Here is a 57,671-nt window from a genome sequence, read left to right on the forward strand (position 1 = left end):
CGCCCCGCATGCGCCATCACCGTGGCGGGCGCGAAATCCTGGAGCGGGAAATCATGCCCCGCAAGCGTCGCCTTGCGCCAGCATTGGTAGAAGTCGCTGAGCTCCACGCGCTGGCCGACATCGCCGAACGGGTGGAAATAGCTCTCGTCCTTGCGAAACCAGTCCTTGAACTCGATGCCGAGCTTGAAGCTCGCCTGGACCTGGCGGACAAAGTCCTGCTCGTCGATGTCGAGCTTGGCGATCAGCTCCATGAAGGGCGGGATCGTGCTTTCCCCCACGCCGATCGTGCCGATATCGTCGCTTTCGACCAGCTCGATCTCGAACAGCCTGCCCTTCATGTGATGCGCCATCACCGCAGCGGCGATCCAGCCGGCAGTGCCGCCGCCGACGATGCAGACCTTACGCAGTGCGTCCGGATTGTTCATACGGATGTCCTCATGGGCTCGGCAGCGGCGCCATCGACCGTCGCGAGGAATTCGGAATGGGTGGGCGTATCGGCGACGGTACGGGCGATGGCGGCGCGCATCTGCTCCAGCCCCTGCGCGAGTTCGTCCGTGCCGACCGCGGCGACGCCGGGATCGAGCCGCTCGGGCAGGTGCTCGAACCCGCCATAGATGGCCAGCCAGGATGCGGGCGAGAACATCTCCCAGCGATAGCGCAGGAAGGCGCCCCGCGCGCGCCAAAGCTCCAGCTTGGCGGCCAGGCTGTCCGGGAGCGTCATCTCGCGACAGGCCTGCCAGAACGGGCCGTCGCGCGTGCTCAGATGGTAATGGAGGAGGATGAAGTCGCGAACGCGCTCCATCTCCTCGGCGGACTGGGCGTTGTATTCGGCGATCACCGCCGGATCGAAGCCCTTGTCGGGGAAGAGCTGCTTCAGCCGCTCGATGCCGGTCTCGATCAGCGCGATGCTGGTCGATTCCAGCGGCTCGAGAAACCCCGAGGCCAGGCCGAGCGAGACGCAGTTCCTCGCCCATGCGACTTCGCGCCGGCCCGGCGTGAAGCGCAGGCGGCGCGGCTCCATGGTCGGCGCGCCGGGGATGTTGGCGAGCAGTTCGGCCCGCGCCTCGTCGTCGCCCTGGAAATCGCTCGCGAAGACGAGGCCGTTGCCTTCGCGGCTGCGCAGCGGGATGCGCCATTGCCAGCCGGCAGTGCGCGCGGTGACGGTGGTGCAGCTGGGCGGCTCGCCCACCCGCTCGCTCTGCACCGCAAAGGCGCCGTCGCACAGCAGCCAGTGCGACCAGTCGCGATAGGGCGTGCCCAGCGCCTCGCCGATCAGCAGGCCGCGAAAGCCCGAGCAATCGACGAACAGGTCGCCCGCGACGCGCTCGCCGCTGTCGAGCGTCACCGCTTCGATGAAACCGGTCTCGCCGTGGAGCGTCACATCGGTGATCCGCGCATCGATGCGCGCCACCCCCGCACGCTCGGCATAGGCGCGCATGTGCGCAGCGAAGCGTGCGGCGTCGAAATGGAGCGCCCAGTCGAACACCGAGAGCTGGCTGGGCGGATTGGGCAGCGGCACGCTGGCATGGCCTTCGCGTGCGAGCATCGCGCCCAGCGAATATTCCTCCAGCGGCGCGGCGCGGCCGGCCTGGCGCGCCTTCTGCCAATATTGGTGGAAGTCGATGCCGCGCAGGTCCTGCCCGAAGCGGCCAAAGGGGTGGACGAAGCTGGTGCCGGGCTTCCAGTCGACGAAGCGGATGCCGAGCTTGGCGGTCGCCTCGCAGGCGCGCATCACTTCGGCATCGGTCATGCCGAGCGCGGCGTAGAAGCGGCGAATGGTGGGGATCGTCGCCTCGCCGACGCCGATCGTCCCGATCTCCGAGCTTTCGATCAGGGTGATCCGGGTGCCCGCCCCCGCCAGATATGCGCCCAGCGCAGCCGCCGCCATCCACCCGGCGGTGCCCCCGCCGACGATGACGACACGCTCGATCGCGCCGCTGGCCATGCCCCCATGCTTCATCGTGTCATTCTGATCGTCCCGGCCTCGGGTCCGCAAGCGAAACCGCGCCGATCCTGCTCCCGGGGAAAAATGAGCCGGCGGCCCGGGAAGACCGCCGGCCCAGGAGGGTTGGCTCTTAGAAACGGTAGCGCACGCCCACCGAGTAACGCGGCTCGAAACGGTTCTGCGAATGGAACTGCTTCGAATCCTTGTCGAACTGGAAGTAATAGCGTTCGCGTTCGCCCAGCAGGTTCGAGACGTTGCCGTAGATCGCGAACTGGCTGTTGATGTTCGCGGTCAGGTTCACGTCGACATAGTTGCTCGTGTCCTGCATCACCGGGATGTTGCGCTGGTCGGTGATGTCCGGATCCGGGTTCACATCATAGCCCAGGCCCATGTTCGCAAGGCGCGGCGTGCGGTGGTTCCACGCGACGCGGACCTGGAAGATGTCGTCCTGATACCAACCGACCAGGTTGATCTGGTGCTTGGAATTATCCTGGAAAGGCAGCTTCTTGCCATCGAGACCTCGTGCCGACTGCGAGGAGTCGGAGAAGGTGTAGTTGGCGTCGATGCCGAAGTTGCGCAGGAACGGCACGTTCGGGAACAGGTCGGTAAAGGCCAGCTTGGCGCCCGCTTCCACGCCCTGCAGGTTGCCGCCTGCGCCCTGGATCGGCTGCGTCACCGGCACCGTGCGGCGGATCACGCCGTCGGCATCCGGATAGCGGCCGATCATCTGCGTCGCGGTAGTCACGAAGCTGTCGATGTTGAGCTTGAACAGGCCGATGTTGAGCATCGAGGCGCGGCCCAGATAATATTCCAGGCTGAGATCGTAATTGTTCGAGCGCCACGGGTTCAGATAGGGGTTGCCGCTCGCATTCGCGCTCGTCACCTGGCGGACGCCGAGCGGCGCCGCCGTGGGGTTCGTCGGGTTCGGCCCCTGCGAATCCGCGGTGTTGATCTTCAGGCCGCCGCCATAATTGCCGAGATCCAGCGGGATCATCGTCTTGGCGAAGGCCGCGCGGATGCGGATATTGTCGGTGACGTCGTAGGACAGGGTCACCGTCGGCAGCCAGTCGGTATAGCTGCGACGGGTTACGCTGTCGCCGACGTCGAGGTTGGTGTCGCCATAGGCCCGGGTATCGCCGGTCAGGTTCTGCTTCACGTCGATGCTGGTCTTGATGACCTTCACGCCGATATCGGCCTTGAACCCTCCGCGCTTCCAGTTGGTGTTGATATAGGCGCTCTCCTCGATCAGGTCGACGTCATAGGTGTTGCCCGGGACGATGACTTCGTCGGCACCGCCGAACACGCGCGTCATGAACGACTTGATGTCGTCGAAGTCCTTGGGATTGACCACCCACATGCCCGGCATGCCGTTGACCACGCCGCCCCAGTTCGTCTGGAAATAGACGTTGTTATAGGCGTTCAGCTTGGTCGGCCGGTTGACGGTATAGCCCTGGAAGCAGGTCGGCGTATTGGCCGCCGATGCGCCGCAGTTCGAAGGCGAAGTCGCCAGCGGCAGCCCCGCATTGTAGCCCGGGTTCGACACCATCTCGCCCGCCGAGCATTGCGGGTTGTCCATCACCACGTCGATCGCCTTCCACTGCGCCGAGCAGCCCGCGGCGGTGGCGGCGCCGTTGCCGCCATAGAAGTTCGAGAACAGGTGGAAGTTCTTGATCTGGGTCGAGCGATCCGAGCGGCGCACGCCCACGTCGACGCGGTTCAGCAGGCCGAACAGGCCGCCGCCCTGGAACTCGTAGCTGCCATCGGCGCGGAACACGCCGAGATCCGACGTATTCTCCTGATTGCCCTCGGACGAGAAGGCCGCGACGGCATAGCTGTCGAGATTGGCCATATAGTCCTTGAGCGACTTGCCGGCGCCCAGCCCGCCCGAGATCGGCGTGTCGAAGCCGCTCAGCACCGGGTTCTGCCCGCGCAGGTCGAGGTGCAGCAGCGGATCCTGGCCATAGCCCAGCGGGTTCGGGTCGATGTAGCGGCCGCCGTTCGCGCCGACCACGTTGTTGGTATAGCGCGAGGCCGGATATTGCGCCGCGATGTTCGCCGGATAGAAGGGCCCGCGCGTCAGGTCGTTCGGATTGCGGAACAGCGTGAACGCCCGGTTGCCCGCGCGCCAGTTGCTCAGGTCGCCCTGCACCTGCCCGTTCATGCTGCGCAGCTTCGCATCCGAACGCAGCGCCCGCGCCGTGAACTTGAACGGACCGCCCGTGTCATAGTCGAGTTCCAGGTTGTAGTTGGTCGACTTCTCGCGAGCGGTGCGGTTCACCGAGAAGGAATTGAACCACCACACATTGAGGTCATATTGGTCGACGTCGAGCCAGGGCTGCTGGTTCGCACCGATCTGGCCCGTGGAGGTCGACTGGGTCGGCGTCGTCCAGGTCAGGCCGTTCCAGCGGTTCGAGATGTTCACGCCCGCCGCCCGGTTATGCTCGACCAGCTCGGTGTGGAAGACTTCGCCGGTCAGCGTCCAGCCCTCGGCGAACTTCAGCTGCACCGCGCCGTTGATGCCGAAGCGGTTGCGCTCCACTTCGCGGCTGAACAGCTCATAGCCGTGCGGCGCGATCCAGTTGGGGCCCGTGCCGCCCCAGTCGTTGTTGCCGAACGGGCTGCCGCCGATACCGGCATAGTTGTTGCCGAGATGCGCCTTGCTCTGCGTGGCGCCGACCATCACGCCGATCGTGTCGTTGCGCCAGCTCAGCAGGCCGCTGATCAGATAGTCGTTCTTCTTGGTATAGTCGCCACGCGAATATTCGACCTGGTTGGCCAGGGTCAGGCCGTTCTTCAGGTCGAACGGACGGCGGGTGCGCAGGTCGACGGTGCCGGAGATGCCCGACAGCGCGTTGCGCAGGTCCTGCGACTTGTAGACCACCACCGCATTCATCAGCTGCGCCGGGATGTCGTTCAGGTTCGGCTGCGCGGTGCCGAGATTGCCCGGGCTCAGATACTGCTCGCCGTTGAGCAGCGTGATCACCTGGGGCAGGCCGCGGATGTTGACGCTCGAACCCTCGCCGGCGTCGCGCTTGATCTGCACGCCCGAGATGCGCTGCAGCGCGTCCACCACGGTGACGTCGGGCAGCTTGCCGATGTCCTCCGAGGAGATCGCATCGACGATCGCGGTCTCGTTGCGCTTGATGTTGATCGCCTTGGCCTGCGACGCGCGGATGCCGGTGACGACGATCTCCTCACCCTGATCGGCCCCCGCATCCTGCGGCGCGACCGCGTCCTGGGCCCATGCCGGCGCGACCAGGGCGGTCGATGCCAGCAAGCCGGCCATCAAACTGGATAGTCCCTTCATTCCCATTGTCCTCCCACTCTGTTCTGCACCCCGACGCATCTACGCGCGCCTCACCCGGTGCTGTCGTCTCAGGGCGCCAGCCGGCGCTCCTGCAAATCCGCCGCGCCCGTGAGCACCGGTTGGCCGGCGTCCCGCGCGATCGCGACACGATAGGTTCCCGCCGCCACGCGCCATCCGGGCTGCGCGACGTCATAGTCCGCGACGATGCGCGGCTCGGCGATCAGGGTGATCCGGCGCGTCTCGCCGGGCTTGAGCGTCACGCGCTCGAAGCCGGCCAGGCGCAGCGGGCGGCGGCCGGTGGCCGGCGTCACATAGAGTTGCGGCACATCGGCCCCTTCGCGCTTGCCGCGATTGGTCACGTCGAAGCTGACCTTGAGTGCCTCGCCCCCTTCCACCGTGAGGTTCGCATAGCCGAAGCGCGTGTAGCTCAGGCCATAGCCGAAGGGGAAAGCCGGGCGATGGCCCTGGCGGGCATACCAGCGATAGCCGACGTCCGAACCTTCGCGATACTCGACCGCGAAGGGCTTGATCGCCCGCGCATCCTGTCCGCGATCGGGCAAGGCCTTGACCTGGTCGAAGCCGGGCACCGCGGGGCGCGGCGCCTGGTCGATCGCGGCGGGGAAAGTGATCGGCAGGCGCCCCGAAGGATTGACCTCGCCGAACAGCACCCGCGCCACCGCTTCGCCGCCGCGCTGGCCCGGATACCAGGCGGCGAGCACCGCCGGCACCTTGTCGAGCCAGGGCATCAGCACCGGGCCCCCGGTGTTGAGCACCACGGCGGTGCGCGGATTGGCGGCGGCGACTGCGGCGATCACTGCATTCTGGTTGCCGGCCAGGTCGATCGTCTCGGGGTCCTCGGCCTCGGTGGTCCATTGCGTCGCCCAGACGATCGCCAGGTCCGCGTTCCTAGCCGCCGCGGCGGCAGCTTCGGGGTTGCTGCCATCGACGAAATCGACGCGCGCCCTGGGGGCCAGCGCACGGATCGCCGCGAGCGGCGAGGACGCGTGCCAGGTCACGCGCACGAACGACGCGGCCGGGCCGTCCTTGAGGGGTATCTCGATCGGTGCGCCGCCGACCGAGCGGACCTGCGACGAGCCGCCGCCCGAAAGCACGCCGACATCGGCATGGCCGCCGATCAGGACGATGCGCTTCGCCGTCCGGGCGAGCGGCAATATGTCCCTGTCGTTCTTGAGCAGCACGATCCCCGCCTCGGCGGCGCGCTGCGCGACTTCGGCGTTCCGCGCATGGTCGATCGGCTGCGGCGCATCGACCACCGGCGCATCCATCACCCCGGTGGCGAACATGCCGTTCAGGATGCGGCGGGCCATGTCGTCCAGCCGCGCCATCGGCAGCGCGCCGCTCGCCACTGCCTGTTTCAGGTCGGCGCGGAAAAAGGAATGCGTGTCGAGCTCGCCGCCCGATTGCTGGTCCAGCCCGTTGCGCGCTGCCTTCACGGTGGAATGCACCGCCCCCCAATCGGACATCACCCAGCCCGGATAGGCCCAGTCCTGCTTGAGCACGGTGTTGAGCAGGAAGTCGTTCTCGCAGGCGAAGTCGCCATTGACGGACATATAGGCGCACATCACCGAGCCCGGCTTGCCGCGCTCGATCGCGAGCTGGAAGGCGAGCAGGTCGCTTTCCCGCAACGCCGCCTCGCCGATGCGCGCGTCCATCACGAAGCGGCCGGTCTCCTGTGCGTTCAGGGCGAAATGCTTGATCGTCGAGACGATGCGGTTCGACTGGATGCCCTTGATCGATTCCCCGGCGATCACGCCGGCGAGCAGCGGGTCCTCGCCCAGATATTCGAAGTTGCGGCCGCCCCAGGGATCGCGCGTCAGGTTGATGCCGCCCGCCAGCATGACGTTGAAGCGCTTGGCCCGCGCCTCGCCGCCGATCATCGCGCCGCTCTCATAGGCAAGCTTGGGATCGAAGCTCGCGGCCAGCGCCAGGCCCGAAGGCAGTGCGGTGGCGGTATCCCCCTTGCGCTGCTCGACCTGGTTGGCGACGCCCAGGCTGGCATCGGTCTCGCGCAGCGCCGGAATGCCCAGACGCGGAATCGCCGCCTGCTGGCCGGCCGAGGGGATCATGTCGCTCGGTGCCGCCGGATCCTTCGCCAGCGGCGGGAACCAAGTATAGACGAGACCCAGCTTCTCCTCGAGCGTCATCGCCGCAAGCAGCGCCTCCGCGCGCGCCGCCGCCGGCAACCTGGCATCGGCCCAGGGGCGCGCGGCGGGATCCGCGGACGGGCGGGCTTCGTTCGAGGGTGCGGCGGGAGCGACGGGATCCTGCGCACGCGCGCCCGTCATCGTCCCGGCAAGCGCGGTGGTGGCGAGCAACGCCATGGAGCGCGCCACGTGCCGCAGGCTGATCAGCATTATCCTCTCCCCTTCGGCGCGTGCAACGGCGCCGCGCATGCCCGAAGGCATGCCAGTTCATCCGATCCAACCTGGGGGAGCTTTTCCGACAACGCTGTCGGTTTCAGCGACGGAACGCGCCGACAGCGCAGCATGGCGCGCACGGCAGCCTGTTCCAACACCCCTCTATCGTTCACGGAGTCTTTTGCTCCGATCCGATGGTTAGAGCATAGATTGAGAGCGTTCTCAAGAACGTTCTCAATTTTGTTTCATCGCGGCTGTGGAGGGCTTGGGCAGGCTATGGATTCCCGCCTGCGCGGGGAGGACGAAGGCGGAACGGGACATCGGCTGGCCCCCGCGGCGGCGGCGCGCATCGGGCACCCCGATGCGCGAGAATTTGCCTGGATCGTTGTTCGCGCTAGAACCCCGAGGAACAGGGCATGACCCGACTGTCTCAGGGCACGCGCCAGCTTCAAGGGGAGCAGAGGCCGATATGCATGGACCAGGCGATTTCGAACTCTCGCGGCGCGGCGTCTTGATCGGCGGCGCGGCATCGGTGGCGGCCAGCGCCGCGCCTCCCGCCGCCGGAGCGCGAGTGGTGGCCTCGGCAGGCACCGGGGCGCCGGTAATGGCCAAGGTCGGCTTCACGGTGAACGGCAAGCCGCACACCCTGGAGCTCGACACCCGCACCACCCTGCTCGACGCGCTGCGCGAGCATCTCCGCCTGACCGGCACCAAGAAGGGCTGCGACCATGGCCAGTGCGGCGCCTGCACGGTGATCGTCGATGGGCGGCGGATCAATTCCTGCCTCAGCCTCGCGGTGATGCACGAAGGCGATGCGATCACCACCATCGAGGGGCTGGGCACGCCCGACAGCCTGCATCCGATGCAGGCTGCCTTCGTCAAGCATGACGGCTATCAATGCGGCTATTGCACGCCGGGCCAGATCTGCTCGGCGGTCGCGGTGCTCGACGAGATCCGCGCGGGCATCCCCAGCCACGCGACCGGCGACATCGTGGGCAAGCCGGCGATGAGCGGCGAAGAGATCCGCGAGCGGATGAGCGGCAACCTCTGCCGCTGCGGCGCCTATTCCAACATCGTCGAGGCGATCGCCGAAGTCGCCGCCCGGAGGAAGGCATGAAGGCGTTCAGCTATCAGCGCGCCGGCTCGCCGGCCGAGGCCGCTGCGATCGTCGGCCGCACCCAGGGCGCCCGCTTCATCGCGGGCGGCACCAATTTGCTCGACCTGATGAAGCTGCAGATCGAGACGCCGACCCATCTGGTCGACGTCAACCATCTGGGGCTCGACCGGATCGAAGCGACGACAGAGGGCGGGCTGCGCATCGGCGCGCTGGTGCGCAACACCGACCTCGCCGCCGACGGGCGCGTCCGCAAGGACTATGCCCTGCTCTCCCGCGCGCTCGTCGCGGGCGCGTCGGGCCAGCTGCGCAACAAGGCGACAACGGCGGGCAACCTGCTGCAGCGCACCCGCTGCCCCTATTTCTACGACACCAACCAGCCCTGCAACAAGCGCAGCCCCGGCAGCGGCTGCGCGGCGATCGGCGGGGTGAATCGCGGCCTTGGCGTGATCGGCACCAGCGAAGCGTGCATCGCCACCCATCCGAGCGACATGGCGGTGGCGATGCGCGCGCTCGACGCAGTGGTGGAGACGGTACGCGCCGACGGCACCGCCCGCGCCATCCCCATCGCCGAATTCCACACGCTGCCGGGCGACACGCCGAACGTCGAGAACCCGCTTGCGCCGGGCGAGCTGATCACCGCGGTGACTCTCCCCCGGCCGGTCGGCGGCACGCACATCTATCACAAGGTGCGCGACCGGGCTTCCTATGCCTTCGCACTCGTCTCGGTGGGCGCGATCCTCCAGAAGGACGGTACCGGCCGGGTCGCGTTCGGCGGTGTCGCACCCCGGCCATGGCGCGTCGAGGCGGCGGAGGCCGAAATGCCGCGCGGCGCCCGCGCCGTGGCGGCAGCAGTCCTTGCGGGCGCCACGCCCACCGAGCAGAACCGGTTCAAGCTGGTGCTGGCCGAACGCACGCTCGCCGCCGCCATTGCCGAAGCGAGGGGCTGAGCCATGAAGTTCGACACGCCCGCCGGCACCAATCCGATCGACCAGCTGAAGGTGATCGGCAAGCCCACGCCGCGCATCGACGGCCCGCTCAAGACCACGGGTTCCGCGCCCTATGCCTATGAGCATCACGACGCGCCCGACCCTGCCTATGGCTTCATCCTCGGCTCGGCGATCGCCAAGGGGCGCCTCACGGGCATGGACCTGCGCGATGCCAGCGCGGCGCCCGGCGTGCTCGCCATCGTCACCGCGGAGAATGCCGGCAAGCTCGGCAAGGGCAATTTCAACACGGCGAAACTGCTCGGCGGCCCGGAGATCGAGCACTATCACCAGGCCGTGGCGATCGTCGTCGCCGAGACGTTCGAACAGGCGCGCGCCGCCGCCGCGCTGATCCGGGTCGACTATGCCCGCGACAAGGGCCGCTACGATCTCGCCGCGGCGAAGGACGGCGCCGGCAAGCCGCCCGAAGGCGGGTTCAACGGCCCGGCCGACAGCGGCCATGGCGACTTTGCCGGCGCCTTTGCCGCCGCCCCGGTGCAGCTCGACGCGACCTACACCACGCCCGACCATGCCCATGCGATGATGGAGCCGCACGCGACGATCGCGGCGTGGGACGGCGACCGGCTCGATCTGTGGACCGCCAACCAGATGATCGCCTGGTCGGTGGGCGACATGGCGAAGACGCTCGGCATCCCGCGCGAGAAGGTGCGGATGCGCTCGCCCTTCATCGGCGGCGGGTTCGGCGGCAAGCTGTTCATCCGCGCCGACGCGGTGCTGGCGGCGCTGGGCGCCCGGGCGGCGAACCGGGCGGTGAAGGTCGCCCTGCCCAGGCCCTTCATGTTCAACAACACGCCGCACCGCCCCGCGACGATCCAGCGCATCCGCCTGGGCGCGACGCGCGACGGCAAGCTGGTGGCGATCGGGCATGAGAGCTGGTCGGGCGACCTTCCCGGCGGCGGCCCGGAGACGGCGACCGGGCAGACCAAGCTGCTCTATGCCGGCGCCAACCGGATGACCGCGATGCGGCTCGCGGTGCTCGACCTGCCCGAGGGCAATGCGATGCGCGCGCCGGGCGAGGCGCCGGGCATGATGGCGCTCGAGATCGCGATCGACGAGATGGCCGAGAAGCTCGGCCTCGACCCGGTCGCCTTCCGCGTGCTGAACGACACCCAGGTCGATCCCGAGAATCCCGGCCGCCCCTATTCGCAGCGCCAGCTCAACCAGTGCCTGCAGACGGGCGCGGAGAAGTTCGGCTGGGCCCGGCGCGCGAAGCCGGGCAGCGTGCGCGACGGCCGCTGGCTGGTCGGCATGGGCGTCGCCGCGGCGTTTCGCAACAACATCAACATGAAGTCGGCCGCCCGGGTGCGGCTCGACGCGCGCGGGATCGTCACCGTCGAGACCGACATGACCGATATCGGCACCGGAACCTACACGATCCTCGCCCAGACCGCCGCCGAGATGATGGGCCTGCCGCTCGACAAGGTGGTGGTGAGGCTGGGCGATTCGAGCTTCCCGGTCTCGGCCGGATCGGGCGGGCAATGGGGTGCGAACAGCGCCACCGCCGGCGTCTATGCGGCCTGTGTGAAGCTGCGCGAGGCAGTGGCGCAGAAGCTCGGCTTCAACTCGGCCGACGCAGTGTTTGCCGGCGGCAAGGTGAAGAGCGGCAAGCGCAGCGTGCCCCTGGCCGAGGCGGCGAAGGGCGGGGAACTCGTCGCCGAGGACGCGATGGAATATGGCGACCTGGCCAGGAAATATCAGCAATCCACCTTCGGCGCGCATTTCGTCGAAGTCGGCGTCGACGCAGCGACGGCCGAGATCCGCATCCGCCGCATGCTCGCCGTGTGCGCGGCGGGGCGCATCCTCAATCCGGTCTCGGCGCGCAGCCAGGTGATCGGCGCGATGACCATGGGCGCCGGCGCCGCGCTGATGGAGGAGCTGGCGGTCGACAAGCGCTTCGGCTTCTTCGTCAACCACGATCTGGCCGGCTACGAGGTGCCGGTCCATGCCGACATCCCCCACCAGGACGTGATCTTCCTCGCGGAGGCCGATCCCACCACGTCGCCGATGAAGGCCAAGGGCGTGGGCGAGCTGGGCATCTGCGGCGTCGGCGCGGCGGTGGCCAATGCGATCCACAACGCCACCGGGATGCGCGTGCGCGACTATCCGATCACGCTCGACAAGCTGCTGGCCGGAATGCCCGAGCTCGCCTGAGCCCGGGCGTTCCCTTCCCCGCCGGAACCCGGCCCGTCAGCCCTGGATGAAGGCCAGCAGATCGGCGTTGATCACTGCGGCATGGGTGGTGGCCATGCCGTGCGGATAGCCTGGATAGGTCTTGAGCGTGCCCTGTTTCAGCAGCTTGGCCGAGAGCGGCGCGGAATCCGCATAGGGCACGACCTGGTCGTCGTCGCCGTGCATCACCAGCACCGGCACGTCGATCCTCTGCAGATCCTCGGTGAAATCGGTCTCGCTGAATGCCTTGACGCAGTCGTAATGCGCCTTGATCCCGCCCATCATGCCCTGGCGCCACCAATTGTCGATCACGCCCTGGTCCACCTTCGCGCCCGGCCGGTTGAAGCCGTAGAACGGGCCCGCCGGCACATCGATGAAGAATTGCGCGCGATTGAACGCGGTCTGCTCGCGGAAATTGTCGAACACCTCCATCGGCAGGCCGCCCGGATTCTTCTCGCTCTTCAGCATCACCGGCGGCACCGCGCCGATCAGCACCGCCTTGGACACCCGCCCCGGCTTGGCCCGGGCGACATAGTGCGCGACTTCGCCGCCGCCCGTCGAATGGCCGATATGAACCGCGCCGCGCACGTCCAGATGCTCGACCAGCGCCGCGACGTCGGCGGCATAGGTGTCCATCTCGTTGCCCGTGTCGGTCTGGGTGGAGCGGCCATGCCCGCGGCGATCATGCGCGATCACGCGATAGCCCTTGAGCAGGAAGAACATCATCTGGTTGTCCCAGTCGTCGGCCGAGAGCGGCCAGCCATGATGGAACCAGATCACCTGCGCGTCGCGGGACCCCCAATCCTTGTAGAAGAGCTCGGTGCCGTCCGCGATCTTGAGAATGCCCATGGTCCTGTCTCCTGCATGGCGATGCGCCGGGCGGAACCGGGCAATGGCCGATTCCGGCGGGGCAATTCTATCAGGTCCCGCGCGCCCGGCCAGCCATTGCCTGGCCTATTCCTCGGCCCTCGCCGCCGCTTCCGGCAGCGGCTCCGAATGGAATTCGTGCCAGAGCCCGTTGAGGATGCCGAAGCCGACGGCAAGGCCGACGCCGAGGATCCACGAGAAATACCACATGGCGAACGCTCCTCAGTAGAAGTCGGGATTGGTGCGCACGTCCTGCGCGGTCACCCTGCCGAACATCACGCGATAGGCCCAGGCCGTATAGGCGAGGACGATCGGCAGGAAGATCGCCGTCACCACCAGCATGGTGAACAGGGTGCCGTGGCTCGACGAGGCGTTCCACACCGTCAGGCTCGAAAGCGAGTCGATCGAGCTCGGCAGGATGAACGGGAACATCGACAGGCCCACCGTGGCGATGATCCCCATATTGGCCAGCGACGAGCCGGCGAACACCAGCACGTCGCGGCGCGCGCGGATGCCGAGCAGCGCCAGCACCGGACCCAGGAAGCCGAGCAGCGGCGCGAGCAGCATCCAGGGATGCGCGCCATAGTTGCGCAGCCAGGCGCCGCCCTCGGCCACCGTGGTCGAGAAGCGCGGGTTGGACGGCCCGCCGGGATCGACCATACCGTCCAGCCGGTAGCCCAGACCGCCCCAGGCGACGAACGCGCCGCCGGCCGCGAACAGCAGCAGCGCCAGCACCGCCGCCGCCTGCCCCCAGCGCCGCGCCCGCTCCAGCACCACGCCCTCGGCCTTCAGGCTCAGCCAGCCCGCGCCGTGCAGCACCAGCATCGCCACCGAGAGCAGCCCGGTCACCAGCGTGAACGGCGTGAACAGCCCGAGCAGCGAGCCTTCGTAGAAGGCGCGCAGATCGCTATCGAGGCGGAAGGGAATGCCCTTCATCACATTGCCCACCGCGACGCCGAAGACGAGCGCGGGCACGAAGCCGCCGACGAACAGCGCCCAGTCCCAGCGCTCCCGCCACGCCTTGTCCGGGCGCTTCGAACGATATTTGAAGCCCACCGGCCGCAATATCAGCGCCGACAGCACCAGGAACATCGCGAGATAGAAGCCCGAGAAGCTGACGGCATAGACGAAGGGCCAGGCGGCGAAGATCGCGCCGCCGCCCAGGATGAACCACACCTGGTTGCCTTCCCAGGTCGCGCCGATGGTGTTGATCACCATCCGCCGCTCCTCGTCGGTCTTCGCGACGAAGGGCAGCATCGCCGCCGTCCCCAGGTCGAAGCCGTCGGTCAGCGCGAAGCCGATCAGCAGCACGCCGAGCAGCAGCCACCAGAGGATGCGGAGCGTTTCGAAATCGAGAGGGATGGACATGGTCTGTCTCCAAAACCCCGGCCCGGCTCATTCGGCCGGAACGGCGTGGAAATCGGGGCGTGCGGGCTCCGGCGCATCGGCGGCGCGATACGGCTCCGGCCCCTTGCGGATCGCGGCGAGCATCAGCCGCACCTCGATCACCGCCAGCGCGCCATAGAGCAGCGTGAAGCCGGCGATCGTCAGCCACAGCTCGGGCACGGTCAGGCTCGACGGCGCGAGGAAGGTCGGCAACACCCCTTCCACCGCCCAGGGCTGGCGGCCCACTTCGGCCACGGCCCAGCCGACCTCGGCCGCGATCCAGGGCAGCGGCATCACGACAAGCGCCAGCCGCAGGAACCAGCGCGCGTCGAAGCGCTGCACCGTCGAATAGAAGAAGGCGACCGCGAAGAAGGCGATCATGCCGAAGCCGATCCCGGCCATGATCCGGAACATCCAGAAGATCGCCGGCACATTGGGCACGGTGCTCCATGCCGCCCGCTCGATCGTCGCCGCGTCCGCCTTGCGCGGATCCGCGACGAAGCGCTTGAGCAGCAGCGCATGGCCGAGATCGTCCTTGGTCCGCTCGAACGCTGCGCGCGCGGCCAGATCGTTGCGGTCCACCTTGAGCTTCTCGACCGCGTCATAGGCCGCCAGGCCATTGACGATCCGTCCCCGGGCACGCTCCACCAGGGGGAAGATGCCATTGACCTCGCCGGTCAGGCTGCGGGTGGAGATCAGGCCCAGCACATAGGGGATCTTCACTTCATATCGGGTTTCGCGCCCGCTGTTCGAGGGGATGCCGAAGATCGCGAGCCCCGCCGGCGCCGGCTCGGTGTGCCACATGCCCTCGATCGCGGCGAGCTTCATCTGCTGGTTCTCGGTGAGCGCGTAGCCGCTCTCGTCGCCCAGCACGACCACCGACAGCGACGAGGCCAGGCCGAACGCCGCGGCCACGGTGAAGCTGCGCCTGGCCAGTTCCAGGTGCCGGCCCTTGAGCAGATAGAAGGCGGAGACGCCCAGCACGAACACGCTGGCCATCACATAGCCGGCACTCACCGTGTGGACGAACTTGGCCTGGGCCACGGGATTGAAGAGCACCGCCGCGAAGTCGGTCACTTCCATCCGCATCGTCTCGGGGTTGAAGGTCGCGCCGGTCGGATGCTGCATCCAGCCGTTCGCGACCAGGATCCACAGCGCCGACAGGTTCGATCCCAGCGCCACCATGAAAGTGGTGAACAGATGCGCCTGTTTCGACATCCGCTCCCAGCCGAAGAACATCAGCCCGACGAACGTCGCCTCGAGGAAGAAGGCCATCAGGCCCTCGATCGCAAGCGGGGCGCCGAAGATGTCGCCCACATAATGCGAGTAATAGGACCAGTTGGTCCCGAACTGGAATTCCATGGTGAGTCCGGTGGCGACGCCCAGCACGAAATTGATGCCGAACAGCTTGGCCCAGAAGCGCGTGACGTCCCGCCAGATCGGGCGGTTGGTCATCACGTACACGCTCTCCATGATCACCAGCATGAAGGACAGGCCGAGCGTCAGCGGCACGAACAGGAAGTGATAGAGCGCCGTCAGCGCGAACTGGAGCCTAGACAGCTCCACGACTGCCATGCTGATCATCGCAGGAATCCCCCTACGCCAAAGTCTGCGCCCAACGGGTTGGCCGCGTTCCGTTCGTCACTAAGGGCCCTATCCGGAAGGCGCTTTGATCATGGACAAATACGCTGCCATGGCAACATGCGTTAGAACCGGAACGAAATGACCTGGCTCCTGGACATACCCGGCGCTGCGCTGTTCGCGGCCGGCATCGCCCTCGCGGTGAGCAGCCTGGCGGCGGGAGAAGGCCCGTCCTGGGGCGCCGTGGCGCTGATCCTGGCGGGCGGGGCGATCCGCGCGGGGGCGGCGCTGCTGGCCCATGCCGTCGCCATCCGCGCGGCGCAGCGCGTGGTTGCGGGCTGGCGCGCGCGGATATTCCCGCGCCTGCTCGCCGGCCGGCTCCCCCGTCCGCTGCTCGCCGGGGAGAGCGCCGCGCTGGCGATCGATCACATGGTAGCGATCGAGGCCTGTGAAGCGCGCTTTCGCCCGGCCCGCGCCGCGTCCGCCGCCGCACCGCTGCTCGTCGCCGCGATCGTCGCCTGCGCGAGCTGGGTGTCGGCGACGATCCTCCTGGTCACGCTCGTCCCGTTCGCGCTCGGCATGATCCTCGCCGGCAGCGCCGCGCGCCGCGCCGCGGAGCGCCAGCTCGCCGCGCTCGCGGGACTCTCCGGCCTGTTCGTCGATCGCATCCGCGCCCTGCCCATCATCCGCCATTTCGGCGCGGAGGACCGCATTGCCCGCCAGGTGGCCGCCGCGACCCGCGAAGCGGCGGACCGCACCGTCGCGGTACTGCGCGTCGCCTTCCTGTCCGGCGCGGTGCTGGAATTCTTCGCGGCGCTCTCGGTGGCGCTGGTCGCGGTATATTGCGGCTTCGCGCTGCTCGGGCTGCTGCCCTTTCCGCCGCCCGAGAAGCTCTCGCTCGGCCACGCCTTCTTCGCGCTGGCCATGGCCCCGGAATTCTACCTGCCGATGCGCCGCCTGGCCGCCGCCTATCACGAGAAGCAGCTGGGCAACGCCGCCATGGCCGCGCTGGCGGATGTCGAGGCGCCGGCGCCTGCCCCGCCCGCGGCGGCGCGCTTCGACGGCCTGCGCGTCGTGCAGCTCGCCATCGCCTGGCCGGGCCTGCGCATCGGCCCGATCGGCTTCGAACTCGCTTCGGCCGACCTCGTCGCGCTCACCGGCCCCACCGGCAGCGGCAAGTCGAGCCTGCTCGCCGCCATCGCCGGCCAGGTCGCGCCGGCGGGCGGCGCCGTCACCACCGCGCGCGGCGACGCACTCGACCCTGCGGACATCGCCTGGGCCGCGCAGACGCCGTTGCTCCTTCCCGGCACCCTGGCGGAGAACATCGCGCTTGCCCGCTCCGATGCGACGCCGGAGGAGATCGCGCGGGTCGCCGGGCAGGTCGGCCTGGACGCCGTGATCGCCGCGCGCGGCGGGCTGGGCCTGATGCTCGATCATCGCGGCTCGGGCCTGTCGGGCGGCGAGCGGCGGCGGATCGGCCTGGCCCGCGCGCTGCTCTCGCGCCGGCCGCTGCTGCTCTGCGACGAGCCCACTGCCGATCTCGATCGCGCGAGCGCGGCGGCGATCGTCGCGCTGCTGCGCGAAGTCGCGGCGGAACGCGCGGTGCTGGTGGCCACGCACGATCCCGCCCTGGCCGCCGCCGCGCGGCTGGTGGTGGCGCTGTGAGCGCACTCGCCCTCGATCCCGCCGGCCGCCGCTGGCTGCGCCGCGCGCGCATCGCCGCGATCCTCGCCGCGCTCGCGGGGGTGCTGCTGCTCGCGGTCTCGGGCTGGTTCCTCACCGCCGCGGCGCTGGCCGGCACGGCGGGCCCGATGGCCGCGCTCGGCTTCAACTATCTGATCCCCAGCGCCGCGATCCGCGGCCTCGCGATCCTGCGCACCGCCGGCCGCTATGGCGAGCGGCTCTTCTCGCACCAGGCTGCGCTGGGCGCGATGGCGGCCCTGCGCGCCGGCCTGTTCGCCAGGCTCGCCGCGCAGGACGGCCGTACCGGTCCGGACCTTGCCGGCGGCGATGCCAGCGCCCGGCTGATCGGCGATATCGATGCGCTGGAGGAACTGATCGTCCGCGAGCCCGTCCGCTCGGCGAGCTGGGTCGCGGCGGGCGCCGGCGTGCTGCTGGCCGGGCTCGCGGGCTGGGCCGCGGCACTGGCGCTGCTGCTGCTCCTCGCCGCGCTGCCGCCGCTGCTCGATCGCGCCGCACGCCGCCTCACCCGGCAGCCGGCGCACGATGCGGCCGAAGCGCTCGGGGCGCTGCGCACCCGCTATGTCGAATATGCCGCCGCCCGGGCCGAAATCGCCGCCTATGGCCTTGCCGATCGCGTGACCGGCGACCTGTCCCGCTTCGCTGCCGATCTCGATGCCGCGCGGGCACGCCTGCATCGCGGCGAGGGCGTGATCGCGGCGCTGCTCGCCGGCTATGCCGCGCTGGCGGTGGCGCTGGTGCTGCGCCTCGCCGACGCGCCCGCGCCGCGCGTCGCCCTCGCCTTGCTGGTGGCCGCCGGCGCAGTCGAGGCGATGGCCGGCCTGGCGCGCACCGCCTTCCGCCGGGCCGGGGTAGCCGCGGGCCTGCGCCGGCTCGACGCCCTCCTCGCCTTGCCCGAACCCGTTGCCGCACCGGCTTCCACCGAAGCGATGCCGCTTCGCCTGGGCGGGCTCGATCTCGCGCCGGGGGCACGGGTCGCGGTCACCGGCCGCTCGGGCTCGGGCAAGACCGTGCTGCTCGAAACGCTGGCCGGGCTGCGCGGGGCCGCGGTCGATGCGGCCGTCGGGGGGCTGGCACCCGCCGCCTGTTCCGGCGCGATGCTCCGCGCCCAGTTTGCGCTTGCGCCCCAGGATCCGGCGCTGATCGCCGGAACGATCGCCGACAATCTCCGCCTGGCCCGCCCCGGCGTCGACAGGGAGTCGATATGGGCCGTTCTGCGCGTCGTCGCGCTCGAGGATCGGATCGGGGGCTTTCCGGAAGGGCTCGATACGCGCCTGGGCGAGGCGGGCGGAACCCTCTCCGGCGGCGAGCGCAAGCGCCTTTCCCTCGCCCGCGCGCTGCTTGCCGGCCGCCCCTGGCTGTTGCTCGACGAGCCGACCGAAGGGCTTGATCCCGCGACGGAATCCGAGATGGTTGCGCGGCTCGACGCCTGGCTGGCGGCTTCCAACACCGGCCTGGTCCTCGTCTCGCACCGCCGCGCGCCGATTGGGCTGGCCGGAAATGTGGTGGCGATCGAGGATATCGCGACAAGTCCTTGCCGAACAAGGGTTTGACTCGGATCAAGGCGCTCCCGGCCCCGGCATGCGCAGGGAAGGCGCCATGTGGACCTATCATCCCGACCTGCTCGCCACCGCGGTGCCGCGCTACACCAGCTTTCCCACGGCGGCGGAGTTCGGCGACGATGTCGGCCCGGCCGACATGGAGCATGCACTCGCCCGGGTGCATGAAGACGAGCCGGTCTCACTCTATCTCCATATCCCCTATTGCCATGAGATCTGCTGGTATTGCGGCTGCAACACCGGTGCCGCCAATCGCGCCGCGCGCGTCGCAACCTATGTCCAACGCCTTGGCGAGGAAGTGGATCTTGTCGCGGCCAGGCTCGCGGGGCGCGGCCGGGTCACGCGTATCGCCTGGGGCGGCGGCAGCCCCAACGCCTTGGTCCCCGCCCAGTTCGACGCGCTGATGCACCGTATCCGCGACGCCTTTGCCTGCACGCATGCCACCGTCTCGGTCGAACTCGATCCGCGCGGCTTCGACTGGGGCTGGGCCGAGTGCCTCGCCCGCAACCGCGTGACCCGCGCCAGCCTCGGCGTGCAGACCTTCGCGCCGCACATCCAGCACGCGATCGGCCGCGTCCAGCCGGTCGAGGCCATCGCCTGCGCCATGGGCCGCCTGCGCGCCGCCCGTATCGAGTCGATCAACTTCGACTTGATGTACGGCCTGCCCGGCCAGTTCGCCGCCGACCTGGAGGAGACCCTCGACATCGCGCTGTCGATGCGGCCCGAACGTTTCGCCGTGTTCGGCTACGCCCATGTCCCGCACCTGTTGCCCCGTCAGCGCCGGATCGACGCGACCCGCCTGCCCGGCCCCGCCGCGCGCTTCGCCTTGGCGCGGCAGGCACATCGGCATCTGCGCGACGCTGGCTATGACCCGATCGGCTTCGACCATTTCGCGGTACCGCAGGATGCGATCGCGCGTGCCGCGCGCAGCGGAACGCTGCGCCGCAACTTCCAGGGATTCACCGAGGACCAGTCCGAAGTGCTGATCGGCCTGGGCGCTTCGGCGGTCAGTGCGTTTCCGGGTGCGTTGCTGCAGAACGAGAAGCGTGCCGGCCGCTATCACCTGTGCCTTGCCAAGGGCCGGCTTGCCACCGCGCGCGGCATCCGGCGCAGCCCGGGCGACCGCCGCCGCAGCGCGATCATCGAAGCGCTGCTCTGTCGCGGTGAAGCGGAATGCACGGGCCTGAGCGACTTGTCGGACACCCGCGCTCGCCTTGCATGTTTCGAGGAGCGCGGGCTGCTCGCATGGGCGGGAACACGCCTGCTCCTCGACAGGAGCGCCCTCCCCTATGCCCGCGCCGTAGCCGCGGCCTTCGATCCCTGGCGCGCCGCCAGCGCCGCCCGATTCAGCAGCGCCGTCTGACCCGCGGCTTCGCTGGGGCGGTATGGCGAGGCGAAACAATGGGCCACCCGCGGGCGGCCCATTGTCCATTGCATCTCCTGCGATGCGCGATCGTGCCTAGAAACTATAGCTCAGGTTCAGCGAATAGACCCGGCCCGTTTCGATATAGCCGCCCTTGCGATCGTTGGAGAGATAGGCCGGCCGCTGGCTGGTCGTTGCCCAGTAGGTATGGGCGTTCAGCAGGTTCTCGATCGACGCACCGATCGCAACATGCTTGCCCAAGGTATAGCCGAGCATCAGGTTCATCTTGGACACGGGCTGGATATAGGTATCCGGCCGGCTGGAGCGCAGGTCATACAGCTTGTCGCCCGTGTAGTTATAGTTGAGCGCCGCCTGGAATCCGCCGTGATTGTAGAACAGCTCGACATTGTACATGAGGCGCGGCGCCTGCGGCATGCGCTGGCCACGCCACTGGCCGTTCACGAACACCTTTGCCTGGGCCCGCTGGAGCGTGATGTTGCCGCCGACGCCCAGCCCGTCGAACAGTCCCGGCAGATCGCGGAAACTGTACCGACCGACCAGCTCGATGCCATAGACGTCGCCCTTCCCGCTCGTATCCAGCGTCGAGGTCTCCACGCCGTTCACCTTGATCGGGCTGCTAGTTCCCCAGACGTTGAGGTCGCCGCCCGCATTGGTGGTACCCGTCGAGAACAGCACATGGTTGATGCGCTTGTAATAGGGGCTGATCGAGAAGAAGTCGGTGCCCTCTCCCTTCAGCTCGACCGACGCATCGACGTTCCAGGCCGTCTGCGCGTCGAGATTGGGATTGGGAATGAACACCGACAATGTGCCGTCGTCGCTGAGCGAAACCTCCGTCGGCCCGAGCAGCAGGTCGAAGGCCGGGCGCGAATAGCTGCGGCGAACCGAAGCGCGATAGACGACGCGATCGCTCGGGCGATAGCTGGCGATCACGCTCGGCAACCACTGGTTGTAGCTGCGCGCCGTGGTGACGAAGCCGTTGCCCGTCTTTTCGTTGCTCTGCCAATAGGTGCCCTCGAAGCGGTTATGCTCGAAACGCACGCCGGGAATGACCGTCAGATCGCCGGTACGGAACGTTGCCATGGCATAGGCGCCGATGCGCTGCTCCTTGCCGTCGAGCCGGTTCTCCTTCAGCTTGACCGGGTTGAGGCCGGCGAGCTTCGGCGTCGACAGGCGGCGAACCTGGTCCTCGATGAATTTGGTATCGAGCAGCTTGATCGGCACCTGCGCGGAATTGTGCATGAAGCCGCCCAGCATCTCGCCCGGAATAGCCGCCACCGACGGCCCTTGCGCGTCGTAGCGCGGGGCGTTGCTGCCATTGGCGAGCGGGAAGTAATATTGGAGCGCACCGTCGTCGCCCAGGCTGTTCGCATAGCGCTTGGTCCCTTCCGCCTTGGCGCCGGCCGCGATCGATTCGAGCCCCTGATCGGCCAGCTTCCAGGTCGCGTCGAGCTGCCCTTCCAGGCGGCGCTCCCAAGTATTCTCGAACTGCTGCGTCACATACCATTGTTTCAGCGTCGAGAGATTGAGCAGGGCCGCGCGCGCCGCGTCGGTCAGCACCACTTGCGGGCTGGTGCGATCGCCGATGCTGGTCACCATCCGCGTGATCGCTAGGCCGCTATTGTCCGCGGTGCCGATATAGGGCTTCCCGGCGAAGCCCGACTGGATGCGCAGCGGATAGTCCTGCTCGCCGCGCGAATAGGCGGCATGATAGTCGAGCGTGAGGTCGCCGATACGCGACTGGCCGCCGAACTTGGTCGAGAACAGCTCCTGGTTGGAGTGCTCGGTACGGAAATAATGGGTGGCGGTCAGTCCATAATCGGCGCGGAATCCCGCCGCGTCATAGGATCCCGTATTGCCGGGATTGGGGTTGATCTGGCCCGGCGCGAGATCGGTCTGGCGCAGCGCCGTCTGGTCCATCCAGCTCTTGAGCTTGTAGCGGCCATAGGTGGTGTACGAATAGAGATCGAGATCCTCTCCCTTCCAGTCGAGGTTCAGCGTGCCGCCCAGCCGCTCGATCCGATTGCGGAAGACGTTCCACTGCACGCCGCGCGGAGAGATATTGTCCAGATTGTCGCGGATCATGCCGGGAATCTTGTTGTCGTACTTCTCCCAGTCATGCTGCATCGCGGTCGATTCACCCAGCGTGTGCTTCAGGCCGTAATAGACCGACGCATAGATGCCGAGATTGCCGAGACGCTGCGCCGTTTCGATCTGCGCCGTGCCGCCCCACGGATTCTGCCCGCGTGCCGCGGCGCGGCCTGCGACCTGGCCCTGCGCGCGGATCTGCACATGGCCGGCCGGCAGGTTGAAGGCCGAAGCGGTGCGCAGGTCGATCACGCCCGCGATCGCGTCGCCATCGAAATTCGCGGTCGGCGCCTTGTTCACGCGCGCTTCGGCGACGGAGAAGGGCGACAGCAGGTTCATCGAGATGGCGCGGGTGCGCGCATCGGTCTGCGCGAGGCGCACGCCGTCGAGCATATAGGCATTATAGGCAGTATCGAGCCCGCGGATCGACAGATACTGCGCCTCGCCCGTCGCCGCCGCATTGCGCGACTGGTCCACGGAAGAATTGACGCCCGGCAGGCGCGTCAGCAGGTCCGCCAGATTCTGTTGCGGCTGCGCGCGCAATTCCTCGCCCGAGATGATCGAAACGAACGAAGAACTGCGGATTTGCGCGTTCTGCGTGTCCTGAACGGCGTGACGGCGGCCGTTGACCACGATGTCGTCGTCCTGCTTCTCGATCCGGTCCTTGTCCTGGTTCCCGCTCCGGTCCTGATCCGGTGCAGGGACGGGGTCGGCCGGCTTGATCGTCTCCGGGCCGACCGGTGCTGCCCAGGCCGGGCCAGTGGCGAGCAGCGCCATCGCCGTGCCGGACAGAAGATACAGCGCGCGAAGATGTGCCGTCGAGATGGTCATCATTGCTTACCCCCAAAGAAACTGGATCGGCAGCGGCACCTTGCCCGCCGCCGCCGGCCGGCTAGGGGCGGCCAATTACGCATTGATGACAAAATGACCGTATCAATTAATTTTTGACCATATCCTTGGGGATCAAATCGATTTCATCGCGTCATCGATCGCAATGTCATCAAATTGACCCTTCGGGGCCGCATGGGTTCGCGAATGATTCTCATGGCCCGCCCCCTCCTCGCCCTCTTCGCCGGCGGTGCCATGCTGCTCCCCGGCCCCGCCCTTTCGGCCTCGTCGCGGCCGAAGGGGCTTGCCGTCGAGCGAGTCGTGATGGTCATGCGCCATGGCATCCGGGCGCCGCTTGGGGGCGAAGTGCCGGACGGCACGCGCACCGCCGCGCCCTGGCCGCGATGGCCGGTGGAGGAGAGCCGGCTCACGCCGCACGGCATACGCGCGCTCGAGACGATCGCCGCGGCCGATCGCCAGCGCCTCATCGTCCAGCGCGTCCTGCCCCGGAACTGCGCCGCGGCCGGCACGATCCGCATCCGGACCAACGTCTCCGACCGGACGATCGCCAGCGGCGAGGCCTATGCGCGAGGCATTGCGCCGGGCTGCGGCCTCGCGCCGGAGCATCTGGGGGCGAGCGCGATCGACCCCATCTTCGAGCCCCTGCGCGCCCGCGCCACGCGCTTCGATGCGAACGAAGCCGTCGCCGCGATCGAGCGGTTCACCGGCGGGATGGCGGCGCTTGCGAGCCGGCATGCCGCCGCGATCGCATTGCTCGACCGCGTATTGGGATGCGCGCCACGCAACACGGGCTGCACGCCGGCATTGCCGGCGCAGGTCCGCCCCGCGCCGGATGGCCATGGGATCGAACTCCAGGGCCCGATTCGCGACACCTCCGGCATCGCGCAGGTGCTGCTGCTGCAATATGTCGAGGGGCTACCCCGACGGGACATTGGCTGGGGGCGCGCCGATCCTGCCACGCTCGTCCGGCTCGGCGCGTTGCACGCGGCACTGTTCGACGTCTTCACGCGCTCGCCCTATATGGCCTCGCATCAGGCCTCGATCCTCGGGCGGCATGTGCTGGAGACGCTCGCCGACCCGGCAGGCCCGCGCATCGAAGTGCTGATGGGCCACGACACCAACGTCACCGCGCTGGCGGCCGTCCTGCGAACCAGCCTGTCCGCACCGGGCTATGCGATGGACGACGTACCACCCGGCGCGGCGATTCTGATCGAGCAGTTGCGCGATCGGGAATCGGGGCGTCGATATGTCCGCCTTTCCTATCGCACCCAGTCGCCGGAGGTGCTGCGCCGCGGCGGCTCGGCCGCGTCGATCGGCGCGCTGAAGATGGGGGGATGCGCACGCCTCTGCCCGGCCGGCCGCTTCGACAGGATATTGCGCAGCCGTCTTGCCGAATGAGCACGCCGCTCAGGCCGTCACCCATTCCGTCCGCGTCAATACCGCATCATAGCCATCGGGCGGCGGGCAGTCGGCAACCACAAGGTCGACCGACTGGAAGTCCGCGACGCTCAGCGTGCCATATCGCCCGAATTTCGAGGCATCGACGGCGATCAGCACGCTTCGCGCCCGCGACACCATCAGCCGGCAGACCCGCGCCTCCCCGGCATGATAGGAGGTGAAGCCGTGATCGAGGTTCACGGCCTCGACCGAGATGATGGCGAGCGAAGGCGTGGACAGCGACAGGAAGTCGGTCGCCGTCTGATCGAAACAGGCGCGATAGTCATAGTCCATCTCGCCACCGGCCAGCAGGACCCGGTTGCCGTTGCGCCCGCCAAGCTCGGTCGCCACGCCCACGGCATTGGTGACGACCGTGAGGTCGCGATGGTCGCGCAGGGCCTGGGCGACATAATGGCCGGTCGTACTCGCATCGATGTAGATCGTCTGCCCATCCGCGACGAGCGGCGCGACGGCGCAGCCGATACGGCGCTTCGCATCGGCATTGCGCTGGAGCCGCACCGCGAACGATCCCTCGGTCTCGACGCGCGCCAGCCGAACCGTGCCGTGCGCACGCATCACCTGGCCGCCCGGTTCCAGCGCGCGGATCTCCCGCCGGATCGTTTCGTCCGACACGTCGAGCGCCTTGGAGAGCGCCGGCACGCTCCACACATCGCCGGCAGCCAGCAGTTCCAGCAACCTTTGCTGCCGGCGAAAACGCTTGGTCATCATCATTCCATGGTTGGGAGGCCGAGTGCCGGAGCGCCGCAAGCTAGCGCACACGGACAAATGGTCAACAATCGATCGGATTACGCGAGGATGTAATCAAGATCGGGCAATCGACGGTCATGAAGAGCTCCCATATCGACCGCCGCACCTTCGTGGCCAGCGCCGGCGCCCTCGCCGCCGCGCCCGCGACGCTTGCCAAGCCCGCCCGCGCGCGCGGCACGCTCGCGGATGTCGAGCATGTCGTAATCCTGATGCAGGAGAACCGCTCCTTCGACCATTATTTCGGCACGCTGCGGGGCGTGCGCGGATTCGCCGATCCGCGCCCGGCCATACTGCCCTCGGGCCGGACGGTCTGGGAGCAGCGGCAGGACGACAAGGATGGCGGCGCGATCATCCGCCCCTTCCATCTCGACACCCGCGCCACCGCCGCCGGCTGCATGCAGGGCCTCGACCACAGCTGGAAGGGAAGCCATGCCCGGTGGAAGGACTGGGACGTGTGGATGCCGGAGAAGGGCCCGTTCGCGATGGGCTATATGACCCGCGCCGACCTGCCCTATTATTACGCGCTCGCCGATCAGTTCACCATCGCGGACGCCTATCACTGCTCGGTCCACGGGCCGACCGGCCCCAACCGCCTCTATCACTGGACGGGCACCAGCGGCCTTACCGTCGGGCGCGATGGCGCGTTCATCGTCTCCAATGACGGCGTCGATCCGAACGAGACCGCCGATATGGGCCGCGACGATATCAAGGCGCATGCGCTGGACTGGACGCCCTATGCCGCACGTCTCTCGGCCGCGGGGGTGCGGTGGAAGCTCTATCAGGAATATGACAATTACGGCGACAATCCCCTGGCGCTGTTCGCCCGGTATCGCGGGATCGCGAGGGATAGCGCCGAATATGCGGCGGCGCGTGCCTGGGTCGACGGTTCCACCCGCGCGAATGCCGGCACGTCGCGCGGGGAGCATCTGGTCCGCGCCTTCGCCGCCGACGTGATGGCGGACCGCCTGCCGCAAGTGTCCTGGATCGTCGCCCCCTTCCACATGTGCGAGCATCCCGACGCACCGCCCGCTTATGGCCAGGCGCTCAGTGCCCGGCTGATCGCCGCCCTCGCCGCCAATCCGAACGTCTGGGCCAAGACCGTCTTCATCCTCAACTATGACGAGAATGACGGTTTCTTCGACCATATGAGCCCGCCTCTTCCCGCTACGCTGCCGGGCATGGGGGCGAGCACGGTTGCGCTGGACGGCGAGGAATATCGCGGCCAGCCGGTCGGTCTCGGGCCGCGCGTGCCGATGCTGATCGCCTCGCCATGGACGCGGGGCGGCTGGGTGAACTCCGAACTGGCCGATCACACCTCCGTCCTGCGCTTCCTGGAGCGCCGTTTCGGCGTGCCGGAGCCCAATATCAGCCCCTGGCGGCGCGCCGTGTGCGGCGACCTTCTGTCGATGTTCGACTTCGACCTGTCGTCCGCCGCGCGCCGGGACATGTCCTGGTTCGCGGCGCTGCCGGCAGTGGACGGGTATGTCGCCGGCAGCGACGCTGCCTGCCGCCAGGCGAAACCGGCCGTCGCCGAAGCGCCTCCGCCCGCCGGCCAGGAACCGGGCACCCGTCCGGCCCGCGCCCTGCCCTATGATCTCGACCTGGAGCAGCGCTGGGAAGCCGGCCGCCTGCGCCTGGTCTTCCGCAACCGCGGCACGCGCGCGGCCATATTCTGCGTCACCGGTTCCGCCGACGACAACGGGCCCCGCCACTATACCGTAGGCGCGGGCCGGTCGCTCGACGACAGCTGGCCCGTCGACGCCGCCGCACCGCGCACGCTGACGGTGACCGGTCCGAATGGTTTCCATAGATCGATCATGACGGGCACGCGCCTCATCAGCCATGCCGAGCGGGTCGGCGCGGCAACCCATGTCCATATCGCCAACCGCGATACGGCGCCCGTGGAGCTGCGGATCGTTTCGCGCCATGCCGCCCCCAGCGTCGGCCGGCTCCGCCTCTCTCCAGGAGAAGAAGCCACGGTGAAGCTGTCCCCCGTCGACGCGCATCGCTGGTACGACATACGCGTCGAAACCGGCAACGGCACCGTCCACGGGCTCGCGGGACATTGGGAAACCGGCGCTCCGGGCATCAGCGAACCGACGACGGGAGAGCGGGCATGATCCGCACCCTCGCATTGCTGGCGATCGCCGCCGCCTCCGGCACCGCGGTGCCGCCACGCCAGGACCTGCGGCTCGATCAGGTGCAGCTCATCGGTTCGCACAACAGCTATCGCCCCTATCCTTCGCCGCAGCTGCGCGCACGCCTCGCCGGTGCCGGCCCGGCGGAGTGGGCGGGCCTTGCCTATGGCCATCCCCCGCTCGAGGCCCAGCTTGCCCTTGGCTTGCGACAGCTCGAACTGGACGTGGCGCCCGATCCCGACGGGAGCGCCTATGCCGCACCCTATGGCAATGCCGATGCGGCAACCCGCCGGATCATGGCAGCGCCGGGCGCGAAGGTGCTGCACATCGCCGGCTTCGATACCGAGACGCACTGCCTCACGCTGCGCCTGTGCCTGGCGACCCTGCGGCACTGGTCGGACCAGCATCCGGGCCACGGCCCGGTCATGGTCCTGGTCAATACGGGGGATGCCGGCGGGGCGCGCTTCGATGCCGGCAACCTGGCCGCACTCGATGCCGACATCCTGGCGGAGATCGGGCGCGAGCGGCTCGTCACGCCCGACGATGTCCGACACACGCTTCCGACCCTGCGCGCCGCGGCGATCGCGCACCGCTGGCCGAGCCTGGCGCGGGCGGCCGGCCGCTTCCTGTTCGTTCTCGACGGCAGCACCGCGCATGAGGACGCCTATCGCGCCGATCACCCGTCCCTGCGCGGCCGGGCGATGTTCGGCTTCTATCCCGACGACGCGGACGAGGCGGCGGTGTTCAATATCCAGGATCCGGTTGCGGAGGGCGAGCGTATTCGCCGGCTTGTGCGCGCCGGGTTCATCGTCCGCACCCGCGCGGATGTGGGCCTGAAGGAAGCGCGCGCCGCCGATCGCCGGCGGCTCGACGCCGCCATCGCTTCCGGCGCGCAATGGATCAGCAGCGACTTGTACGAAGGGGCCACGAACCCGGAGCGGCTGGCCTATCGTGCCGCGCTGCCGGGCGGGGTCCTCTCGCGCTGCAATCCCGTCACGGCGCGGTGTTGAGGCGCCATGGCATTCTAAACGTGCGCCTCTCGCCGTCGAATGCCCGCAGCGCCAGCGACACCAGCACCGCACTCCCGGCGATGCCGGCATGGATCGCCCAGAATGTCGCTATCGGCACCCGCTCGTACAGGGCGCCCAGCGATCCGACCACCAGATTGGCGAAGAAGCCGTGCAGGTAGAATATGCCGACCATCACGCCTGCGAGCCGCTGCGGCGTTGCGCCGGTGATGATCGCCAGCCCCGCGGGCCAGACCAGCGCCACGCCGAGATCGAGCAACAGCAGCACCGCCAGCGGCCCCGCCATCGAACGTGATCCTGCTCCCGCCACCAGCGCGAGCAGGCCGTAGCCGAGCATCATCGCCACGCATCCCATTGCGAGCCGGTCCCAGTCCCGCAGCGATGCGAGCCATCGCCAGCGCATCGTCAGGATGACCATCAGCACGGTGAAGATGCCGTCCGCCGAAGCGAACCAGGCCGGCGGCACGGACAGCCCCCATAGTGTCGGGCGGATCGCATCCGCCACCCATAGCAGGAAGATGTTGGACACCTGCTCATAGGCGCAGAAGGCCAGGATGACGACGAGGATCGCCCCGATCGCCGTCACCGGGCGATAGACGCGATCCTCGCCGGGCGCCGGGCGGGTGCGCACGTGCCGCGGCGTGGCCGGAATGGTGAGATAGATGCCGAGGCCGGCGAGCATGGCGATCCCCGCGGCCCCGAAGGCATAGCCCCAGCCAAGCGCCTGCGCGAGCAGCCCGCACACGAGCGGCCCCAGCATCACGCCGATGTTGAGGAACGCGAGATAGAGCGCGAACGCCCTGTCCCGCCGGCCATCCGATGCCGGGAAGAGTTCGCCGACCTGCGCGGCGAGATTGCCCTTGAGCAGGCCCGTTCCGATGATGAGCAGCAGCAGCGCCGGCAGCAGCAGATAGGCGTCGGTCAGCAAGAGATGGCCGCAGGAGATGAGCACCGCGCCGACGACGATCGCCGGCCGCCGGCCGACGAGGCGATCCCCCACCAGGCCGCCCAGGGGCAGCACGAAATAGGTCAGCGCCGCATAGAGCCCATAGATGTTGGACCCGAACGCCACGGGCGAAAGCGGGCCCCACACGGACTCGAGCATCGCGCGCAGCCCCGCCATGCCCCAGGGCAGCCCGGCGCCATCGGCCAGCACCTCCCGGACCAGGTAGAGCGTCAGCAACGCCTTCATGCCGTGGAGCGAGAAGCGCTCCCATAATTCCGTGCCGGCCAGTCTGTAGAAGACGGGCCAGCTTGCCGGCCCTGCCCGTCCATTTCCCGCGATACCCATGGGCCAATGGCTATGCGGAACGAATATAACAGGCGCGGGTCGGCTCCATGACAAGCCACGTAACCAACCGAAGCTCAGCGCGCGCCGGCGCCCCTTCCTCTTCCTCCGCAAGCGATTTCGCGGATCGGCGCGCTCACGCGATCAAGGGGACGGAAAGGAGCTTGGGGCGGGTCCTTGCCAGGTGCAGGATCAACTCGCCGAACAGGCCGTTGGCCCAGGCGAACCAGTCGCGCGTGAACTTCGACGCGTCGTCCTTGTGGAACGCCTCGTGCATGAAGCCGGTGCCGGCATGCGTGGCCTTCAAGGTGCGCAGGCACGCGAGGATGGTCGCATCGTCGCCGGAGGACAGCGCACGCACGATGAGCGACATCGGCCAGATGAAGTCCTCGCCCTGGTGCGGCCCGCCAATGCCTTCGCCGGCCTTGCCGTGGAAGAACCACGGATTGGCCTCGCTCCAAGCCGCATCGCGGGTGCGCTGCCAGCGCGGGTCCTTCGCCGATACGCAGCCGAGCCAGGCCAGGCCCGACAGCGAAGGCACATTGGCATCGTCCATGAACAATGCGTTGCCATAGCCATCGACTTCATAGGCCCAGACTTCGCGCCCGTCGGGCAAGGTCATGGCTCCATATCGGGCAAGCGCCTGCTCGACTTCGCCTGCCAGCGCCGCCGCGTCCTGCGCCAATGCCGCGTCGCCGCGCGCCTCGCTCGCCACCGCCGCCAGCTCGCGCAGGGCAGTCATCGCGAACAGGTTGGCAGGCACGAACAACGGGAAGATGCAGGCATCGTCCGACGGGCGGAAAGCCGAATGGATCAGTCCGACCTTGCGCGTCGGCAGGCCGAGGCCGGCCTGGAGCGTCTCGCTCGGCTGCTTGTTGGTCCGCTGGAACTTGTAGGGGCCGGGCCCGTCCTTGCGCTGCTGCTCGCGGAAGGTGCGGACGATCGCCCGGGCGCTTTCGGCCCAGGCGCCATCGAACGGCGCCTTGTCCCCCGTCTCGCGCCAATAGCCATATGCGAGACGCACGACATAGCAGAGCGAATCGATCTCCCATTTGCGCTCGGCGACGCCCGGCCGCATCTCGGTGTCGTCCTCCTTTGCCCAGACCAGCGAGGTCTTCTCGTCGGGATTGTGCATGAAGGCGTTGGCATAGGGGTCGATCAGGACCGATCGCGCGTGGCGGCCGATCAATCCGCGGAACAGCTCGCGCAGCGCCGCGTCCTGCTTCACCAGGTGAAGATAGGGGCGAACCTGCGCCGCCGAATCGCGCAACCACAGGCACGGAATGTCGCCGGTGATCACGAAGGCGTCGGGCTTGCTCTCCACGGTGCCCATCGCGACGGTCGTGTCGAGGGTGTTGGGATAGCAATTGCCGAACAGCCAGGCGAGTTCGGGGTCGGCGATCATCCCGGAAACGCGGGCGATCTCGCGCTCCACCGCCTGGCTGACGAACCGCCGCTCCGCCACGGGCGGGCGCTTGCCGGGAAATCCTGCCGCCCGTGCGATACCCATCGGGCCCAGCATCGCCGAAGTCGCGATCCCGCCGCCGGCCGCGAGCACCGCTCGCCTTGTGATGTCCATTACCGCAGCTCCCCTATGCCTTGACCATGTGCGGCGCTGCGCCGGCCTGCGCCAGCTCCGGCGGCGCCTTGCAGTGCTCGTCGATGAATGCCTGGTGCAAGGGCATGGCCCCGACGCAGTTCGCCAAGGTCGCGCGCGTCCGTTCGAGATACTCGGCCAGCTGGTGCTCGGGCATCTCGTCGACGATCGGGTGATAGCCGTGCGGCACGATGCGCTGGCCCAGCATCACCTGCACCCAGCTCGGCAATGCGAAGAAATCCTCCCCATTGCGAAAATAGCGGCCATCGCTGCGGAACAGGGCCATGGTTTCCTGCAGGGGCGCCGGGACCGACATGGTGCGGCAATGGTCCCAGAACGGCGTGTCGGCGCGCTCGGTCGCATGATAGTGCAGGATGATGAAATCGCGCACGCGTTCCCATTCGAACGCGGATTCCCGGTTGAATCGCTCGGCGAGCAGCGGATCGAAATCCTTGTTCGGGAACAGGCCGAGCAGCCGCTGGATGGTCGACTGGGCCAGATAGATGCTGGTCGATTCCAGCGGCTCCAGGAAACCGGCGGCCAGGCCGGCCGCGACGACGTTCTTGTGCCAGAACTTCCTGCGCATGCCGGTGGTGAAGCGCAGCGGGCGCGGATCCGCGAGTGGCTTTCCGTCAAGGTTCGCGAGCAACGTCGCCGCGGCCTCATCGTCGCTGACGTGCTGGCTGGAATAGACATAGCCGTTGCCGCAGCGATGCTGCAGCGGGATGCGCCATTGCCAGCCGGCCCCGAGCGCAGTGGCGCGCGTATAGGGCGTGAGCGGGCCGACATTCTCGCACGGAACGGCCATCGCCCGGTCGCAGGGCAGCCAATGCGTCCAGTCCGCATAGCCGGTCTCGAGCGCCTGCTCGATCAACAGGCCGCGAAAGCCCGAGCAGTCGACGAACAACTCGCCCTCGATGCGCTCGCCGCTTTCCATCACGACCGCTTCCACGAAACCGTCGCCGGCGCGCTGGATCACTTCGACGATCTTGCCCTCGGTGCGCTGCACGCCCCTGCGCTCGGACAGGTTCCGCAGGAAGCGCGCATACAGGCTCGCGTCGAAATGATAGGCATAGGCGATGTCCGCGAGCGGCGAGCCCTCCGGCGCATTGGCCGGGCTGGGCATGAACCGGTTCAACGGGGCCGCCACCGTCTGCAGCGAATAGGCGCCAATCTCTGCCGCGCGCCCGGCAAGATATTGCTTCAGCCAGAATTGATGGAACGGCAACGGCCCGATGCCCTGGCCGATCTTTCCGAAACCATGGACATAGCTGTCGCCGAGCCGCCCCCAGTCGTTGAACTGGATGCCGAGCTTGAACGTGGCCTGGGTCTCGACGACGAAATCCGCTTCCTTGATGCCCAGCATCTCGGTGTTGAACGTCTTCATGTGCGGAACGCTGGCTTCGCCCACTCCGACGATGCCGACTTCCTCCGATTCGATCAGGCGAACGGAGGCTCCGCGCCCCAGATACGTGGCCAGCACCGCCGCCGCCATCCAGCCGGCGCTGCCGCCCCCCACGACGACGATGTTCCTGATCCGGTTATCGGTGCTCATCGCTGCAAAGTTCCCCCTCATGGCATCGACCGACGGCCATGCCTCAAAGATGATCGCCGATCGTCCAGCCCATGATGCCGCCCCATCGGGCCGCGGCGGCATCCGGGCCCTCCACCGGTTGAGCCGCGCTTCTGTCGTCGGGGGCCTCCTCGCGCCCGCCGGACGCGAGGAGACTGGATGACCGGCCTAGAACTTATAGGTCACGCCGCCATAGACGATACGGCCCGAATAATTGTTGGTCCACAGCCGGGCCTTGGTGTCCTTGCCCAGGTGCGCACGCTGTTCCTCCTTGGTCAGGTTCAGCACCGACGCGCTCAACACCAGTTGCTTGGTGATGTTGTAGGCCACGTTCAGATCGACCTGCTGATAGGGCTCGGAATAGATGCTGAGGCCGTTGTGCAGGCCGCCCACCAGCTCGCCGCGGCGGTTGTACGAGGCGCGCGCCAGGAACTTGTCGCTCTCGTAGAAGACGGTGGCATTGAGCTGGGTCTTCGCGCTGCCGACGAGCGGCGACCTGGCGATTTCCTTCCCGTCCAGGATGACGGCCGCCATGTTGGTATCGTTGTAGGTGAAGTTCGCCTGGAAGCCGAGGCCGAAGTCCAGCGTGTGCTGGGCATAGAGCTCGATACCCTTCGAAACGCCGTTGCGGCCATTGGCCGAAGTCGAGAAGTTGCGGACGGTCACGGTATTGCCGCCGATCGTCAGCTGCTGGTCGCGAGTCACCGGCACGATGAAGTTCTTCACGTCCTTCCGGAACAGGCCGACGCCCACGACCGAGCCGGGGTGGAAATACCATTCCAGCCCGACGTCATATTGCCATGCCTCGAACGGCTTCAGGTCCTTGTTGCTGCCGGATCCGCTCCAGCCCGGATCAGTGCTTCCGCCCGCCGCGCTGCGATCGGAACTATATTCCTGGGAGACGAAGTTGAGGGCGCCCGGAAAGGCGATATCCGTGTAGCCGGTCCGCGAGATCACCTTCGAAACGGCGCCGCGCAACACCAGCCTGTCGGTCAGGTCGACGGCATAGTTCAGGCTGGGCAGGAAGTCGGTATAGGTCTTGTCCAGCGTGTTGAGCTCGAAAGTCTTCTCCTTCACCTCATTCTTGAGGAAGCCGCTCTCGCAGCCCGGCTCGGTCGTGCACGGCTGCGGGGTGCCGCCCGGGCCGTCCACGAAATAGTCGAGGAAACGCTCGATCGCGTCGGTCGACGCGGCATGCTGCTTGGTCCGGGCGACGCGCAGGCCGATATTGCCGCGGATGCGGTCCGCCTTGAAGTTGAGCTGGGTGTAGCCGGAGAGGATCTTCTCGCCGACATTGTAGATGAAGTCGGGCTCCTCGTAGCGAACCGCGTCGCCGTAACGCGCCTTCAGCTGCGCGAGATAGGCCGGGAAATCGATTCCCGGGAAGACGTTGGCGTTGAAGCCGCCCTCGATATGGCCGAGCGCCTTGGCATAGAAATATTCCGGACGCGCCACCGATGCCTGGGCGTCACAACCATTCTGGTAGCGCGTGGTCGTGCCCGGGCAGTACCACAAGGTGTTGCCGGTATTGCGGTGCACCTTGCCGTCGCGATACTTGACGCCGGCCTGGATCGACTGCAGCCACGGGCTCTCGAACAGCCTGGTAAAGTCCGCCTGGACATAGTTTTGCGAAATCGACGTTTCCTTCCAGGAGGAATCGGTCGACCCAAGATCGATCTCGGCAATGCCGGCGCGCAGATTGTCCTGGAGGTCCGGCGAGAAGGTAGCCGACGGCGTGCCGGTCAGATTCCAGGCGCTGAGGCCGTTGCCCATCTGCCATGCGCCGTTGACGAAGCGACGGGGCTTGGCGGACATGCGGAAGTTCAACGACGGGCCGCCCTCGGACCAGGTCCGGCCGCCCACCAGGGTAGCGCGCCACGGACCGCTCTCCCAATCGACCGAGAAGTCGACCGTCTGCGACAGCGCCTTCTCGCGGCTATAGCCGCCCGAGAGCTGCGGCGTGGGGATCGTGCAGTCGTCGGGCCCCCATCCGCCCGAGGGCTTTCCGCCGGCCGCGGCTTCGGCCTCGTTGCAATAATAGGTCCGGCCCGCGAGCTTCCGATATTCCGCGCCGGTCGCGATGGTGCCGCTGGGATCGAGCGTTAGCCCGTTGAGCAGCCTGCCGCCCCCGTAATTTCCGTCCCACGAGACGCGGGCGAGATTCCATTCCGGAATCTTGAGCATGTTGAGCGCATAGTCCCCCTTCAGGTCGAAGCGGAAGTAATTGGCGGTCATGGTGAGGTTGTGAAAGGGCTTCAGCTGCGCGGTCGCCTGGATGCCCAGCCGCTCGCGCTGCTCGTCACGCACCGCGAAATTGACCGAAGTCGGCAGGAAGAAATCCGAATAATGCTTGCCATTCTGGTCGTTGAAGCCCGAGCCGCCCCACCATTTCGACGGCTGCGGATCGAGTGCCTTGCCGTTGACGTCCACGGCGCTCCGCGCGTTGTTGTCGGAATACCAGTTCCAGCTTTCGGTGCTGACCTCCATGCTGCGGTTGGTGCGCCGCTGCCAGGTGGTGCCAACGAGGAAACCGACGGTCTCTGCCTCGTTGCGCCACGAGATCATGCCCGAAAGCTGCGGGTCGACCTTCGCGCTCGTATCGGAATAGGTGCCCTCGGCCGTCACGAAACCCGACCAGGCCGGCAGGTCGAGCGGACGCCGGGTCTTCAGGATCACGGTGCCGCCGATGCCGCCTTCGTCGATCCGCGCCTCCGGCGTCTTGTACAGCTCGGCGCTGGACAGCATGTTCGACGGCAGGAGCACATAGTTGAACGAGCGCGTGGCCTCGTCGTTGGTCTCCGAGGACGCGATATAGTTGCCGTTCAGCTGGGTCAGCGTGAGGCCGGCCTGCAGGCCGCGAACGCTCACCGTCTTGCCCTCCCCGCCATCGCGGGTGATGACCACGCCGGGCACGCGTTGCAGCGCGTCGGCGACGTTCTTGTCGGGAAACTTGCCGATATCCTCGGCCGTGATCACTTCGACGATGGCATTCGCGTCGCGCTTCTGGCGCAAGGCCTGCTGGATCGACGCGCGGTACCCCGTCACGAGGATGGCCTCGCCCTCACCCTCCTGGGCTGCGGTCGCATCGGACCGCGCTTCCTGTGCATGCGCGATCCCAAGCGGCGCGACCGCGGCGATCACGAGGCTGGTGGTGGTCAGCAGAACTTTGCGGAACGTACCCGAATCGGATGCGCCCCCGACAGTGCGACAAAAGGCCATTGCCCCTCTCCCTTTCAAGCGGGCGGCCCGTTGACCGCTAGCCGCCATTTCCTCCCCGATTCCATCGTTCGCCTTGACCCTTTCCTGGGCGAAGCCGCCCGGCCGAGTTCGACGATCCAAATGTAATCGATTACAAAGTTATCGATTACATTTCCTTTGTCAAACGCTTTTATTGCAGCCGAAGCGAGCGATTGACACCGGTTTCCTAGGTCGGCGGGGAACAGCCGTCCCGGATGGTTATCTTCCCTAGATTCAGCGGCTTGGACTGCCCCCGATCAATCACCAGCGAAATTCGCCGTACGGCTTTCCCGGCGAACCGCCCGAGGCACCAGTGGCGTTCCTGCCACACTCCCCTCGCGGTCAATGGGTGAAGTGATTCGCTGCCATCCGCCATCGTCAGGCGCAGCGCATAGCCCGGCGACGCGGCGATCGCGGTCACCGAGAGCCCGGTCCGGGCATCGATCGGCAGATCCGTGAGGAACAGCGGCACTTCGGCCGGGTTGCCAAGCACGGCCTGGGGCGCCACGCGCAGCGAGCTGCCGCCCTGCCATGCGCGCTGGAAATCATAGCCGATCCGCAATCGCGCGGCGGGCGAATAGGCAAATTGCCAGCTCGGGAGCGGGTCTTGTCGCGCCATGTCGTGCCACGGGCCGCCGACGACGCGCCCGTCCCGGAAATCGGTCAGGCCATGACCAGTGTTGAAACCGGTCTCGAACGGCAGCTTCGCGATCGTCGAGCGCGCCGGCACCAGCGCCGCGATGCCTTCCCACGCGCCGGTTCGCATCGCTTCCGTGGAATTTCCCGCGGCCATGTTGCGGTCGTCGCCGGCGAACAGCCGGACCTCGCCGTCATAAAAGGCTTCCGCATCCCGCGGATTGGCGCGAAAATCGCCGAATTCCCCGCCGGCATTGAAGTTGAAGTTCGGGGCGAAGAGCGCGACCGAGCCGAGGGCCGGCCCGTCCCCATGCTCGCGCAGGCCGCGCAGCCAACGCTTGTTGCCGAACGCCTGCTGCGCATTGTGACGGGCCGGCCAAAGATCGGCACCGACGAACAGCGCATAGCGGTCTCGCCCCCGCGCCTCGGCGAGCGCCGCACCCGCGCGCAATCCCGCGGGGGTCCACGCATAGTTGAGGAACATCGCGTCCGACACGCGCGTCGCGCCATCCTGCAGCAATGGCGCATTGCCGGCGGTATAGGCATTCTGCCACTGGACGCGGCCATCGGGCAGCATCGCGTCATACCAATGGATTTCCATGCCCGGGGGGGCGATCCGCGTCAGATACGCCATGAACCGCGTCATGCGCCGGGCAAGCTCGGGCGAGACGTCGGTCTCCTGGTTGATCAGCCAGCCGTCAAAGCCATAGTGGCGGGCGAGCTCGACGAGACGGTCGGCGGCGGGAAAGCGCCCTTCGCCCTCCTCCCGCAGGAACGCCTCGAGCGTCTTCGCCGATCCGCCCCAGGCGAGCGGGGCGAAGAACGCGGTGCCGATCACTTTCACGCCGTTACGGTGCGCGGTGTCGACCCATGGCCGGGCCGGGATCAGCACATTGTGCCCCGCAGTACCGGCAAACCACGACAACACGTCGATCTGGGCCCAATGGGTGAAGGTATAGAGATTGAACCGGGGCTGCGGCGCCAGATAGTTGCCGAAATTGTTCATTCCGTCAGGGGCGAACAGCACGCGGACCTTCGGATCCAGCCGCGCGGCGGGATCAGGCCCCGGCCCCGGATCGACCATGCGGCCGGCGAGCGGCACGCGCGAGACATTGCCCGCATCGGCAAGCGGGCCGGCCGCCTCCCACGCGAAGAGCTGCTCCACGCTGAGCGCGAAGGGCGGCGAGAGCGCCAGGGGGGCGTCCGCGGCGTGCGGCGCCCGAGCGAACGCCGCGGAGCCGGGCAACGCCAGCGCGATGGCGAATGCGGTGCCTCGCCACAAGGCCGCGCGGATGAGCCGGCGCGCCACTCAACCCTCTGCCGCCGCGGCGCGCCGAGCCGGCCCCGCGAGCGCGGCCCGTGCCGGCACCGTCGCGTGCGTGTCCCTGACCGAAGTCACGCGAAGCGTCGCGGGATCGAAACGGCGGCCGTCGCGCACCCGCACCACCCGGGCCTCCCCGGCGAGCAGATCGAAGAAATTGTCGTCGAAATTGATGGGCGATCCCGGGGTATCGAGGGGAGCCGCGGCGATATGGACCGCCCGGGCGAACCGTCGCGCGCTGACCCGTACGACGTCGGGATTCAGGATTTCGATCTCGATCCCCGGCTCGGGCAGGGCCGAGGCGTGGACCGCCGCCGGGTGGACGATGTTCGAGGCCAGCGCCTCGCCCTGTCGGGTCAGCCGCAACGTCAGCACCGTAGTCGCGCGATCCAGCGCCGGCAGATCGTCGGCCGGGACCAGCAGAAGTTCGCGCGCTTCGTTCGCGCCGAGCCGGACTTCGCGCGCCGTGCCCCACAGCACGACACCGTCGAAATCGACCAGCTCGGCCACCAGCTCGACCGCGAGGTCCTCTGTCAGGTCGGACACGCCATGGATGCGGAAGCCGCCGTCGCGCGCCTCGGCACAGACCAGAACCGGCGCGAACGAGCGGGCGGCCTGATAGTGCAACGCCTTCCATTGCCCGTAATAGTCGATCCCCGACCAGGAGACTGCCGGCCAGCAATCGTTGAGCTGCCAGTAGAGCGAACCCATGCACATCGGCATGTTCCGCCGGTGCGCCTCGAAGGCAACGCGCAGCCCATCGGCCTGGAGCACCTGGCTGAGGTAGCAGAAATGCTCGAAACCGGTCGGTTCGCCGAAGGCCTCGCGCACGAAACGCCCGATGATCGCATCGCCTCGCCCATGTTTCTGGTGAACCGAAAGCACGGACGAGCCAAGCGTTCGATCCTCCGATGCGGTGAAGCGCTTCACGGAATCCAGCAGCGGATAGGACTGGAAGCCATATTCGCTCATGAAGCGGGACAGCCGCTCGCCATAGGTCGCGAAGGGCAGTTCGCCGTGCCAAACGCCCCAATAATGGCCATCGCCGCGCATATCGTCGGCCGGGTCGTTCCAGTGGCCGATGGGCGATGACGGAAAATAGAAGCGATCCGGATCGAGCCGCGCGACCACATCGGGCAGCAGTTCGTCGAACAGCCGGGCATTTCCCGCCACCATCGCCGCGAACTGCTCGGCGGAGTAGTCGAATTTCTCCGGCCATTCCCAATGGGCCACACCCAGGCTGATCTCGTTGTTGCCGCACCACAGCGCGAGGCAGGCATGATGCCGCAACCGGCGGACCGCCTGCATGGCTTCTTCCTCGACGAGCTGGAGAAAGGCCTCGTCCGAGGGATAGAGCGTGCACGAGAACATGAAATCCTGCCAGATCAGGATGCCGTGCTCGTCGGCGAGATCGTAGAACAAATCGCACTCGTACACCCCGCCTCCCCAGACGCGGAGCATGTTCATGTTGGCGTCCGCCGTGTCGCGGAAGAGCTGGCGATGGCGCTCGGGCGTGACAGCTTCCTGGAAACTGTCCTGCGGGATGTAATTGGCCCCCTTCATGAACACCGGGCGCCCGTTCACCTTGAGATAGAAACACTCGCCATGCGCGTCAGGGTGATTGACCACTTCGATGGTGCGCAATCCGATCCGCTGCACCGTCGCATCGATCGGGCCGTCCTTGTCGACCAGCCGCACGGTGAAGGCGTAGAGACAGGCTTCGCCCAGCCCGTTGGGCCACCAGAGCCGGGGGCCGTCAATCGTCGCCGCGATCCGGTGCGACCGCATGCCCGGCTCGAGCGACACGGGATGCCGGACGATAGGCATGCCCGGCCGGTCGCACGTCAGCTCCAGCCAAGCCTGGCCATCCGCCTGCCCTTCGATCTCGACGGTGAAGGCCAACTCGGCCCGTTCGGGCGACAGGTCGACGATCTCGTGCCGCAATTCGGCAATGCGCGCCTTGCGGACAAGGTCGAGCCAGACTGGCCGCCACACGCCCGACGTGACGTATTTCGGGCCCCAGTCCCAACCGAAATGATAGGGCGCCTTGCGGACATAGACGCTGGCGTGATCCGCGGTCTTGTCGTTTTCCGCCGGGTAGAGCACGCCCTCGCGCGCGCGCCGCTCGGCACCTGGCGCAACCGGCGACTTGAACCGGAGCGCCAGTTCGTTTCGGCCCGGCCGCAGCAGCGCCCGGCACTCGGCCCGATGGACACAGAACATGTTCTCTGCCCGCAACAGGGGCATGCCGTTGAGCGCCACCGAGCAATAGGTATCGAGCCCTTCGAAGACCAGCGCGACGCTGTCGGCAGCCAGATCCTCGCCCGATATCTCGAACGCGCAGCTATATTCCCAGTCCTCGTTCTCGATCCATTGCAGTCGAAGCTCGGCGTCACGCGCGAACGGGTCCTCGATCACGCCGTTGCGCAGCAGGTCGGAGAAATTCGAGCCGGGCACGCTGGCCGGCATCCATGCCGTATCGCCGGCCCGGCGAAACACCCAGCCATCGGCGATCGGAATGCGCCGGCGCAGCGCGATATGTGCGGCCGCAGCCGCGGCAGAAGCGGTCATTGCAATAGGATCTCGTCAAGGAACAGCCATGCCTTTCGCCCGGGCGGGCTGAGGCCTGGCGGCATGGTGCCCGCGGAAAGCACGCGGACCTGATAATGTCGGAAGCTGCCGCGCACGGGGATGCGCAGGCGATCGACCGCCTGCCGGATCTCATGCGGTGCGGCTACATCGCGGCTGCCCACCAGCGACAGCGCCCCCGCTTCGCTTCCGGCCCAGATCTCGATCCGCCGCGGCACGAGGATGCCGTTCATTGGATCGTCGAGATAGCCGATCGTCACGCTGCGGACGGGCCGCGACCTGCCGAGATCGATGGTCGCGGTGATGTCGCCCAGCCGCCCCGACCATTTCTTGTCCCCATAGAAGCGGGTTCCGCGCTGCTGGTCGATCAGCATCGCGCCGTCGGCCCGGCCATAGGGCATGTCGGGCTCCGCGATGGCGATCCGCGGATAGCCGGGCCCGAGACCGACGGTAGCGGCGCGCGCATAATGTTTCTCGAAGATCGTGCTCATCGCCAGCCCTTCGCGCAGGGCAACGGCCTTCAGCACCGTGTCATGGCTGATCCGAAGCGGGCCGGCATAGCGCCGCGATCGCCCATCCGGCTCGCGGCCATCGAGGGTATAGCGAATGACCGCGCCCGGCTCGGCGGTCTGCAGGACGACCGTGCGCGAACCGGCGAAATATGCCGCGGCATCCGAGTCGAACGGCGCCCAGGCGGCGCGATGCGGCACTTCCGCCGGCAGCTTGTCGTCGAACGCGCCTAGGCTGGTCTCCCGCGGATCGCTTCCCCATGCGCGGTTCGGCTTCGGCCCCATCTCGAACCGCAGCACGCCGCCGGCCATGATCCGCTCGTGCCGGATATAGCTATAGGGGTAAGGCTTGCCGTCGAGCGTCGCCGACTGGACGAAGATGTTCTCGGGCGTCAGGCCGTCGGCCTCGACGACGAAGGTCTTGCCGCTTTCGAGCCCGATCGTCGCGCGGCGATGATGGGGCGCCGTGATCTGATAGGTCAGGTCGCCCGGCGCGATCGGATAGAAGCCGAGCGTGGCAAGCAGATACCAGGCCGACATCTGGCCCAGATCCTCGTTGTTGACGAGGCCGTCCGGTCGATCGGCGTACATTTCCCGGACCAGGCGGTTCACATAGAGCTGCGTCAGCCACGGCTCGCCGACGAGATTGAACAGCCAGGCCATGTGATGCCCCGGCTCGTCCCCATGCGCATAGCGGCCGATAAAGCCCGAGATGTCGACATGCTGCTCGCCACCGATCGGCCGAGTGTCGGTGAAGATTCCCTCGAGCCAGCGCGCATAGGCTTCGCGTCCGCCGTGCAGCCGGATCGCGGCGACCATGTCGTGCGGCGTATAGCTCGAATAGGCCCAGATATTGCCCGAGACATAGTGCCGGTTCAGCGTATCCCAGGTGTCCATCGGCACCGGCACCCTGCTCCCGTCGGCCAGCCGCGGCAGCAGATAGCCGTTGGCCGGATCATAGAGCTGGCGCCAACCGGTCGCGCGCCCGGCGAAGAGCGCGGCATCCGCGCGCTTGCCGAGCTTCTCCGCGACGCGGCCGATCGCCCAGTCCTCGTAATTCTGCTCGGTGGTCTTGGAGACCGAGCTCGCCACGTCGGCGGGCACGAACCCATAGGCCAGATAGCCCGCCATGCCGTTCGCGTCATAGACGTTGCTGTGCTTGGTCGTGTCGAAGGCGCTGGCGCGAATCGCCGCATAGGCGGCTTCGGGATCGACGCCGGGGATGCCCTTCAGCACCGCGTCGGCGATCGGCGAGACGATGCTGTAGCCGATCATCACGCGATTGTCGTGGCCGACGGCCTCCCAGCTCGGCAGCAACAGGCCCTGCTCGGCATGGCGCGAGACCATCGAGGCAACGATCTCGCCATCCTTCTTCGTGTCGATGATGGTCAGCAGCGGATGCAGCGCGCGATAGGTGTCCCAGTTCGAAAAATTGCTGAACTGCGGGATCCTCGACTGGCGGACCTTGCCGTCGAGATAATAGGCCCCCGTGACGTCCGAGACCAGGTTGGGCGCGATCGCCGCATGATAGGCCGCGGTGTAGAACAACCGCTTCTGCCGCGCATCGCCTTCGATGGTGATCCGCGACAGGCGCTCCTGCCACAGGCGGGTGGCGTCGGCCAGCGCTGCATCGAACGTACGGCCCCGCGCATCGGCATCGAAATTGGCCTGCGCACCGCCCTCGCCCGTATGTGACAATGCCACGGCGACTTCGACGCTATCCCCGTCCCCCGGCGCGAATTGCACCAGCGCCTTGATCGCGCGTCCCGTCCGGGCGCGCCCCTCGACCGGGCGGTCGTCCTCCGTCAGCCTCGCGCTGGCGAACGGTTGCGAGAAACGCGCGACGAAGAAGACCGAACGGTCGCCCGACGACTGGCTGATCGCGCGCTTCCAGCCGCGGATCTCATGGTCGGAGACGATCTCGACTTCGGTGCGATAGGCGTGGTCCCCCACGCTGTGGGTCGGATCGATCACCACATAACGTGCCGCATCGCCCCGATAGGTATAGCGATGAAAGCCGGCGCGCGCGGCAGCGGTCAGCTCTGCATCGACGTCCGGATCGTCCAGATGGACGCGGTAGTAACCCGGCCGCGCCAGTTCGCGCGCGTGCGAGAAGCGCGAGCGATAGCCCGAACCCGGCCGCTCCGCCGAGCCGGCGTCGGTCGAGGGCGAGCGCGTCGGCATCAGCAGGATGTCGCCGAGCGCCGAAAGCCCCGCCCCGCTGATATGCGTATGCGCGAAGCCTTTGATGTCCTCGTCGGAATAATGGTAGCCCGAGGTCCAGTTCCAGCCATTGCGGTCGTTCGACGGGCTGAGCTGGACCATGCCGAACGGGACGGTGGCGCCGGGAAAGGTGTGGCCGTTGCCGCCGGTGCCGATCAGCGGATCGACATAGGCGACAAGGTCCTCGCCAGGCCTGGCCGCCACGGGTGCTTCCCGCGCGCCCGCGCCGACGGCCAGCAGCAATGCCGCGGCTACGAACCGCATGCCCGTCCGCCGAGTCATCGCGCAATCTCCGGCGCGGCGTCCAACCGCGCCATGTCGCTCGGCCAGTCCTCGAGCCGGCGGTACCAGGTGCGCCACAGGATCAGCCCGCCGGCGGATGCGACCGCGATTGCCGCCAGCAGGCCTGGGATATTCTTGAGCACGAGGAAGATGGGCACCGCCACCAGGCTGGTCTGGACGATCGTGCCCACCGCGATGTTGAACATGTCGCGCGGGAAGTTGCGGTTCGGCCGTGCCCCCGGCCGCTCCTGCGCGAGCGCGCGATGTACCGGCCCCCAGAAGCCCCAGGGACGCACCCGGTCGTAGAAGGTCTTGAGCACCGCCATGTCGGTCGGCGGAGTCATCAGGCTTACGGTGACGGCAACGGTCCCCGCGACCAGGATCACCAGCGGGAAGAGATAGAGCGCCAGGACGGAGCCCATGTCGGGCAGCAGCGCCCCGAACAGGAACGGGAAGGTCATCGCACAGGCCATGCCGGCGACCGTCCCCCAGAAATAGCCATGGCCGTTGAACCGCCACCAATACCATTTGATCACGTTCGACGCGGTGTAGCCGCCCCACAGGCCCGACACGATCCATTGCAGGGCATCGTTGATGCTCGAGACGAACAAGCCGATCCCCATGCTGAGCAGGACGACGGTGAGCGACACGGCATAGCTCATCCAGATCATCCTGCGCTGCGATGCGTCCGGATTGACGTAGCGACGGTAGATGTCGTTCACGAGGTAGAGCGGCGCCGCGTTGAGACTGCTTGCGAACGTCGCCATGAACGCGGCGAGCAAGCCGGTGACGATGAGCCCGCGCATGCCGGTGGGCGCGAAGCTCTGGATCGCGGCCGGCAGGATGCTCTCATAGTCGATCCGCCCACCGGAGACGAGATCGAGCCGGTCGACGAAGACCAGTGCCAGCACCGTGAAGCCCGTGATCATCAGATAGCGGATCGGCATCAGCACCACCGAGACGAAACCGGTCAGCTTCGCCGCGTCGCGCGGCGTGCGGGTCGCCAGGATGCGCTGCATGTCATAGCTCGGCGCGGGGCCGGCGGCGCTCTTCAATATCCCCGAGAAGAGCATCATCATGAACAGCGCGCCGAACAGGCCGTAGCCGTCCGCCGCGATCTTGGTCTGGACCTCGGGCTGGATCGCGTGCCAGTCCAGATCGAGCGACCAGCCGAAAAATGGGTTCATCCACCCTTGGGGCGTGGCAGCCACCACCTGTTCCGGCGAAACCAATGTCATGGCGAGGCCAGCGATGAAAATCGCCGCAATGGTCATGATCGAGAATTGCAGGACATCGGTCCACACGATCCCGGGCATGCCGCCGAGCACGACGTAGAGCGTGACCAGGCTGGTGAAGAACACCGCATAGATATTCGGCACCAGCGCGGGATCGACCGTCATCCCGCCGAGCAGCGGCGCCACCGTTTCCCACGGGATGAAGAGCTCCATGAACTTGCCGATGCCGACAAAGGCATAGGCGAGGAAGCCGACCACGCAGAACAGCGCGAAGACCACCACCGAAAGATGGGAGAGCCGGCTTCCCGCCCCCTCCCCGAAGCGCAGCAGGATCCACTCGGCCCCGGAGCGCACGTTCGAACGGCGCAGCCACAGCGCGAGGAAGGCCATCAGGAAGACCTGATTGAACACCGGCCAGAGCCAGGGGAGCCAGACGCTCTTCAAGCCATAGACGAACAGCAGCGTCGTCAGCCACATCGTGCCCGAGATATCGAACATCCCCGACGCGTCGGACAGGCAGAGCAGATACCAGGGCATCTTCTTGTTGCCGAGATAATAGCTGTCGATGCTCTGCGCCGCGCGGCGACGCACCACCAGCGCGATGACGAGCGTTGCCAGGAGATAGGCGGCGACGATCGCGCCATCGATAACGGTCAATCCTGCCCCCTCTCCAACGAACCCGTTGGCGCCGCGCCCGCCGGACCATTGCTATCTGCCCGGACTCGTTGCGCGAATCCGGATTTGCAATCGATTACATTTTTTGTAAAGCCCTTCTCGACAATATTGACAACGGGCCGGCCATCGCCCTCTTTCGTCATGAACGGCGCAGGATCCGGCAATGGGGGAGCGGATGGATGCGGGAAGCGCGAAGGGCAATCACACGGCGATGACCACCATCCTTGACGTAGCACGGGCAGCCGGGCTTTCGACGGCGACCGTGTCGCGGGCGCTCCGCGAGCCGGAGAAGGTGACCGAGAAGACCCGCGCGAAGGTGTTCAAGGCAGTCGAGGCCGTGAACTATCGGCCGAACATGCTGGCGCGCAACCTGCGTACCGACAAGTCCTTCACGCTGCTGGTGCTCGTGCCCGGCATCGCCAATCCGTTCTTCGCCAACGTCACTGCGGGGATCGAAGCGACCGCCTGGAAACGCGGCTATTCGGTGCTGCTCGGCGACACGCGCGATTCGCCCGAGCGCGAGGAACATTATGCCCGGCTGGTCGAGACGCGGCTGGCGGATGGCGTGATCCAGCTCAGCCCCGACTATGCGCCGGCCGAAAGCCGCCGCCAGGCTCCCTACCCCGTGGTCCATGCCTGCGGCTGCGAACTGACGGAGGCGCCTTCCGTCCGGATCGACAATGTCGGCGCGATGCACGAGGTCGTCGCGCATCTGATCGCCCGCGGCCATCGTCGGATCGCGGCGATCAGCGGCCCGCAGGCCAATGCCCATGCCATCGACCGCCTCAAGGGCTATCGCCAGGCACTCGAGGCAGCCGGCATCGCCTTCGATCCGGGACTCGTGCTCCACGGCAGTTTCAGGATGCAGTCCGGCTTCGAAGCCGCGCGCGAGATTCTCGCAATGTCGCCGCGGCCCACGGCGATCGTCAGCATCAACGACGAAATGGCCATCGGCGCGATCCAGGCGCTCGCGGCCCAGGGTGTCTCGGTCCCCTCGGATATCGCGGTCACCGGCTTCGACGACATCGATTTCGCCGCCCATTCCACGCCGGCGCTCACCACCGTCAGGCAGCCCGCCGCCGAGATGGGCGCAAAGGCCTGCGAGCTGCTGATCGACTGGATCGAGGACAAGGCGCGAGACGAGGCGGTGCACATTCTGCCGCATACCCTGGTCGTTCGCGAGAGCAGCGGGTGAGCGCCCCGCCACGCGCCGATAGTGCCGGGAGCGCGTCCGGGCACCGCCCGCAGCCATTTCCGCCGCCCACTCTCAAATAAGGCTGGCCTCGCGATATGTAATGGATTACATTTCGTGCAACGACCGCGTCGCGCGGCGCAGTGGGTCCAGGGGGAGAGGCATGGAATGATCGTCGGACTGGATATCGGCGGTCACCACGTCGCCGGCGCGCTGCTGAACCGGCAGGGGCACGGGATCCTCGTCAAGAGCTACAGGCATAGCGAGACACGCAGCGGCGCTGCCAGCGCGGAACTCCTCGATGCCTGGGCGCACCTGATCACGACGATCGCGCCGGACACCGATCGGGTCACCGGAGTCGGCATCGCAATGCCGGGCCCGTTCGACTATCGCACCGGCACTGCCTTCTTCGAAAGCAATGGCAAGTTCCAGAGCCTCTATGGCATCAACGTGCGCGACGAATTGCAGCGCCGCCTGCCCGCTTCGCACGAGATTCGCTTCCTGAACGACGCAACTGCCTTCGCGGTCGGCTGCGCGGCGATGGGTGCCACCGGGAATTGCGCCCGCCTGCTCGCGATCACGCTCGGCACCGGGCTCGGCGCCGCGTTCCTCGATCGCGGCATCCCGGTGATCGAGGAGGAGCCGGGTGCGGTGCCGCCCGGCGGATGCCTGTGGAACTTGCCGTTCAAGCACGGGATCGCCGATGACTATGTCTCTTCCCGCTGGCTTCTGACCGAAGGCGCCAGGCAGAGCGGTCGTCCGCAAGAGAATGTGGCCAGAATGGCGGCCGACGCCCGGCAGGACGAAGTCGTGCGGTCCGTCTTCGCGGAATATGGCGCCAATCTCGCGGCCATCGTCGCGCCCTGGGCACGCGGATTCGGCGCCGAGGCGATCATGCTCGGGGGACGCATCGCCGGCGCGTTCGACCTTTTCGCGCCTGCCCTGCGCGCAGGGCTCGCTGCATGCGACGTCGCGACACCGATACTGATACACGAGAATACCGAAGACGCGGCCATTGTCGGCGCGGGCCAGATGTTCGCCCCCGCCTTCTGGGCCGAGGCGCGAACCCGGCTTCCGCGCCGGTGAGAAGGGATAGGGAGACGATGCGGATGGGGGGATTTGCAACGCGCATTCTGGGGCTCGCCCTGGCCATGCTCCCGGTCCCGCTCGCCGCGCAGCAGGCGCCGGACCATGCCGACCTGGCGAACCCGCTCACGGGAACCGATTCGTCGTTCGAATTATCCTATGGCAACACCTATCCGGCGATCGCCGTGCCATGGGGCATGAACTTCTGGACGCCCATGACCAACAAGATGGGCGACGGCTGGACCTATCGCTACGGCGACCACAAGATCCGCGGCATCAAGCAGACCCATCAGCCGAGCCCCTGGCTCAACGACTATGGCGCCTTCTCGCTGATGGCGCTCACCGGTCCGCTCAAGTTCAGGGAAGACGAGCGCGAATCCTGGTTCTCGCACAAGGCGGAGACCGCGCGGCCCTATCGCTACGGCGTCTATCTGGCCGATTACGACGTGACCGCCCAGGTGACTTCCACCGCGCGGGCGGCGCATTTCCGCTTCACCTTTCCCGAGAGCGAGCAGAGCTGGATCCTGCTCGACGCGTTCGACATGGGCTCGATGGTCAGGATCCTGCCGAAGGAACGCCGGATCATCGGCTATGCGCGCAACAATCATGGCGGCGTTCCGGGGAATTTCCACAACTGGTTCGTCGCCGAGTTCGACCGCGATTTCGAAATTGCCGAAACCTGGGGGGACGGCTGGAAGCGCAACCCGGGAATCGCCCAGGCCGAAGGGCAGCATGTCGGCGCGATCATCGGGTTCAAGACCCGCAAGGGCGAGCAGGTCCATGTCCGCGTCGCCTCTTCGTTCATCAGCCCCGAGCAGGCCGCGCTCAACCTCGATCGCGAAATCGGCAAGGACAGCTTCGAAGCCACCGAGGCGAAGGCCAGGGACGAATGGAACGCCCTGCTCGGCCGATACAAGGTGGAAGACCCGGATATCGACGCGAAGCGCACCTTCTATTCGGCGCTCTACCGCACCCTGCTCTTTCCGCGCAGGTTCCACGAAATCGACGCAGCCGGCCGGACGATCCACTACAGCCCCTATGACGGCAAGGTGCATCCCGGCCCGATGTTCACCGACAACGGCTTCTGGGACACGTTCCGCGCGGTCTTCCCGCTATTCGCGCTGATGCACCGCGAAGTCGACGGCCAGATCATGCAGGGGCTCGCCAACACCTATGACGAATCGGGCTGGCTCCCCGAATGGGCCAGCCCCGGCCACCGCGACGTGATGATCGGATCGAACTCGGCCGTGAACATAGCCGACGCCTATCTGAAGGGCATTCGCGGCTTCGACATCGCCAAGCTCTACGAAGCGATCCGCAAGAATGCCGATACCGATCAGGGGCGGCCGAAGTCGCGGGACGGCAAGACGATCAGTTCGGTCGGTCGCGAAGGCGTCGATTGGTACAACCGGCTCGGCTATGTTCCGTACGATGTCGGCATCAACGAGAATGCCGCGCGCACGCTCGAATATGCCTATGCCGATTTCACCATCTCGCGGCTCGCACAGGCGCTCGGCAAGCCCCGGGACGCTGCCCTGTTCGCGGCACGCGCGCAGAACTACCGCAAGCTGTTCGACCCCGAGAGCGGGTGGATGCGCGGCCGCAACCGGGACGGAAGCTTCCAGGCGCCGTTCAACCCCCTCAAATGGGGCGATGCCTTCACCGAGGGCAACAGCCTCCACTATAGCTGGTCGGTATTCCAGGACGTGCAGGGCCTGATCGCGCTGATGGGCGGCGACAAGGCCTTTGCCGCGAAGCTCGACAGCGTGTTCGACAGCCCGCCCAAGTTCGACGACAGCTATTACGGCTTCACGATCCACGAGATCCGCGAGATGCAGATCGTCGACATGGGCAATTATGCCCATGGCAACCAGCCGATCCAGCACATGATCTATCTCTACAACTATGCCGGCCAGCCATGGAAGGCGCAGGCCAGGGTGCGCGAAGTTATGCGCAAGCTCTATTCGAGCGCGCCCGACGGCTATCCGGGGGACGAGGACAATGGCCAGACCTCGGCCTGGTACGTGTTCAGCGCGCTCGGCTTCTATCCGGTGACGCCCGGCGCGAACCAATATGTGATCGGCTCACCCCTGTTCCGGCATGCCGAGCTGGCGCTGGAGAATGGCCGGACCTTCACCATCGAAGCTCCCGGAAACAGCGCCGCGAACATCTATATCCAGTCCGCCACGCTCAACGGCAGGCCGCTCGACCGCACCTGGCTGGGCCATGACGAGATCATGGCCGGCGGCACATTGCGCTTCGAGATGGGGCCGCGGCCGAACATGGCATGGGGCACGGGACCCGCCGCCGCACCCTTCTCGATGAGCGGGCGAGGCAAGCGCTGATGGCCGTCACGCTCGAGATCTGCGTCGACGACGCCGCAGGGGTGGCCGCGGCGGTGATGGGCGGTGCCGACCGGATCGAGCTGTGCGGCGCACTCGAACTGGGCGGCCTTACCCCCTCCCCCGGCCTGATCGAATATGCCGTGGCGACGGGCGTCCCGGTCCACGCGATGATCCGCCCCCGCGCCGGCAGCTTCGTCTACGACACGGACGAACTGGCGTTGATGGCCGAAGATATCCGACACGCGCTCGCGCTCGGCGCCACGGGCATCGTGGTCGGCGCATTGCGCCCGGACGATACGCTGGATTCGCGCGCCCTGGCGCGCTTTCGCATGGTCAGCCGCGATGCCGCGCTAGTGCTGCATCGCGCGATCGACCTCGTTCCCGATCCGATTGCCGCGGTCGAGGAGGCCTGCACCCTGGGCTTCGACAAGATCCTCAGCTCGGGCCAGGAAGCGACGGCGCTGGCCGGCGCGCTGACCCTCGCCCGGATGGTGGAGGCGGCGGACGGCAGGCTGTCCGTCATCGCCGGCTCGGGCCTCGCCCCCGACAATGTGGTCCGGATCGCGCGCGTGAGCGGCGTGCGCGAGGTGCACGCTTCCGCGAGCCAGCCCGGACGCCCCGATCCGCGCAGCATGGCCATGGGGTTTTCCGCCGGGCCCCGGCGCAGAACCAGCGCGGCGCTGGTCCGCCGCCTGCGTACCGCCATCGAGGAGAGCGCATGACGACAGCAGTGACTCGCCGTACCGCCATGGCCATCGGCCTGACGAGCGCGACCTTCGCCGGTGCGAGTTCCGCCTTCGTGCGGGGCAGCGACCCGGTCGCACTGGTTTCCACCTGGGATTTCGGTGCCGCGGCGAACGCCGCGGCGCTCGCTCGCCTCAATGCGGGCGGATCGCTGATCGACGCGGTCGAAGCCGGCGCACGCGTGCCGGAAGCCGACCCGACGAACCATTCGGTCGGGCTCGGCGGCTATCCCGACCGCGATGGGCGCGTGACGCTGGACGCGGTCATCATGGACGACGCGGGCCATATCGGCGCGGTGGCGGCGCTCGAGGACATCATCCATGCGATCTCTGTCGCCCGGCTGGTCATGGAGAAGACGCCGCACACGATGCTGGTGGGCGAAGGCGCGCGGCGCCTTGCCATCGAACATGGGATGAAGACCGCCAAGCTGCTGACGCCCGAGGCCGAGAAGGCGTGGCGCGCGTGGCTGAAGACAGCGCAATACAAGCCCCAGGCGAATATCGAGAACCAGTTGCCGGGACCACCGGGCTCGGCGCTGAACCACGACACGCTGGGCCTGCTCGCGCGCTCGGCGGACGGCCGCATGGCGGGTGCATGCACGACCTCCGGCATGGCCTACAAGATGCACGGCCGCGTCGGGGATTCGCCGTTCGCGGGGCACGGCCTCTATGTCGAGCGCGGCATCGGCGGCGCCACGTCCACGGGCGTGGGCGAGGAAGTCACCCGCATCGTCGGCACCGCGCGCGTGGTCGCGTCGATGCGCGCGGGCCTTCCGCCCCAGGCCGCCTGCCGGGAAGCGGTCGAGCATATCGCCCGCCTGCGCGGCGATGCGATACGGGAGATGCAGGTCGGCTTCCTGGCGCTGAGCGCGGCCGGCGAAGTGGGTGCCTTCGCGCTCCTCCCGGGATTCACCTACGCCGTGACCCGGCTTTCCGGGGAAACCCAGCTGCTGCCATCCGACAGCCTGGCCGGCGCACGCTAGGGACAAGCATTTTCAGGGGGGACAAATGACGACGAGACAATCGGCTGGCGTGACGGCGGCCTATGCCATCGTGACGTGCCTGTTCTTCGCCTGGGGGTTCATCACGTCGCTGATCGACCCGCTGGTGGCCGCGGTGAAGGGCATCTTCACGCTGACGGATTTCCAGGCCCAGGCCGCGGCCTTCGCCTTCTTCGCGGCCTATGGCGTGATGTCGTTCCCGGCAGCGGCGCTGCTCGCGCGCCTGAAGTCGATCCCGACCATCCTGAGCGCGCTGGGCATGATGATCGTCGGGTGCCTGGTGATGCTGGCGGCCGCCAATCTCGCGGTGTTCACGCTGGTGCTGCTCGGGCTCTTCATCCTGGCGAGCGGCATCACCATCCTGCAGGTGGCGGCCAACCCGCTCGCCGCGGCGCTGGGCGATCCACGCTACAGCCATCTCCGCCTGACGCTCAGCCAGACCTTCAACTCGCTGGGGACGTTCATCGGGCCACTGCTCGGCGCGCACCTGTTCCTGGCCGGCATCGAAGTGAAGGAAGGGGCAGTCGTCACGAAGGAAATCCGCGCGCAGGCGCTGGCCGGCATCGATTCCGCCTATTTCTGGATCTGCGGCCTGATCGCCGCGCTCGCGGTGTTCTTCTGGCTCAGCCGCCGGGTGGTGACCGAGGCGGCGCCGCTTTCCACGGCCGGGCGCCGGGGGATCGCCAACCTGGTCGTCGACGCCTTCTCGTCGCGCTGGGCGCTGTTCGGCGGGCTTGCGATCTTCCTCTATGTCGGGGCCGAGGTGTCGATCGGCACGCAGATGGCGCTGTTCCTCAATTCGGATGCGATCTGGGGCCATTCGGATGCCGCCTTCGGCGTGCCGCTGCTCGGCTATGCGATGGGCAGCGACGGCATCCCGGGCGTCTCGCTCCAGGAAGCCGGCAAGGCCGTCGCCTTCTATTGGGGCGGCGCGATGGTCGGCCGCCTCGTCGGCTCGCTCCTGCTCACCAGGGTCAAGGCGCACCGCCTGCTCGCGCTGTTCACCGCCATCGCCGCCGCCATGTGCCTCTACGTCTTCGCGGTCGGCGGCGTCACCGCCGGCTTCGTCGCGCTCAGCATCGGCCTGTTCAACTCGATCATGTTCCCCGTCATCTTCACTCTCACGCTCGAACGCTCCACCGCCAGCGCCGAATCAACCTCGGGCCTCCTCTGCACCGCCATCGTCGGCGGCGCCGTCCTCCCCCTGCTCGTCGGCCTCGTCTCGGAACACAGCAACTATGCGACTGCGTTCACCGTCCCGGCGCTGTGCTACGCGACGCTTTGCATGTTCGCCGTGGCCGCGGCACGCAAACCGAAGCTGCCGCGCGCCGAGCCCGCCGCGATCAGCCTCCATTAGGCCGCGCCGGAGGATCAATCGCAAAGGGGCAGATAGACCAGAAAACATGCCCCCGAGCGATCGGATCGGTTCGCCGCGACGATGCGCCCGCCATGCGCCTCGACCAGCTTCGCGGTGAGTGCCAGCCCGAGGCCGCTGCCGGAGCGTACCGCGACCTGCGATCTCGCCGCCCGCCAGAACGGCATGAACAGCCGGCGTTCGTCGCCTTCCTCGAACCCCCTTCCCTCGTCGGCAACGCGAAGGACGGCGGCGGCGCCTTCGACGGCCACCGATATCTCGACCGCGTTGCCATCCGCGCCATGGCGGATGGCATTGCTGATGAGGTTCATCACGACCTGGCGCATCCGCACCGGGTCTGCCCGCACCCGCGCGGGCTGGCAGGCCTCGCCTATCGTCACGCCGGCCGCCTCGGCCTCGGGGCGAAGGTCGACGATCGCGAACTGCACGACCCGGGCGAGGTCGACCACGCGCAGGTCCAGTTCGAGGACATGGGCATCCGCATGGGCGAGCGTGCGAAGATCCTCGACGATACGCGACAATTGCTCGACCTGGCGCAACAGGCGCTCCGGCTCGTCGGTGCTCGGGTCGATGAAGCCGTCCGTCAGCCCATGGAGACGCCCCTTGAGAATGGTGAGCGGCGTCCGGAGCTCGTGCGCGATACCGGCGGTCAGGATCTTGCGCTCGCGCTCATAGGCTTCGAGGTCGGCCGCCATCCGGTTGAAGCTGTCGACCAGCTCCGCGGTTTCCCCTGCCAGGCCGACTGCCTCGACCCGCACGCCGCGCTCGCCCTCCGCGACCTGGCTCGCGGCAAGGCTGACCGCGCTGATCGGAGCGCTGATCCTGCGCGCGAAGACATAGGCGATGCCGCCACCGACGCTGGTCGAGACGATGCCGATCACCGCCAGGAACAGCCAGTCGCTCGGCAGCATCACCGAACCCGAATATTGCTCGTGGAGATCGAAGAACCGATCGCTGTCGGTCTGCCCCGAACGCACCAGCCGCTCGAACTCCGCGCGCGCCTTGGGCGGCATGCTGTCGCCGATCTGATGGAGGTGAAGGACAGTGGCGCCGTAATAGACCGCGACGCTCATCGCGATCGTGATGAACGTCATCATGCCGGCGAGCAGCCAGACGCGCGTGACGATGCGGTTCAGCGCTCGGGCCAAAGGCGATATCCCACTCCGCGTACCGGCTCGATCATGTCGCCGCATCCGACGGCATTCAGCTTGGCCCGCAATTTCGACAAGTGCGAATCCACCACCCGGTCATAGGCATCGCTGTCGGGCGACGCCGCGTCCAGCAATTCCATGCGCGTGAAGGCGCGGCGCGGCTGGCGGGCCATGTGCGCGAAGATCTGGAACTCGGTGGGCGTCAGCGGCAGGCGCTCGAGCCCGCTCCCGTCCTCCGCCCGGCGCAGCACGGCATGGGCATCGATATCCACGACCAGGCTGCCGATGCCGATCGTCCGATGCGGGCTCGCTCCCTGCGCGCGGCGACGCACCGCGCGGACGCGCTCGACCACTTCGGCCGGATTGAACGGCTTCACCACATAGTCGTCGGCGCCCATCCGCAACGACGACAGCTTCGAACCGTCGTCGTCGAGCGCGGTGACCATGATCACCGGAGTGCCCGCGCGATTGCCGATGGTGGTGAGCACCTCCAGCCCGTCGCCGCCGGGAAGCCCGATGTCGAGGAGCACCAGGTCCGGCCGGAACTGCGCGTGCAGCCGGATCGCTTCGGATACCGAGAACGCACGCTGGGTCTGATAGCCGCCCTTGTCGAGATAGAGCGCCAGTATGTCGCCAATTTCCCGTTCGTCCTCGACGATCAATATCCTGCCGCTCATCGCGCCTCCTGCGGCTGGCCCTAGTCGCTGATTGTGTAGGTTGGGTGGAGGCGGCGGGGATCGAAATGCGCCCCTCCATCAAGCCTCCATCGAATCCTCCATAAGGCTCCATCGATCTGCCGGAAGAAGCATGACGACGCGGCGATCATGCCGCCTCGGCAGACAGGAGATTTTCATGGTACCCGCTTTCCGCCACTGCGCCCTCGCCGCGCTCGCAATTGCCGCAGCCGGCATTACCCCGGCAGCCGCGCAGGATGAACCGTCGACCGGCGTCTATGGCGTGGCGCGGGCCGGCCTGTCCATCGACTCCAATGCCCGCCTCCAGGGCAACAACCCCACCGCCGGAACCACGCTCCAGCGCGACACCGACTATAAGCGCGGCTTCAATGGCGAACTCGGCATCGGCTATGATGCCGGCCCGTTCCGTCTCGAAGGCACGGTCGGCTACACCACCGCCGGCGTCGACAAGAAGCAGGCGGCCAAGGGCGGCTTCACTGCGGACGGGCGGACCAAGGCGCTCACCATCGGCGCGGCGGGCTATTTCGACATCGCGGCGAGCGAGCATGTCGTGCCCTATGTCGGCGGCGGGATCGGCATGTCGCGCGTGGACTCGCGCATGAGCCGCCTGAGCGGTTCGCCCGCCACCGGCAGCCGCTATTCGGGCAAGGACTGGGGCTTCAACTGGCACCTCGACGCGGGCGTCGGCATCGCCGCCACGCAGTCGACCACGATCGAGCTGGGTGCGCGCTATTCCCGGACCTCGTCCCTGCGCTTCGACGGCTTCAATGGCGCGACCAAGGCGCAATTCCGTCCGCGCATGTCGGGCTGGTCCGCCATGCTCGGAATCCGCCAGGCCTTCTGATGCACCGTGTCCGCATCCCGTCGGTACTGCTCCCCGCCGTCCTCGCGACGGCGGGGTGTGCCCCGAGCCTCGAGATCGGACGGCCCGTCGCGCGCCTCCCCGCGCGCTTCGAGGCGGCAGCGCCGCATCCGAGCCCGGAGCCGGCGGCACTGGACCGGTGGTGGACGCTGTTCGGCGATGCGCAGCTGGACGATCTCGTCGCACGCGCGCTGCATGCCAATGCCGATGTCCGGCTCGGCCTGGCGCGCCTGCGCGAAGCCCAGACGATCCGCCGGGCTGCGCTCGCCCCCTTCCGGGTCCAGGGGGACCTGCAACTGACCGGCGGGGTGCAGCGCAGCGAGAGCCTGTCCGGTCCGGACGTGCTGATCGGCGGCCCCGGGGGCACGTCGGTGACCTCCGGAGCCACGGTCGCGGCCGCCTCGCCGACATTCAATCTTTCCTGGGAGCTGGACCTGCTGGGCCGGCGCGACGCGGCGCGGGCCGCGGCCGACGCCGACCTTGCGGCCGCCCGCTTCGTACAGGAGGGGACACGGGCAACGCTCGTCGCCGATGTCGCCGATGCCCTGTTCGCGGCGCGCGGCCTCGCCGCACAGATCCAGGCGGCCCGGGAAACCCTGGCGATCCAGCGCGGGATATTGGCGGTGATGCACGCACGCGCCGATCGCGGCCTGGCGGCGCGCGCCGATGTGGCGCGGATCGACGCCGATGTCGCGCAGGCCGAGGCGCACGCCACCCAGCTGGAGGCCGAGCTCGCCGCGACCAGGCGCGCGATCCTCGTCCTGCTGGGCGAGGCAGACAAGGCGCTCGACACCCTGCCGATCGCGCCCCGCCTCGATCTTCCTCCCCAGCCGCCCGCGGCGCTGCCGGGCATGTTGCTGGAGCGCCGGCCCGACGTGCGGGAGGCCGAGCAGCGCCTCCGGGCCGCGATCGCACGCGCCGAACTACAGCGCCTCGAGCTCTTCCCGCGCCTGACGCTCAACCCCGGAGCGGGACTCACTGCCACACGCGGCGGCGGCCTCACTGCCGTCAGCGCCTTCTGGACGCTGGGTGCGGGGCTCACCATGCCGATCCTCGACCGGGCGCGGCTGCTCGCCCAGATGCGCGCCGAGGGCGCTCGTGCCGAACAGGCAGTCATCGCCTATGAACGAGCGGTCCAGACCGCCTTTTCCGAAGCCGATCAGTCCCTGCTCCGCCTGGCGGGAGACCGTGCGCGCGTCGTCCTGCTGGCACGTGCCGAAAGCCGCGCCGACGAGGCATATGCGGCAGACCGGCTGCGCTTCGCGCGCGGATTGAACGATCTTCCCACGCTGCTCGAGACCCAACGCGCGCGCAGCGCCGCACATCTCGCCAGTGCCACGGCCCGCGCGGAAA

At 67.6% G+C, this 57,671-nt stretch carries 37 protein-coding genes (2 of these 37 only partly in view); 17 read left to right on the forward strand and 20 right to left on the reverse strand.

The window, feature by feature from the left end; translation table 11 throughout:
• The 4 genes from FHR20_RS09180 to FHR20_RS09195 all read right to left on the reverse strand — a co-directional run.
• Positions 1-425, reverse strand: the 5' end (the start) of a protein-coding gene (locus tag FHR20_RS09180) for a tryptophan halogenase family protein (RefSeq protein WP_208413456.1). Its footprint begins 1,117 nt before the window's first position; the window shows 425 of its 1,542 coding nt (coding positions 1-425); it begins with the start codon at positions 423-425; its stop codon lies beyond the left edge, outside the window.
• The gene (locus tag FHR20_RS09185) at positions 422-1,960 is read right to left on the reverse strand and encodes a tryptophan halogenase family protein (protein ID WP_243857162.1); all 1,539 of its coding nucleotides are present in this window, start codon (positions 1,958-1,960) and stop codon (positions 422-424) included. The genes FHR20_RS09180 and FHR20_RS09185 overlap by 4 nt, the downstream gene beginning before the upstream one ends.
• A gap of 115 nt (positions 1,961-2,075) precedes the next feature.
• On the reverse strand, positions 2,076-5,231 hold the full coding sequence (locus FHR20_RS09190; RefSeq protein WP_208413457.1) for a TonB-dependent receptor domain-containing protein: 3,156 nt from the start codon (positions 5,229-5,231) through the stop codon (positions 2,076-2,078).
• Positions 5,232-5,320: 89 nt separating this feature from the next.
• Positions 5,321-7,627: a beta-glucosidase gene (locus tag FHR20_RS09195; RefSeq protein WP_243857163.1), complete on the reverse strand. Its 2,307-nt coding sequence runs from the start codon at positions 7,625-7,627 to the stop codon at positions 5,321-5,323.
• 472 nt (positions 7,628-8,099) lie between these two features.
• Here FHR20_RS09195 and paoA point away from each other — a divergent pair, with 472 nt between their 5' ends.
• From paoA to paoC, 3 genes are read left to right on the forward strand one after another with little or no spacing between them, the layout of a single operon-like run.
• Positions 8,100-8,747 (forward strand): aldehyde dehydrogenase iron-sulfur subunit PaoA, encoded by a 648-nt coding sequence (paoA, locus tag FHR20_RS09200; RefSeq protein ID WP_167299212.1) that lies wholly within the window; start codon positions 8,100-8,102, stop codon positions 8,745-8,747.
• Entirely contained in the window at positions 8,744-9,694 is a 951-nt protein-coding gene (locus FHR20_RS09205) for an FAD binding domain-containing protein (protein ID WP_167299213.1), read from the forward strand. The genes paoA and FHR20_RS09205 overlap by 4 nt, the downstream gene beginning before the upstream one ends.
• A 3-nt stretch (positions 9,695-9,697) precedes the next feature.
• A complete protein-coding gene (gene paoC, locus FHR20_RS09210) occupies positions 9,698-11,902 on the forward strand; it encodes an aldehyde oxidoreductase molybdenum-binding subunit PaoC (RefSeq protein WP_167299214.1) in 2,205 nt (734 codons plus the stop codon).
• Between the two features lie 36 nt (positions 11,903-11,938).
• Here the strand turns inward: paoC and FHR20_RS09215 are convergent, their stop codons facing one another.
• From FHR20_RS09215 to FHR20_RS09230, 4 genes are all read right to left on the reverse strand, one after another.
• Entirely contained in the window at positions 11,939-12,769 is an 831-nt protein-coding gene (locus FHR20_RS09215; protein WP_167299215.1) for an alpha/beta fold hydrolase, read from the reverse strand.
• Between the two features lie 105 nt (positions 12,770-12,874).
• Positions 12,875-12,997 (reverse strand): cytochrome bd-I oxidase subunit CydX, encoded by a 123-nt coding sequence (cydX, locus tag FHR20_RS09220; RefSeq protein ID WP_167299216.1) that lies wholly within the window; start codon positions 12,995-12,997, stop codon positions 12,875-12,877.
• Positions 12,998-13,009: 12 nt separating this feature from the next.
• Entirely contained in the window at positions 13,010-14,155 is a 1,146-nt protein-coding gene (gene cydB / locus FHR20_RS09225; RefSeq protein WP_167299217.1) for a cytochrome d ubiquinol oxidase subunit II, read from the reverse strand.
• A gap of 27 nt (positions 14,156-14,182) precedes the next feature.
• A complete protein-coding gene (locus tag FHR20_RS09230; RefSeq protein ID WP_167299218.1) occupies positions 14,183-15,757 on the reverse strand; it encodes a cytochrome ubiquinol oxidase subunit I in 1,575 nt (524 codons plus the stop codon).
• Between the two features lie 138 nt (positions 15,758-15,895).
• Here FHR20_RS09230 and FHR20_RS09235 point away from each other — a divergent pair, with 138 nt between their 5' ends.
• From FHR20_RS09235 to hemN, 3 genes are read left to right on the forward strand one after another with little or no spacing between them, the layout of a single operon-like run.
• On the forward strand, positions 15,896-17,419 hold the full coding sequence (locus FHR20_RS09235; protein WP_167299219.1) for an ATP-binding cassette domain-containing protein: 1,524 nt from the start codon (positions 15,896-15,898) through the stop codon (positions 17,417-17,419).
• Positions 17,416-19,008, forward strand: a complete 1,593-nt coding sequence (locus tag FHR20_RS09240; protein ID WP_167299220.1) for an ATP-binding cassette domain-containing protein — start codon at positions 17,416-17,418, stop codon at positions 19,006-19,008. The genes FHR20_RS09235 and FHR20_RS09240 overlap by 4 nt, the downstream gene beginning before the upstream one ends.
• A gap of 46 nt (positions 19,009-19,054) precedes the next feature.
• The gene (gene hemN, locus FHR20_RS09245) at positions 19,055-20,377 is read left to right on the forward strand and encodes an oxygen-independent coproporphyrinogen III oxidase (RefSeq protein WP_167299221.1); all 1,323 of its coding nucleotides are present in this window, start codon (positions 19,055-19,057) and stop codon (positions 20,375-20,377) included.
• 96 nt (positions 20,378-20,473) lie between these two features.
• Here the strand turns inward: hemN and FHR20_RS09250 are convergent, their stop codons facing one another.
• A complete protein-coding gene (locus FHR20_RS09250; RefSeq protein ID WP_243857164.1) occupies positions 20,474-23,317 on the reverse strand; it encodes a TonB-dependent receptor in 2,844 nt (947 codons plus the stop codon).
• Positions 23,318-23,527: 210 nt separating this feature from the next.
• Here FHR20_RS09250 and FHR20_RS09255 point away from each other — a divergent pair, with 210 nt between their 5' ends.
• Positions 23,528-24,730, forward strand: coding sequence for a histidine-type phosphatase (locus FHR20_RS09255; protein WP_167299222.1), 1,203 nt, complete (start codon positions 23,528-23,530; stop codon positions 24,728-24,730).
• A gap of 9 nt (positions 24,731-24,739) precedes the next feature.
• Here FHR20_RS09255 and FHR20_RS09260 read toward each other — a convergent pair whose 3' ends face one another.
• On the reverse strand, positions 24,740-25,495 hold the full coding sequence (locus FHR20_RS09260; protein ID WP_167299223.1) for a DeoR/GlpR family DNA-binding transcription regulator: 756 nt from the start codon (positions 25,493-25,495) through the stop codon (positions 24,740-24,742).
• A gap of 119 nt (positions 25,496-25,614) precedes the next feature.
• Between FHR20_RS09260 and FHR20_RS09265 the strand changes: the two genes are divergently transcribed.
• Complete coding sequence (locus tag FHR20_RS09265; protein WP_167299224.1) at positions 25,615-27,657, forward strand: phosphocholine-specific phospholipase C; 2,043 nt, start codon at positions 25,615-25,617, stop codon at positions 27,655-27,657.
• A complete protein-coding gene (locus FHR20_RS09270) occupies positions 27,654-28,685 on the forward strand; it encodes a Ca2+-dependent phosphoinositide-specific phospholipase C (protein ID WP_167299225.1) in 1,032 nt (343 codons plus the stop codon). The genes FHR20_RS09265 and FHR20_RS09270 overlap by 4 nt, the downstream gene beginning before the upstream one ends.
• Here the strand turns inward: FHR20_RS09270 and FHR20_RS09275 are convergent.
• The 8 genes from FHR20_RS09275 to FHR20_RS09310 all read right to left on the reverse strand — a co-directional run bounded on the left by FHR20_RS09275 (position 28,669) and on the right by FHR20_RS09310 (position 45,850).
• The gene (locus FHR20_RS09275) at positions 28,669-29,994 is read right to left on the reverse strand and encodes an MFS transporter (RefSeq protein ID WP_167299226.1); all 1,326 of its coding nucleotides are present in this window, start codon (positions 29,992-29,994) and stop codon (positions 28,669-28,671) included. The two genes, FHR20_RS09270 and FHR20_RS09275, sit on opposite strands and share 17 nt — an antisense overlap.
• 133 nt (positions 29,995-30,127) lie before the next feature.
• Positions 30,128-31,570, reverse strand: coding sequence for a glycoside hydrolase family 125 protein (locus tag FHR20_RS09280; protein WP_167299227.1), 1,443 nt, complete (start codon positions 31,568-31,570; stop codon positions 30,128-30,130).
• A 13-nt stretch (positions 31,571-31,583) separates the two neighbouring features.
• Positions 31,584-33,143, reverse strand: a complete 1,560-nt coding sequence (locus tag FHR20_RS09285) for a tryptophan halogenase family protein (protein WP_167299228.1) — start codon at positions 33,141-33,143, stop codon at positions 31,584-31,586.
• Between the two features lie 186 nt (positions 33,144-33,329).
• Entirely contained in the window at positions 33,330-36,380 is a 3,051-nt protein-coding gene (locus tag FHR20_RS09290) for a TonB-dependent receptor (RefSeq protein WP_167299229.1), read from the reverse strand.
• Positions 36,381-36,585: 205 nt separating this feature from the next.
• Positions 36,586-38,343, reverse strand: a complete 1,758-nt coding sequence (locus tag FHR20_RS09295; RefSeq protein ID WP_167299230.1) for an endo-beta-N-acetylglucosaminidase — start codon at positions 38,341-38,343, stop codon at positions 36,586-36,588.
• On the reverse strand, positions 38,344-40,926 hold the full coding sequence (locus FHR20_RS09300) for a beta-mannosidase (RefSeq protein ID WP_167299231.1): 2,583 nt from the start codon (positions 40,924-40,926) through the stop codon (positions 38,344-38,346).
• Positions 40,923-43,958: a GH92 family glycosyl hydrolase gene (locus FHR20_RS09305; protein WP_279589394.1), complete on the reverse strand. Its 3,036-nt coding sequence runs from the start codon at positions 43,956-43,958 to the stop codon at positions 40,923-40,925. Before FHR20_RS09305 ends, FHR20_RS09300 begins: the two co-directional genes overlap by 4 nt.
• Positions 43,955-45,850 (reverse strand): sodium:solute symporter family protein, encoded by a 1,896-nt coding sequence (locus FHR20_RS09310; protein WP_167299233.1) that lies wholly within the window; start codon positions 45,848-45,850, stop codon positions 43,955-43,957. Before FHR20_RS09310 ends, FHR20_RS09305 begins: the two co-directional genes overlap by 4 nt.
• A 181-nt stretch (positions 45,851-46,031) precedes the next feature.
• On the opposite strand from FHR20_RS09310, the gene FHR20_RS09315 reads away from it, so the two are divergent.
• The 6 genes from FHR20_RS09315 to FHR20_RS09340 all read left to right on the forward strand — a co-directional run bounded on the left by FHR20_RS09315 (position 46,032) and on the right by FHR20_RS09340 (position 53,592).
• Entirely contained in the window at positions 46,032-47,063 is a 1,032-nt protein-coding gene (locus tag FHR20_RS09315; protein ID WP_208413458.1) for a LacI family DNA-binding transcriptional regulator, read from the forward strand.
• A 165-nt stretch (positions 47,064-47,228) separates the two neighbouring features.
• Positions 47,229-48,146: an ROK family protein gene (locus FHR20_RS09320; RefSeq protein WP_167299234.1), complete on the forward strand. Its 918-nt coding sequence runs from the start codon at positions 47,229-47,231 to the stop codon at positions 48,144-48,146.
• A gap of 23 nt (positions 48,147-48,169) precedes the next feature.
• Positions 48,170-50,491, forward strand: coding sequence for a GH92 family glycosyl hydrolase (locus FHR20_RS09325; protein ID WP_208413459.1), 2,322 nt, complete (start codon positions 48,170-48,172; stop codon positions 50,489-50,491).
• On the forward strand, positions 50,491-51,213 hold the full coding sequence (locus FHR20_RS09330) for a copper homeostasis protein CutC (protein ID WP_167299236.1): 723 nt from the start codon (positions 50,491-50,493) through the stop codon (positions 51,211-51,213). The genes FHR20_RS09325 and FHR20_RS09330 overlap by 1 nt, the downstream gene beginning before the upstream one ends.
• Entirely contained in the window at positions 51,210-52,217 is a 1,008-nt protein-coding gene (locus tag FHR20_RS09335) for a glycosylasparaginase (RefSeq protein WP_243857165.1), read from the forward strand. Before FHR20_RS09330 ends, FHR20_RS09335 begins: the two co-directional genes overlap by 4 nt.
• Positions 52,218-52,242: 25 nt before the next feature.
• On the forward strand, positions 52,243-53,592 hold the full coding sequence (locus FHR20_RS09340) for an MFS transporter (RefSeq protein WP_167299237.1): 1,350 nt from the start codon (positions 52,243-52,245) through the stop codon (positions 53,590-53,592).
• A gap of 14 nt (positions 53,593-53,606) precedes the next feature.
• Here FHR20_RS09340 and FHR20_RS09345 read toward each other — a convergent pair whose 3' ends face one another.
• Positions 53,607-54,758, reverse strand: a complete 1,152-nt coding sequence (locus FHR20_RS09345) for a sensor histidine kinase (protein ID WP_167299238.1) — start codon at positions 54,756-54,758, stop codon at positions 53,607-53,609.
• On the reverse strand, positions 54,743-55,438 hold the full coding sequence (locus tag FHR20_RS09350) for a response regulator (RefSeq protein ID WP_167299239.1): 696 nt from the start codon (positions 55,436-55,438) through the stop codon (positions 54,743-54,745). The genes FHR20_RS09345 and FHR20_RS09350 overlap by 16 nt, the downstream gene beginning before the upstream one ends.
• A 175-nt stretch (positions 55,439-55,613) precedes the next feature.
• On the opposite strand from FHR20_RS09350, the gene FHR20_RS09355 reads away from it, so the two are divergent.
• Positions 55,614-56,300: an outer membrane protein gene (locus FHR20_RS09355; protein WP_167299240.1), complete on the forward strand. Its 687-nt coding sequence runs from the start codon at positions 55,614-55,616 to the stop codon at positions 56,298-56,300.
• Positions 56,300-57,671, forward strand: partial view of an efflux transporter outer membrane subunit gene (locus FHR20_RS09360; protein ID WP_167299241.1) — the 5' portion only. 86 nt of this gene lie beyond the right edge of the window; 1,372 of the gene's 1,458 nt are visible here — the first part of the coding sequence; its start codon is at positions 56,300-56,302; its stop codon lies beyond the right edge, outside the window. The genes FHR20_RS09355 and FHR20_RS09360 overlap by 1 nt, the downstream gene beginning before the upstream one ends.

The sequence above is a fragment of the Sphingomonas leidyi genome (assembly GCF_011761945.1).
Taxonomy (GTDB): Bacteria; Pseudomonadota; Alphaproteobacteria; order Sphingomonadales; family Sphingomonadaceae; genus Sphingomonas; species Sphingomonas leidyi.

What these genes read in the sequence shown, in the direction of transcription:
- FHR20_RS09185 (WP_243857162.1), bottom strand. Translation starts at nt 1,960, where the DNA reads ATGAAGCATGGGGGCATGGCCAGCGGCGCGATCGAGCGTGTCGTCATC.
- FHR20_RS09190 (WP_208413457.1), bottom strand. Translation starts at nt 5,231, where the DNA reads ATGGCCGGCTTGCTGGCATCGACCGCCCTGGTCGCGCCGGCATGGGCC.
- FHR20_RS09195 (WP_243857163.1), bottom strand. Translation starts at nt 7,627, where the DNA reads ATGCTGATCAGCCTGCGGCACGTGGCGCGCTCCATGGCGTTGCTCGCC.
- paoA (WP_167299212.1), top strand. Translation starts at nt 8,100, where the DNA reads ATGCATGGACCAGGCGATTTCGAACTCTCGCGGCGCGGCGTCTTGATC.
- FHR20_RS09205 (WP_167299213.1), top strand. Translation starts at nt 8,744, where the DNA reads ATGAAGGCGTTCAGCTATCAGCGCGCCGGCTCGCCGGCCGAGGCCGCT.
- paoC (WP_167299214.1), top strand. Translation starts at nt 9,698, where the DNA reads ATGAAGTTCGACACGCCCGCCGGCACCAATCCGATCGACCAGCTGAAG.
- FHR20_RS09215 (WP_167299215.1), bottom strand. Translation starts at nt 12,769, where the DNA reads ATGGGCATTCTCAAGATCGCGGACGGCACCGAGCTCTTCTACAAGGAT.
- cydX (WP_167299216.1), bottom strand. Translation starts at nt 12,997, where the DNA reads ATGTGGTATTTCTCGTGGATCCTCGGCGTCGGCCTTGCCGTCGGCTTC.
- cydB (WP_167299217.1), bottom strand. Translation starts at nt 14,155, where the DNA reads ATGTCCATCCCTCTCGATTTCGAAACGCTCCGCATCCTCTGGTGGCTG.
- FHR20_RS09230 (WP_167299218.1), bottom strand. Translation starts at nt 15,757, where the DNA reads ATGATCAGCATGGCAGTCGTGGAGCTGTCTAGGCTCCAGTTCGCGCTG.
- FHR20_RS09235 (WP_167299219.1), top strand. Translation starts at nt 15,896, where the DNA reads ATGACCTGGCTCCTGGACATACCCGGCGCTGCGCTGTTCGCGGCCGGC.
- hemN (WP_167299221.1), top strand. Translation starts at nt 19,055, where the DNA reads ATGTGGACCTATCATCCCGACCTGCTCGCCACCGCGGTGCCGCGCTAC.
- FHR20_RS09250 (WP_243857164.1), bottom strand. Translation starts at nt 23,317, where the DNA reads ATGATGACCATCTCGACGGCACATCTTCGCGCGCTGTATCTTCTGTCC.
- FHR20_RS09255 (WP_167299222.1), top strand. Translation starts at nt 23,528, where the DNA reads ATGGCCCGCCCCCTCCTCGCCCTCTTCGCCGGCGGTGCCATGCTGCTC.
- FHR20_RS09260 (WP_167299223.1), bottom strand. Translation starts at nt 25,495, where the DNA reads ATGACCAAGCGTTTTCGCCGGCAGCAAAGGTTGCTGGAACTGCTGGCT.
- FHR20_RS09265 (WP_167299224.1), top strand. Translation starts at nt 25,615, where the DNA reads ATGAAGAGCTCCCATATCGACCGCCGCACCTTCGTGGCCAGCGCCGGC.
- FHR20_RS09270 (WP_167299225.1), top strand. Translation starts at nt 27,654, where the DNA reads ATGATCCGCACCCTCGCATTGCTGGCGATCGCCGCCGCCTCCGGCACC.
- FHR20_RS09275 (WP_167299226.1), bottom strand. Translation starts at nt 29,994, where the DNA reads ATGGGTATCGCGGGAAATGGACGGGCAGGGCCGGCAAGCTGGCCCGTC.
- FHR20_RS09280 (WP_167299227.1), bottom strand. Translation starts at nt 31,570, where the DNA reads ATGGACATCACAAGGCGAGCGGTGCTCGCGGCCGGCGGCGGGATCGCG.
- FHR20_RS09285 (WP_167299228.1), bottom strand. Translation starts at nt 33,143, where the DNA reads ATGAGCACCGATAACCGGATCAGGAACATCGTCGTCGTGGGGGGCGGC.
- FHR20_RS09290 (WP_167299229.1), bottom strand. Translation starts at nt 36,380, where the DNA reads ATGGCCTTTTGTCGCACTGTCGGGGGCGCATCCGATTCGGGTACGTTC.
- FHR20_RS09300 (WP_167299231.1), bottom strand. Translation starts at nt 40,926, where the DNA reads ATGACCGCTTCTGCCGCGGCTGCGGCCGCACATATCGCGCTGCGCCGG.
- FHR20_RS09305 (WP_279589394.1), bottom strand. Translation starts at nt 43,958, where the DNA reads ATGACTCGGCGGACGGGCATGCGGTTCGTAGCCGCGGCATTGCTGCTG.
- FHR20_RS09315 (WP_208413458.1), top strand. Translation starts at nt 46,032, where the DNA reads ATGGGGGAGCGGATGGATGCGGGAAGCGCGAAGGGCAATCACACGGCG.
- FHR20_RS09320 (WP_167299234.1), top strand. Translation starts at nt 47,229, where the DNA reads ATGATCGTCGGACTGGATATCGGCGGTCACCACGTCGCCGGCGCGCTG.
- FHR20_RS09325 (WP_208413459.1), top strand. Translation starts at nt 48,170, where the DNA reads ATGGGGGGATTTGCAACGCGCATTCTGGGGCTCGCCCTGGCCATGCTC.
- FHR20_RS09330 (WP_167299236.1), top strand. Translation starts at nt 50,491, where the DNA reads ATGGCCGTCACGCTCGAGATCTGCGTCGACGACGCCGCAGGGGTGGCC.
- FHR20_RS09335 (WP_243857165.1), top strand. Translation starts at nt 51,210, where the DNA reads ATGACGACAGCAGTGACTCGCCGTACCGCCATGGCCATCGGCCTGACG.
- FHR20_RS09340 (WP_167299237.1), top strand. Translation starts at nt 52,243, where the DNA reads ATGACGACGAGACAATCGGCTGGCGTGACGGCGGCCTATGCCATCGTG.
- FHR20_RS09350 (WP_167299239.1), bottom strand. Translation starts at nt 55,438, where the DNA reads ATGAGCGGCAGGATATTGATCGTCGAGGACGAACGGGAAATTGGCGAC.
- FHR20_RS09355 (WP_167299240.1), top strand. Translation starts at nt 55,614, where the DNA reads ATGGTACCCGCTTTCCGCCACTGCGCCCTCGCCGCGCTCGCAATTGCC.